Raw genomic sequence first — 49408 nt, forward strand, 5'->3', positions numbered from 1 at the left:
GCATGCAGGCAAACTGCAGGCTAGGCATGGATGAAACGGCCGGTGAGTACGCAACAGTAACAAGGGACGTTAATTTCGCGATCGCCTGTTAGGCGCCTGCCTCGCCTTCGGCCGATGTTCTCGACCTACGCGCCTGGATGTGGGAAGTGGACGCTGCCATCGCGTTGTTTGACCGGTCGTCTCCGTCCACCTGGACGCTTGGGGTCGCGAACGCGATGTCATTTTCTATGAACGCCTCTCGCAGCAGAAGATTGGCCCGCCTTCGAATGAACGATTGCATAGGCGAGGGACGAAGCGTCATGCCGAAGCTTAAGATCATGCCGTAATCGCCGAACTCCTCAATGCCCTTCATCTTCAATGGGTCGATAAACAGGGCCCCAAGCTCCGGGTCTTTCAGGAGATCGGCACCAATCTTCTTGGTCAGCTTGCGGGCCTTTTCGACATCGGTTTCGTAGCGGACCGAAATCCGAAATTTTACCACGCCCCAATCCCGGCTCATGTTCTCGACCGCGCCGAGCTCGCCGAACGGCACGGTGAAGACCGGACCTCGATGATGACGTAACCGGACGGAGCGAAGGCTGAAACCCTCGACTGTGCCCTTGTAGTTCTTCGCCTGGATGTATTCGCCAACGCGGAACGCATCGTCCAGCATGTAGAAGACACCGCCAATCACGTCCTTTACCAGTGTCTGCGATCCAAACCCGAGAGCGACTCCGAATATGCCGGCGCCCGCGATAAGCGGACCTATTTCTACCCCGAGCTCCGCAAGCACGGTGAGGGCGGTCACAACGATCACGACGACCGCCAAGAGGTTTTTGAATATTGGCAGCAGCGTGTGCAGCCTGGTCGACATCATTTTTGGGTCGGATCCATGGCCCTCGGCAGTCTCGGAAGGTGTAAGCCGCGCGGCGATCGCCGTCCTCGCCAGATTCCAGAGCAGATCGGCGAGGAGAAGGATGATGACGCTCTTGAGCATTCCGTAGAGCAGGGCAGCGACGATGGGATTTTGATGAATTAGCGCGTCTGCATCCGCATGCCAGGAAAATGCCAGCCATCCGACTGCTACTGCGATAATCAACGCCCGGATGCCGCGGGTGAGGAGCACCCGTCGCAGATCATCTTCTTGCCATCCGGGTCGCGCGGCTGCGAACCGATGGCTGATCAGCCGCAAAGTGGGTGGAAGCACGACAGCGTAAACGCCCAGCCAGAAGATGCCGGTGAGGCCGAGGCACCAGGCCAGCCAGATGAACACCAGGCAAAGCGACAGCGCCAGTCGGATTGCGAGCCGCGCCGGCCATGTTGCCCACGGGGCCTCGGCGGCAAGACAAAGCAGTGCCATCGACCAGAGATAGGAAATGGCATCCTGAACTGGCGCATCGACGCCCAATGCGCGCCCGGCGAAATCGGATGCGATCGCAAAAAGCACGACGGCGAGGAAGAGCTCAGCTCGTCGCCGGATCGATCTGTCTTTGACAAGAATTCCGATCGCTGTCGCGGAAAGGCGATAGGCAACGAAGGCTGAGAGATAAGACCACATGACGATCCGGCCGAGTGATGGCCAAGGGATCGCCAGAAGGATGACAGCCATAGCCGCCGCAAAAACACCGATCGGAAGTATCTGGTCCAGCGCTCCGTCGCCCTTTGACCGCCATTGAACCAGATATTCCGCGATCATCCCGAACAGGGCGATGCCCGCCATCATGGGTAGGACCGGGGCATAACCATGGGACAGCGCGTCGGCCCTGACGCGGGTTGCCGTCGACGCCAGCTCGGCAGGAATCCGCGGCATAGCGGAAATGGCGTTCTCGATTTCGGCCCGCCGGGCCGCTTCCCAATTCGTCAGACTGCGGCTCGGTTGTATAGTTTCAGCTGCATGGCTTTCGGAATCCGAAAGCCATCTCTGGACACCGGGATCGCGTAGGAGTTTGAGGAATTGTGCCACATTCAGCGGTTCATCCGTCCGAACTGGTTCTTGCGCGAAGGCTGGCGTGACGGCCAGTGTCAAGAGAAGCAGACAACACTTCATTTGCCTTGCTGCCCGACGGGAAACTGGAAGTTCAATCCGGCGAAGATTTGCCACCGAGGGGCACTACCTTCGTTCCAGACGGTATATTGCGGTTCGATGAAGGCGTTCATCGTGACACCCTTGTCGAGCTTGAACACCTTGCCGACACCAAGACCCACCGGGATATAGGCATCACCGCTTTGAAGATCGAAATTCCAGGTCGCCGATGAGCGTAGATACCATCCATCGGCCAGGTTGACATTGGCGATCGGCTGAAAGGTGAAGAGGTTCACGTCCTCGCGGCTGTTGGCCCCCGCGAAGGATGCCTGGTAAGTCACGAGACCTGCCAAAAGGCCCCAGTCCTGCGGTGCGACCACGATACCCGCCGCACCCGCCTGCCATTTTCCACTGCCGAGCGATGAGTCCGTTGCCGTGGGTAGCACCACAAGTGGCCCCACCCCGAACGTGACATCCCCCTGCTTTGGCAGGATAAAAATGTCCATCAGCGTCAGGTCACCAAGCCCCGTGATATAACCTGTCGGGACATCCGGAGATGTGGCGATTGGTAATGTGAAACGCAGGAGTTGCGGCACACCGCCGAAGTCCGATGGGACCAAGCCGCGAAGCAGAAACTGGTTTGCGTGCGGATCGCCCGGTGTGTCCTTGAAACTGGGGATGAAATAGTCCTGGAAATTGATCGTGATCTTCGGCGTGAGCGGGTTATTGGCCTCGTTGATATCCTGATGTTCCTGTGCCGATGCAAGGTTTGCCAGAAGGACCGTGGCGCCTGCCGCAAGGGTAGCTGTCGTGGCTCTCATTGTGATCTCCTGTCCTGTCGAGCAAGACACCACGACGGAAGGGATACCCGTGAGTACGCAACAGTAAATTCCGACGTTACAGTCAGGAGCGACGAGGCTCGCCTGTTACTGTTGCGTACTTCCGCTTTGGCCGAGACTTGCTAGCGTCTGGTCGTCTTAGCGCGCCAGGAGGTCGCATACTTCAATGAGTGGTGGGCATCACGGGAACTCGTCATCGAACGGCGCCTCTCAGCGAGGGTTGCTGAAACTTCTTGTCAAGTTGCCGAGCGTGCGTGGACGACTTCAGACAATCGCGGCAAAGCCGTCATCCCTCAATCATCTGTTCGAAGCCTACGATGCGGCAACCGATATGTTGGAGCGCCTCGAACGAGACAGTGCCGAAACCGGCGAGTTGATGGAGTACCGCACGATCTGCCAGGAAATCGAGACGGACGTCATTCGGTATTGTCTCGATCACATGTGATGAAACGGAACGCATGTAGGCAACAGAGTACCGCAATGTGACATTATTTCAGCTTTATTAGCGATTTCGATTGCAACCGCTTGTCATCGGCGCGATAAAAGGAGCTGTTCTACTTTGCCTTGTATCAATTCGGGCGGAGGAGAGGGGCGATGACGGCAAGTGAGTATGATGCCGCACGAACTGAAGTCGGCCTCGACGAGGCCCGGGGCGAGCTCGAACGTCTGCTTGGAGACGCCCGGTTTCATGCGACGGACCGTGCAAAACGCATTCTCAGATATATCGCCGAAAAATGCTTTGAAGGCGAACAGACTGGCGTCAAGGCATATGCCATAGCACTCGATGTGCTCAACCGCTCCGAGCGCTTTGACACAGGCTCCGACCCGATCGTGCGCATCGAGATAAGCCGCTTGCGTAGCGCGCTTGCCAACTACTATGACGCTTATGGCGCAACCCTTGAGGTCATAGTCCAGCTTCCGGTCGGGCGATATCTGGCAGTTTTCACCCGCTCGGCGGCCATTTCAGCCTCATGCGATGACCTGCGAAAACAGGAAACAGGTGAGATTGCTGAACCGGCCGCTCGGAGTGCTTTCGAAACCAGTGAAAGAGCACCGGCTTCCAGAGGTCGTCATTCCCTGAAGATCGGTGCTGCGCTCGTCATTCTGGTGGCAGCAGGATCGGCAGGCGCCCTGATTTTCAAAAACGCTCCTGCCACCACCTCTCGACCGTCGGTTTCTGTGTCAATGAGTTCGGCTGATGATGGAAAGGCGGCGGAAGCCGATAGCACCCTCAAATATTTGGTTGCGGCGCTTTCACAGTTCCGGACCCTCGACATCTCGGCCAAGCAGGTGGGACCGCGTGCAGGGAGGATCGAGACGTCCTACGAAATTCAAATGAAATATTACGCCGATGACGACAACCGCACGATCTGGTGGCAGGTCGTCGATGGCCGCGATCGCACCATCCTCAAGTCCGGGATCGACAAAGTTCAGATCGATGGCCGCAGCGAGGTCGCTGTCAGAGATGAACTCGTTTCAGCACTCGCCAAGCGCTTTGCCAGCACCCGCGGCATTATCAGTAATCTGGAAGCCCACGCGGATACCTCATCCCGGTCGTTGGGCAACGCTTGTATCCTGAGGGGCGAAATCGCTCTCGACGAAGGCGGTCGACAGGGCATCGCCGCAAGTGAACCGTGCCTCCAACGCACGCTGGTCGCACAACCGAACAATGCCGATGCGATGGCTGTTCTTTCGCGCGTGCTCGTTGCACGCACCGGTGCTGATCCTGAGAGTACAGATTTCGACTATGCAACGACGCTGGCGAACAGGGCCGTGTCGGTCGATCCCCGTTCAGACAGAGCGTACGTGGCACTGATGATGGCGCATTTCTATGCCGGGAAAACCGAAACTGCGATTGCAGCCGGCAACAAGGCACTTGCTATCAACCCGAACAATCCAGACGTGCTCGCCAAACTCGCAGGCGTTCTCTACAGCTCGGGCTTTCAGAAGGCGGCCGTCACGCTTGCCGAGGAGGCATCCAACGACGTTGAGGCAGTCCCGCGCGATGCGCGCATCGTTCTGGCGCTCGATGCATACGGTAGGGAAGACTGGTCGAACGCATCGCTTGTCTCCGAACAGATCAATTGCAGCGACTTCGTGGTCCGGGCGATCAGAGCGGCATCGCTTGGTGAGATGGCGTCGCCAGATGCAGCGAGAAGCCTGGCATTCCTCAGGCAAGCGATGCCGGACTACAAGACTGCGATGCGGACATCGATGGAGCGTCGCAGATATCCGGACGATGTGATCGCTGGTCTCGAGAAGGGGCTCGGAAAGGCCGAGGTGACCGAAAGCAAACTGGCGCTGGCCACCGATTAGACGGTGTTACATCCGTTGTAACCGTTGCGTACTTGCGACGATTGGCTCGTCTGCCATGGTCGAGCGATTGGCACGACAGGCAAAGCGGCAAAGATATGCCGACCGCCAGCAGAAGCGACGGGAAAGCTGGGATGATCTCAAGAACCACACGCTACGCAGCTCTCATTTCAGGAGCGGCTCTCTTCTCGCCAGGTCTGGCATGTGCTGCCGAGAATGGCGCAGGCTTCTATCTGCTCGGTGGCAAAGGCCCTGCCGCGGCCATCACGCCCCCGCCAGGGGTCTATTTCCAAAATGACCTCTATATCTATAGCGGTAACCTGGGTGGCGGTCGTTCGCTGCCCCGTGGTGGTCAGGTCGCGGTGGGCGTGGACGGCGATGCGGTGCTGGATGCGCCGACCTTTCTTTGGGTGTTGCCCGAAGAGGTGATGGGTGCCCATGTTGGCCTGTCCGCCACCATTCCCTTCGGCTGGATGGGGACATCGGCCGACCTGACACTGACTGGTCCGGGCGGCGGAGTTCTGGGTGGCAACGTCAAGGATACCGTCTTCACGATCGGCGACCCGCTGGTCGGTGGCATCCTTGGGTGGGAGGCCGGAAATTTCCACTGGCAGGTCGGGACGCTCATTAACATTCCGATCGGCGACTATCAGGAAGGAGAGATTTCCAACATCGCATTTCACCACTGGGGTGCGGACGTTTATGCAGGCGCGACCTGGCTCGATCCGACGGTCGGCTTCGACCTGTCCGGCGTCATCGGCATGACGTTCAATGCCGAAAACCCGTCTACCGACTATCGGACCGGTAACGAACTTCACTTCGAATGGGCGGCCGTCCAGCATTTTAATGAACAGTTCGACGCCGGCCTTGTTGGTTACGCCTACCAACAGGTGACGGGAGACAGTGGCGACGGCGCAACGCTCGGCGATTTCAAGGGCAGGGCGTTTGCCATCGGAGCGACGATCGGCTGGAATTTCAAGATGGGCGAGACGCCGGTCGCGACCCGTATCAAATATTTCCACGAGTTCGGAACGGAGAACCGGGCGCGGGGGGATTCGGTGTTCCTGACGGTGTCGATCCCTCTTTCAATTACAAAGCCGACCAATATCGCGGCGCAATAAAGGCTGATCCGGGAACGGCCTCGCTGAGAAGAGCGAGGCCGTCCTGCATTTTGATTTTCTGCAGCGAGCTAATGCTCGGACGCGTAGATCGTCTTCCAATCAGCCTTCATGTCGACCACCAGCCAGTTCCGACGTTCGGCCTCGTTGAGCGCCCTGTCGAGCTTGCCGAATGCCGACTCGCGATCGTAGGCATATTCCCGTTCGGCATCCGTATGATGAACGATCATTGCAAAACCGGGTCCCTTCGCCGCCGTCACCCAGCGAAGCATCTCCGCGTCGCCGTCGGAATTGCCGGCGACGAAGATCGGCTTGCGGCCGATGAACTTGTTGATACCCGAAGGCTTGCCGGGGCCGTCGTCGACGAAATCAATCTTCGGCAAGCGTCGCAAAACCGGGACATCGCCGACGATGGCATATTCTGTCAGGATCGTGCTGCCGACCACTTGTTCTGGAGGAATGCCGTAGGCCTTCTCGGTGATTGGTCGCATGAACTCTACGCCGCCGCCAGAGACGATGTATGTCTTGAAGCCATTGTCACGCAGATAGTCGAGAAGCTCGCGCATGGGAAGATAGCCCATCTCGTCGAAGGGTTTGCCGGTCTTGGGATGTTTTGCCGTCGCAAACCAGTCCGTGACGATCTTTGCAAACTGGTCGCTTGTCATGCCTGCGTGGGTCGACATGACGAGGTCGACAATGCCTTTCTCCCCGCCTCTCGCAATCCCCTTCAAATCGCCTGCGAGAATGCTCTTGAAGGGTTCCTTTGTCTTCCATTCCGGATGTTGTGGGGCGAGTGTCTTGACGCGGTCGAGAATGAAACCAAGCTGAACGTAATACGGTTGCTCCGGCCATAGCGTGCCGTCATTGTCGAAAACGGCGATCCTGTCTTGCGGCGCGACGAAGCCTTCACCGCCCTCTGTCGTCGTTGCCTTGACGAAATCGAGGATCCGCGTTTTTGCGGCTCCGTCGGACCACGACGGCAGGGTCTCCTGGGCAATGGCGGGAAGTACGGTTGCCACAAAAAGTGTGGCCCCGAACAGTGATGCGAAGATCGGGCGGAACATCATCATTGATTTTCTCCGTTCATTGAATGCGCTTGACGCAGCGAAATCCGACATGGCTGGTAGACGTGTCTTCCGGCTCCGCATGACGCGCGGCAGGGCGGTAACGACGGCAATAATTGGGGGCGCAAAGGTGGGAACCGCCTTTCAGCACCCTGCGGGCGATCCTGATCGTCGGTTGCCGAGGATCGAGGCTCGCTTCAGGTTCGCCTCCGCGAGGATTGCTCGGAATACAGCAGGAATGTCTGGCGGGGGCAGGGTGCTGCGTTGACCAATAGTCCTGCGTCCACTCCCAGACATTGCCGATCATGTCATGCAGGCCGAAGCCGTTGGCAGGGAACATGCCGACAGGTGTTGTCCGCTCACCATTCTTCGGCTTTGTGCTGGTGGTGGGGAAGACGCCTTGCCAGGTGTTGGCCATGGCTTTTCCGTCGGGCATGAAATCGTCGCCCCATGCGTATTCGGCGTCCATGCCAGCGCGAGCGGCAAATTCCCACTCCGCCTCTGTTGGCAAGTCTAGCCCGGCCCACTCGGCATAAGCCCGAGCATCGGAAAAGGCGACATGCACCACGGGATGGTCGAGTTTACCGCGCAGGTCGCTCAGTCCGCCGAGAGGCCGCCGCCAGGTCGCGCCGAACTTGAATGTCCACCATTGGGAGATATCGGGCCCGTTTATTGTTTTCGGCATGGTGAAGACGAGCGACCCAGCGCGCAGCATGTCTGGCCTGGCGCCCGGATAGTCAGCCCGATCCGGTACCTTTTCCGCTAACGTCACATGCCCGGTCGCCTTGACGAACGCCATAAACTGTCTGTTGGTCACCGGCGTGCGCTCGATCCAGAAGCCGTCGACCGCGACCGGATGTGCTGGAGTCTCCTCCGGATAGTGCTCGTTGGAACCCATGATGAAAGTACCACCGTCGATCCAGACAAGATCAACTGCTGCGGTCGCAGTGTCGAATGCCAGTGCCATCGCCGTCTCCCGGTTATAGGCCGGAGGATGACGGGCATGCCGCCACGGCGTGAGTACGCAACGGTTACATCAACGTAACATCGGCGGCCTGACCAGGATTGAGAGGCGGTAACGCTGATTTCGTCGCCGGTGCAGCGTGCAAACGATCGTCGAGCATCGATGCAAGTTTTTTCCTGTCGAAATCAGGTTTGCCGTCGCTGAACAGTCCCCGCTCGATGGTCCCGACCTGAAGGACGACCTCTGGGCGGAGACCGGCAAGCCAATCATGAAGGGTTCGATATCCTTCTGCGCGCGCCCAGACATGCAGTGCCGCATACACGTCCGTAGGGGCAGCCTTCATGATTGTTTTGCGGAGGCGACGAAGTCGGTATCGACGGGAGTGCCGCCGTCTCTCCGTGAACGCATGCCAGCAGCTAACCGCACGCGATGGTGCGCGCCGACCGAACCACACAATTATTGCTGCCACCAGCGCAAGCAAGATACCCGTCATCGTTTCGCGGCGTGCGCGCGTATCGTCCGTGCCGGTTGGCAAGTCGTCAATCGCAATGCCTGCTTCTGGCGCGGCTGCGGCGACTAAAACACGGATCGAAGGGAGCGGAGATGATTGATCCTGGTGAGAGTCGGTGTCGAACCATGAGTACGAGACTGCCGGGATCGTGAAGCTGCCTTCCTTGTCTGTGGTATAGACGATGGCCTCTGTTCGACGCGAAACGGTATCACCACGACCAAACGGAACGGCATCCTCGACCTTCGACGGTTTGACGTATTGGCGAAGTCCCGGTGTAGTGCCGATATCGGCGGCCGGGATCGTGATCCCTTGCGTCTCTTGGGCGCTCACGACGATGGTGCGAACAAGCGCGTCGCCAGCCTTGAGTTTCGACGGATCGCGATCAAAGGACTGTGTGATCTCCACTCGTTTGGCGGCAAAGGCCGAGCCCGTCCCCTCGACGACGTCGAAACTGACTGGCTCCGTTACGACCTCACCTGTCGTGGGCTTGCCTTCGACAGACCAGCCCAACGATATCGCAATGCTTGGTATGCTGAATGACCCTGGCTGTTCCGGGACGACGGCATAGGTGCGCCTTATGCCGGCATACTGCTGTCCGTCGATCGTCTGCACCATGTTCTGTGTACGCTCAGCCGGGAGGGTCACCATCGCGCCGGGCACGTCGAATAGGGGAAACTGTGGGGGTAACGTAAAAAAGTCCGGCGCCAACACCTCGACAATGACATGGACCTCCTGGCCGGGGACGATCTGGTCGGCGCCATCGATGGTCAGGCGCGCATACGGTTTCGCAGCTATTGCTGGCGAAGCGACCATCACTGCGAGGATGATCAGCCGCTTCATCGCTGATTTCTTTCCGCCTCGATGGCGAATTTTCGAGCCATGAGATCCGCTGGACTGACCACTATATTCCTCATCCAGAGCTCGGAGGGTTGCTCGGCGACGTCGACCTTGCCTGCCTTGCCCTTTTTGCCCTTGTCATCGACTTTGAGGTCGTCCGGCTTTTCGTTTGGATCCTGTGGCTGATCGTCGTCCTGTTGCAGTTTCAACAACCGTTCGGCGATTGCGAGGTTTGCCTCGGCTTCCGGCCAATCCTTCCTTCGCTGCAAGGCTTGTCTGTATGCGGCAACCGCCTCCTCGTAGCTTCCCAGCCGAAGCAAAGCGTTTCCCCGATTGAACCTCGCGTCCGGCGTTGTCAGGGGTGCGAAGGACTGAGCCGCCTCCTTGAAACGACCTGCCCGATAAAGGGCAGTGCCCTTCCACATCGGATCGGTGAACAAGATCGCGGCGGCAGTGAAGTCGCCACGCTCGAAAGCGAGTCGGCCCTGCTGGTCCTGCGTCAGCCACAAGTCCATGAAGCCGGCGGCATCTGCCGGGACAGGAGCGATAAGCTTTGCCACGATCATCAAGCCCGACACCCTGACAATCCATCCCCGTCGAAAGGTCAGGGCGAAGGCGATGACCAGCGGGAACAGCAGATACCAGCCGGCGTCGCGCCAGCGGTCGCCGGTCGCCGCCGAGGCGGCGGCGAAGTTGGTGCGCACCTGACGCCCCACCCAGCGGACATCCGCGTCGTCATCGGTGATACTTGCCACCGGAGAACCCGCGGACGCGGCGATGTGTTTAAGACCGCCCAGGTCGACGCCGCCCTCCGCTGTGCCAATGCCAAGGATGACCACGTTTCGGTTCAGGGCCTGCGCCGCCGTCGCCTCGACGCCGTCGGTGATCAGCAGGATCGTGCCTGGCATTCCATCCGCCGACATCAGCGTATGCGCCAGCAGTACCGCCGCCGCCGTGTCCTTTCCGGGCTTGGGCATGATCCGCGTCGCAAGCGCATCGGTATAAGATTGGATCAGTTCGTTGTCCTCGGTCAGCGGCACGACCAGATGCGCCGTGCCGGAATAGGCGACGATCGCGGTGCGTGCTCCTCTGCGCGCGGCAAGAACATCCCGGATCTTCAGCTTTGCGCGCTCGATCCGGCTCGGGCTTACGTCCCTGTCGTCCATGCTCGGCGACAGATCGACGGCGATCACCAGCGAGGCCGTGTCCGACACGAAAGGCGGAGGCTCTCGCCGCCACGTTGGTCCGGCTGCGCCAAGCACGGCGAGCGCAATGACGACCGCCAGCAGCCACGAAGGTCGGGCATGGTTTTTCGCATCCGGCTCGATGATCAGGTTCTGCAGCAGATGCGGGGCGATCAGACCTTTCCAACGGCCTTGCAGGTCGCCAGCGCGCAGGGCCAGCCAGACGACGAGCGGCGGTACGAGTTGTGCGAGAAGCCACCAGGGTCGAAGGAAATGGAACTCGGCGATCATGAGGCCGCCTTCCTTGCATGAACGAGACCGGTCAATCCGGATGCGAGATACCACCCGGCCAGAAGCGTTGCGGCAGCCCCAAGCGGCCACTGAAACAGTTCCACCCGCGGACGCCACGAGATCGTCTTCTGATCCTTTGGTGTAATCTGGTCGAGAACGTCGTATATCCCTGCGAGCTGCGTGGCATCGCCGCCGAAAAAATAGCGGCCGCCCGTCTTGGTAGCGATTGCCTGCAGCGTTTCCGTGTCGAGCTTTTCCTCGCCTGTCGCCTTGGGATCGCCAATCCCAACCGCATGGACGATGACGCCCTTCGACCTGGCGATGTCGGCTGCCTTGAGCGGTGGCATCCGGCTTGCCGTGTCGTTGCCGTCCGTCAGCAGGATGACCACTTTCTGCGGAACCGTCGTCCTTTCGAACATGCGGATGGCAAGTCCGAGCGTGTCGCCAACTGCCGTGCGGGGGCCGGCCATCCCCGGTAGAAGCCCGTCGATCATCGTTCGGACGAGTGCGTGATCCATGGTGAAGGGAGCGAGCGGGTAGGGCGCGTCGCCGAAGGCCACCAGCCCGATACGATCGCCCGACCGCTTTACGACAAAGTCGGAAACGACGGTGCGGACAGTATCGACGCGGGCCGAAACCGATCCGTCAGGCGCGCGAAAGTCCTTCGTGTCCATCGACTGCGAGAGGTCAAGCGCCAGAAGAATGTCGCGCTGCGGCTCGGTCTTCTCGACTGGCGGCTCGACAAATTGGGGTCGCGCCAATGCAGCGACGACCAGAACCCACGCCAGTCCCTCAACGACCGCCTGCAACAACGATCGGCGTGCCACCACCGAGCCCTCGGTCGGCGTCACGCCGGCGGCTTCCGCCACCTTGTCGAAGAAGGGCAGGCGGATCGAGGCCGACGTTTCGCGGTGGGGCGGTAGAAGCCACCACACCAAAACCGGTATCGGAAGCGCAAACAGGAGCCAGGGAATTGCGAGCTCATACATGATGGTTCTCGATCCATCGTCGCGCGTCGGCGGCAAGTTCAACGCCGAGATTGCCGGGCAGCCGATTCAGGACCGCTGGATTGCGGTATTCGAAGTCGTCGACCACCTTGCCGAGGAGGTGCCTCTCGTTGGACTCACCATGCTCTGCCAGAAACCGGGCCCAGTCCTTGCCGGCAAGCTGCCCCACTGCATCGCGGCCCCAGGCGGCGATCGCGACCTGCTTGAGCAACAGCCCGACCTCGTGGATGGCGGCCTGCCGGGTCGCATGTGGCCGGAGCCTCTCCTCGATTCCATCGAGCAGCCGAATTGCCTCGCGCCGATAGGCGTTGCGGCGATATCGCTGAAACGCGACGATGAACCATGCAAGCAGCGCCGCCGCAATCAATCCCGCCATCGCCGCCCATCCCCACGTCTGGGGCCACCAAGAAATGGCCGACGGCAGGACGATGTCCTTCATCGAGCGCAGCGCGGTTTCGGCCATGGGATCGAGGGCAGGTGCGGTCTCATCCATCAGCGCTTCCTCTGCCGCCACGCGGACTGATCGAGAAGCCGGCGCAGCTGTGGCGCCGTCTCTTCCGCAGCCGAGACCGGCAGCATCGCAAGTCCTAACTCGCTCTGCCATGCGCGCAGCTCGCGGCCACGATCGCGGGCGAATGTATCGATCGAGGTGCGGACGCCTGTCTGCCGGAGCGCAAGCTCGGCCTGCAATGCGCCGCCGCTGACGATCAGATCGCCAGATGTCGGCAGCTCGAGCAGGAAAGGATCGTAGACGAGAATGCAGATCACATCGTTGCCGGACGAAAGCCGGAGAAGCAGATCGCGGGTGCGCCCGGTATGACCTTCGAAATCCGAGACCACGACGATGAGATGGTCGTGACGGGCGAGGGTGGCGACGTTTTCGAGTACGGCGTCGAGCTGCCCCGAACTCGGGACGGATGTCGTGTCCGCCTTCAAGGCGGCGTTCATGACGGCGATACGGTTCGCAAATGCGATCACAGCGTTGCGGCTGCGGTGTGGTTTCACCTCGTCGATCCCGACGTCGCCGAAGACGAAACCCCCGACCCGGTCGCCGGAACCGAGGATGCGCCAGGCGCACAGCATCGCCGCTTCCGCCGCCGTCACGGATTTCATGGACCGCCTGCTTCCGAAAAACATGTTGATGCGCTGTTCGACGACGATTAGCGCCGGTCGTTCCTTCTCTTCGGAATAGACACGGACGACCGGTCTGGTCGTGCGAGCGGTAACCCGCCAGTCGATCGATCGGATGTCATCGCCGGGAAGGTAGTCGCGTAGCTCTTCGAATGTCAGCCCGCGACCGCGCATCGACGAGTTCATCCGTCCGGCAAGCTGCTGATGGCTGCGCGCCTTTTGGACGAATGCCAGATCGCGCGCCCGCTCCTCAAGCGCGACAAGCTGCTGGGTCGAGATATAGACGCCTTCGGTGCTTCCGGTCGCGACCATCCTTCCTCCCTCACGACACGGCGACGAGCTCGGTGATCCGGTCGATCACCTTGTCGGGCGTTGTGTTCGATGCATGAGCTTCGTAGGAGAGGATCAGTCTGTGACGGAAGACGTCGTTGACGATCGCCTTGACGTCGTCCGGTGTCACGTAGTCGCGGCCCTTCAGCCATGCATAGGAACGCGATACCTTGTCGAGACCGATCACGCCGCGCGGGCTGACACCCACCTGCAGCAGCTTCGCAAGGTCTTTGTCGTAGCGGTCCGGGTACCGGGTGGCGAAGACGAGGGCCACCATGTATTTCTCGACCGGATCGGACACGGTGACGCTGCCGATTTCCTTGCGGGCGTCGAACACGGATTGCGGGTTCAGCTTATGTTGGGTCGCCGGTTTCGAGTCGCCATGGGCTTCATTCTCCTCATCGCGGTTGAGACGCATGATCGCCACTTCCGACGCCTCGTCCGGATAACCGACCTCGACATGCATCAGAAAACGGTCGAGCTGCGCTTCTGGAAGAGGATAGGTGCCTTCCTGTTCGATCGGGTTCTGGGTCGCCATGACCATGAACAACGGTGGCAGCGGGTAGCTTTTGCCGCCGACGGTGACCTGACGCTCCTCCATGGCTTCGAGTAGCGCAGACTGCACCTTGGCGGGCGCGCGGTTGATCTCGTCGGCGAGTATCAGATTGGCGAAGATCGGCCCATGCTGGAACTTGAACTCGCCCTTGCCGCCTTCTGAGAAGTAGATCTCCGAGCCGGTGATGTCTGCGGGCAACAGGTCCGGTGTGAACTGGACGCGAGAGAGTTCGGAGTCCAAGTTTTTTGCGAGGCTCTTGATTGCCCGGGTTTTCGCGAGACCTGGAAGCCCTTCAACGAGCAGGTGGCCGTTGGATAGCAGTCCCAGCAGAAGGCGTTCGACCATCGTGTCCTGGCCGATGATCGATTGGCCGATGCGTTGACCGAGATCAAGGATGTCGTCGCGCGCTGTCATGGATGCCTCACAAGATGGGTGTCGGACGCGCGCCACGGTGGCAGCGCGCGTCCCGCCTGAGAGGCTATTTCTCGATGCCTCGGTCTTTGAAGGACTGGTCGATCGCCTTGTCCACCTCGGCGCGTACGCCCTCGATGTTGAAGCTGGCGACCCTTTGGCTTGGCGGATATTTGACGAACGTTTCGAGGAACCCTGCTGCCCGAAGTTGTCCTTTGACGAGAAGGTAGTCGTTTCTCGCCAGAAAGTCGTTGTACTGGTCCGAGACGATGTCAGCGCGCTCATAGGGATCCATGCGCAGGTTAAAAAGTTTCGGGATGCGCCAAGTCGTCAGTGGCGTCTGCCAGACCGCGAAACCGCCGGGGGCTGGCTGTTCCTTGAATACGACCTTCCAATCGTCATACCGAATAGCGACGAGATCTCCGTCGTCATCAAAGTAGTAAAAATCGGGACGGGCGCTTTTGTCTGTCTTGCCGGTGATATAGCCGAGCTGATTGTAGCCATCGAGATGGTTCTTGAACGTGGTGCTACTACCTGACGGCTGCCATCCATTCAGCAGCCTTGTCTTAACGTCGGGATCGCCTGCGGCAGCGAGCAGGGTTGGGAACCAGTCGAGGCCGGAGAACATTTGGTTTGAGACTTGCCCGGCTGCAATATGGCCGGGCCATTTGACCATAGCCGGCACACGGAAAGCACCCTCCCAGTTGGTGTCCTTCTCGCTGCGGAACGGTGTCGTCGCGGAATCCGGCCACGACCACTGGTTCGGACCGTTGTCAGTCGTGTAAACCACGATGGTATTGTCCGCGATGCCTAGTTCGTCGAGAGCTTTGAGAAGCTTACCCACATCGCCGTCGTGCTCGATCATCCCGTCAGCATATTCGTTACCGACCATGCCGCTCTGGCCGCGCATGGTTTCCCGCACATGGGTAAACGCATGCATGCGTGTGGTGTTCATCCAAGTGAAGAATGGCCTTCCCGCCTTGGCCTGCCGGCCGATGAAGTCGATGGCCGCGGCGGTCGTTTCGTCGTCTATTGTCTCCATACGTTTCTTCGTCAGGGGGCCGGTATCTTCCACCTTGCCATCGGCGGACGCTTTGACGACGCCACGCGGATTGTAGGCCTTAAGGAACTGCTGGTCGTCCTTTGGCCAGTAGGGGGCTTCAGGCTCCTCTTCGGCATTGAGATGGTAAAGGTTGCCGAAGAACTCATCGAAGCCATGGTTCGTCGGCAGATATTCGTCGCGGTCGCCCAGATGGTTCTTGCCGAACTGGCCGGTTGTGTAACCGAGCGGCTTCAGCGCCTGGGCAATGGTCATGTCCCCTGGCTGCAGGCCAACCGGAGCGCCGGGCGCCCCGACCTTGCAGAGCCCGGTACGCAAGCAGGTCTGTCCTGTGATGAAGGTCGAGCGGCCCGCCGTGCAGGAGTTTTCGGCATAGTAGTCGGTGAACATCATGCCGGCCTTGGCGATGCTGTCGATGTTCGGCGTCTTGTAGCCGACAACGCCGAAAGAATAGGCGCTGATGTTCGTCTGCCCGACATCGTCGCCGAAGATCACCAGAATGTTCGGTTTCGCGCTCGTAGTTGCGGAGGGCGCGGTGGCTGGTGCGGTTGCCGTCTGAGCCAGTGCGCCAATAGGCAGGAGGCAAGTCGAGGTCAGGGCAAGCGCGAATGCCGCGCCCGCTCCAAGGTAATGTTTCGGGAAGCTCGTCATCGTGTCCTCCTGCCGGTGCAGAGTTCGTTTGCCATTCGCGTTCTCCCTGGTTGTGCCGAAGGCGGCTATAGAGGCGAACCTTCGGAAACATCGGGGGTAAATTGAAGTACGCAACGGTTACGGCGGGGTAACATCAGCGGCCGACGCGTTGCGGCGTACTGATGGCTATGGCGCAAGTGGCTGGGGGATCTGGCCGCTCGTCAGGGTTTCGCTGACGTCCGCTGGGTGCGGACGCGGCCTGTTTTCAATCACGGTCGCGGGAGCGGCTACAGCGGCGGCCGTAACGGTGCCCAGTGTGCGGACCGTCCCCCCAACCACCGCGGTAACGCCTTCTCCCAATGTGACGTTGGAATCCGTCAAAGGCTGGCCCGTCATCAACCGTTGGCCGATGAGCTGTACGATCTCCGGGCTTTGCGCGAACTTGCCGTGGTGAAGGTTGTCATCGGTCTTCACCTTCGTAAGATCGATGGCCGTGATCCCGGCTCTCTCCAACCGTGAGCGATAGGGCTCGATCGTCGGATCAATACCGCCGAGGCGCGCGACCCTGCCTGTAATGAAGCTCGAAGCCGCCAGAGCCCTATCGTCCTGCGACATGAATATCGTGAACTTCGGCTTTGGCGCCCCCATCTCCGCATACTGCTTGGCAAAGACCTGAATATCTATGTCTGGCGAGGCGAGGATGACGTTGTTGATCTTGGCGTCGACATGACCGTCACGGATACCCATTTGCCTTAGCGCCTCCATGGCAAGCCAGGTGCCCATCGAATGTGCGAGCACCGTGATGTCCTTTACATTGGGATCCTTTGCCAACAGCCGAAGCGACTGTTCGAGCGCCGTTCGCGAGTAATTTGTGCTTTCCTTATCGTATTCGTAGCCAAACAGGCTCGCCCGCGATGGCCACGTAAACAGGATCGGCGTCGCCCGCATTTTTGAATCATGAACGATCTGAGCCAACCGGAAGACGGAATCCTCGTAGGTGTTGTTGAAACCGTGGATGAAAACCAATGCATGGCCGCCTTCGATGTGCTGACGAAACCAGGCCCGACCTTCCGGTATGCTGTCGATCTGCCGAACACGCGTGACAGCAAAGTCGGTGGCGGGATCGGGAGGCATTCGTTTCGGCCATTGCACCGTGCCCTCGGGTCGCTTTGCCGGGATGGAAACCGAAACTTCCGTCATGAACGGCTTTGGACTGCGTTCACCATTGAACAGCGTTCTGGGATCTCCGGACGGTTGACGCGTCGTGGCCACAAGCATGTCGACATGCGCTGTTTGCGGCTTTGCTATCGCAAGCGTCACTGGCTGCATGACGCCAGTGGGATGGCCGCAGGCCGAAAGGGCGGTGCAGAAGAAGACAGGCAGCAGTTTGCTCGCAAGTGACATTTGAGCATCCAATGTCGAAGACGTTGACGACACCCTACGGAGGTGGCTCCGCCTGGGAAGTACGCAACGGTTACAATCGGCGTTGAAAACTCATCGGCCTTGTTACTAGAGCAGCAAGATCGCCCCAAGCGCTCCGACCATTCGGTTTACCCCGGTGTAACCGTTGCGTACTTCCATTTTACGGTCGTGGCCCACACGCTGGTCCCGGGATGTGTCGACCAGAAGGAAGGAGCCGCACGATGAACGGAATGTCCAAAGGTCTGATCGCCGTACTGTGCTTTGTGACTCTGCCGAGTGTCCGCGCGGAGGCCGCGATCTTGACCGACGACCAGGTAGCACAGTCGTATATCTATCTCCTCGGTCGATTGCTCATCACGCGTCAGCAGCAGCTCGACTTCCAGGAGGGCTTCAAATGGAACGAGCTGGTTCATCGCAAGCCGGGCGCGGTCGACTGGCCGAACCCCAATCTCGACGTCGCCTATTCCGAAGCCTGGGTTGCCGTTGATGAAACGAGCTGCACGATCGTCACGGTCCCCAGTATCGAAGACAGATATTACACGGTGCAATTCCTCAACGGATGGGGCGAGACGCTTGCCAATATCAACGAGCGCTTGTTTCCGAACAGACGGTCGGGTGAGTTCGCGGCCTGTCTGCGCGGCGCGACGGTCGATCTGCCTGCTGGCGTGATGCGTATCGATCTCCCCGTCAAGCACGCGCGCATCCTCGCGCGCGTGGCCCTGGGCAATGACCCGGACCGCGCCGTCGAGCTGCAGCACCAATTCACGCTGCACACGACGGGAAGCCCGATACTGCCCGACATTCCGAAGACTCCGATCTTCGAACTGGAGCATTTGCCCGGTGTCGACGCGTTCGACGCAACAGCGGCGGCACTCGATAGCGAGCCGGATCTCAATCCCGGGCTGGAGCAATTGCAGCAGGACGCCCGCGCAGTCGCAGCCGCCATCAGGGACGACACGAAGGAGCGCGGGCGGATCGACGCCATCATCAAACAGCACGCATTTCCTGAGATCGCCAAGGCGGGCCTGACGATCGGGCATGGCGTGATCCGGAACGGCTGGGCAAGACCCGGTGTCGTCGGCGAATACGGCCTGGACTACACCGCGCGAACGCTGGTCAACAACGGCGGCATCTGGGCGAACGTCAAGCCGGAGGTGCTGTATTATCGCGGGGGCAAGGACGATCGCGGGGACGACCTGACCGGGGATCATGCCTACAAGATGACCTTTCCGAAGGACGCACTCCCATCACGCTTCGCGAAATATTTCTGGTCGGTGATCGCCGTCGATAATGTCCGCTTCCGTGTTCTGGCAAACCCGATCAACAGGTTTCTGCTCAACGAACAGACGAACCCCCAATATGGCCCCGACGGTTCACTGACCCTCTATTTCGCAAATGAGAAACCCGCGGAAGCCCCCGATGGAAACTGGCTGCCGATCCCGAAAGGCCAGAAGTTCCGGCTGACCTTTCGCTTCTACGGGCCACTCGACGGTGTCGCCAACGGTACGTACTGGCCGCCGGCGCTCGTCAAGCTGAATTGAAATTCGCACGCCGCGACAAAGCCGGACGCATCGCAATGCCGAGGCGAAGGCATTGCATTATCTGATCACGGGAGGAACCGATGAAGCTCGATCTATCAATCCTTTGCCTCTCCGTTGCGGCCCTCGTAACGCTGCCGCCGGCTTGCCTAGCCGATCCGCTTCCATTGTCACCCGTCTGGCAGTCGCAGATGCCGCCATCTCCGGATGCTGCCACGAAGATCACCGAACAATACGGCCGCTCGGTGGCGCGAGATGCGTATTTCTGGGCATGGCCGATGGTCAACATCTACAATCGCCGGCTGGCCTTCCAGCAATCCCCGAAGATTGGGCTGATGAACGGCGTGCTACCCTTCGCGCCGATAAACGCGATGGCGATGTTGGCCGATTATGTGAAGGCCGACCAGCGCTGGGTCGCCTGCCCCAACCAGGATGTCGTTTATGGCGCGGGCGTTGCAGCTCTCGAACAGACGCCGGTCGTGGTGCAGGTGCCCGACTTCGGTGATCGTTTCTGGGTCTATCAGGTCGTAGATATGCGCACGGACAGTTTTGCGCAAATCGGCGCCATGTACGGATCGAGGCCAGGGTTCTATCTGCTCGTCGGGCCTGAATGGAAGGGTGACGTGCCGAAGGGGATTACCAAGGTATTTCGCGCAAGGACGAACACTGCCTTCATCGTTCCGCGGGTCTTCATGGACGACACCGCGTCAGACCGCGAGGCGATCCAGGAGGTGATCTCGAAGATCGACATGTATCCGCTCGGGCAGTTTGACGGGAAGTTCAAGGAGCATGATTGGCGTGTGTTGCCGACCCTGGGATCACCTGCCGCAGAAGGCGGTGCTGCAGAAACGAAATGGGTGTTCCCTGAGACGTTTGTCAAACAATTGCCGGCCGTGATGGCGGACGCGCCGCCAATGCCCGGCGAGGAGGCCAGATACGCCCAGATACGCGCGGTGATCGCGGCGGCAGGCCGAAATCCGGCACTGATGGAAGCTATGACGGATGAAGCCCGGAAGGCCGAAGCCGAATTGGTCGAGCCCTTGCTGCAATTTCGGAATTGGGGTGTGCAGCTTGACGGTCACTGGTCGACCACGAACAACAACGGCGACTTCGGGACCGATTATTTCACCCGCACGGCGGTCGCGAAATCCAACATTCTCGTCAACGCATCGAACGAAACGAAATACTTCTATCAGGATCTCGACGCGGATGGTGGACGGCTGAACGGAGCGAGCAGCTATAGGGTCACATTCCCAAAGGGCAATACACCGCCGGTCGATGGCTTCTGGTCGCTCACGGTTTACGACGCGCAGCACTTCTTTTCACCGAATGCGCTCGGGCGATATTCGTTGGGCACGAAGAACAAGACGCTCAAGTTCGATGCAGATGGGTCGCTGACGATTTACGCCCAGCCGATGTCCCCCGGAAATGATCTCGAGACAAATTGGCTTCCAGTGCCTTTGGGGGATTTCTCTCTCTACCTTCGGGCCTATTGGCCGAAGACCGAAATCGTCGATGGTAGCTGGGTGCCCCCTAAGGTCAGAAAACAGTAGGAGCCACAACCTGAGGCATTACGCGCCGTGGCGAAAGTTGTGAGAGAGTGCCGACCGTCCTTAAGCGCAAGGGGAATATCGTGTTTGGCAGATTTCGGAGTGAAACCAATCACATCGCGTTCACGGACCTACTGGTCAGCGGTTCTAGTCCCTTCAAGATCCGTAAGAACGAGATCCATAGTCAGTCGGGTGTCGAGTTCACGCCTGAGAAAAGACCCGCTTTGCTGAGAATTGCCGCGAACTTTACGTTGGGACAGTGGATCGGGGCACTCGAGCTGCCGACGGCAACAGCCGTTGCGATCCCGATGATCAGTCACGAAGTCGATCGCCGCTTCCTGTGAGCGGTTTCGAATGGCCCCGCAGATGCCAGACTAAGACAGCATTCGCGCAAACGTTCAAGCAACGGCGGGGAACAGAGCAGCGGCAGAGCGGGCCGTCGAGCAATAAGGATTTTCAGATACGGATAATCCGGTGAACGTACGCTCGTTTTGCCGTTCCTCCGCGAGTTCGATCGTAGTGCCAAAATATGGACACTCCGAGGGAATTGTTTTAATGAAGTAGCATCGTTCGCATGCGTACAGGGCGCGAGCGGCTGGGAGATGTTCCGCTCTTGCCCCTAGCAGGAGTCTACCATGTCCATGTCATCCGATGCGATACCCCAATCCGACGCGGCTTTCTACTCCACCCCACTTGCAAGCCTAACGAAGGCGATCGCCAAGCTCGGACGCGCTGAGAGCGAGGACGAGATTGTGGAAACCCTTCGTGTTACGGCAAGAACACTGATCGGTTGTGAAGGGATCTCGATCATTCGGCGAGAGGGCGACCTGTGCCACTATGTCGAGGAAGACGCGATCGGCCCGCTTTGGAAGGGCGAGAAATTTCCAGCGTCTGCCTGTGTCAGTGGTTGGGCCATGCTTAATCGGCGGACCGTGGTCATTCCCGATGTGTCGGAAGACGATCGTATTCCGCATGAGCTCTACGCCAAGACGTTCGTCAAGGCGGCGGCCGTGGCCCCAGTTCGAGTCGATGACCCTATCGGAGCGATCGGTGCCTATTGGTCGCGAAGCTACACCCCTGCTCAATTTGAATTGGATATTCTGGAAGCCCTCGCGGGCGCGGCAGCCACCGCCATGGAGAAGACCAAAGCAGTTCGGGAACTTGCCGAAACCATTGCAACCTCGGCCTCGACAAAGGTCCTCATCGATGAGAGCCTTGCCCGTGACGTGGAGCGGGTCCAGGGAATTGCGGCAGTGCCGACTATACTCGATGTTGTGCTGCAGATGACCGGCATGGGCTTTGCTGCGGTTGCGCGTGTGACAGAGGATCGCTGGATTACGTGCAAGTCTCTCGATCATGTTGGCTTCGGGCTGAAGCCAGGCGACGAGCTTCCCGTAGAGAGCACGCTCTGCGATGAGATCCGCGGCCATAGGCAGCCAATCGTGTTCGACGATGCCACTGCAGATCCCCAGTATCGTGACCACCATACACCTCGCATCTACGGCCTGCGCAGTTACATTTCAATCCCGATCATTTTGGCCAACGGACAGTTCTTTGGAACACTTTGTGCAATCGATCCGAACCCTGCGAAAATAAACAATCCGCAGGTGATCAACTCGTTCAAGCTGTTCGCCGAGTTGATCGGGCAGCATCTTGATGCCGATGATCGGCTTAAGGCGGCAAATGGCGCGCTTGAGCGCGAGAAGGAAGTTTCCGAACTGCGGGAACAGTTTATCGCCGTTCTGGGACACGACCTGCGCAATCCGATCGCCGCCATCGACGCCGGTACCTCACGGCTCTTGAAGGAGGGCTGGACGGAACGCAGCCCGCTGGTTCTCAAGCTGATGAAATCCAGCATCTCGCGCATGATCGGGCTGGTCGACAACGTGATGGATTTTGCCAGGGCGAGAATGGGAGGCGGCATTTCGCTCGAGGTGGCTGAGCACGATCTATCGGTTACACTTGGCCATGTGGTGGACGAGATCCGGCTGGCCCATCCTGATCGCTCCATCGTCGCTGATTTCGACCTGTTACGGCCGCTCAAGGTCGACGGGCTTCGGTTGGCTCAGATGTTTTCGAATCTCGTCGCCAATGCTGTGACGCATGGGAGCGAAGCAGAGCCCATCCGGATTTTGGGGACCGTACGAAATGGTCTGCTTGAAATTTCAGTCAGCAACGGTGGTACGCCTATTCCCTCTGAAGTGCGGGAACGCTTGTTTCAGCCATTCCGTCGCGGCGATCTGCGCCCTAGCATGCAGGGCCTTGGTCTCGGCCTCTACATAGCCTTCGAGATTGCCAAGGCCCATAAGGGAATGATCAGCGTTCGCTCCGACGATGCCGAGACCTGCTTTACGTTCTCCATGCCCTTTTGAGGATGGCGTTTCACCTCGCCAGGGAAGAGGACTGCATGTCATCAAAGCTTGCGACCGCCTTGAGATCTGCAAGGCCCTTATGCTCAACAACTGCAGCTCTCAGAGCCTCGCCTGTATTATGACCTTCCCGGAAGAGATTGATCACGATCGCTGCTGCCAACTCGGCCTCCGGCGCGTCTCTCGTTGTACCGCCTTCGGACAGCCACTGCTTGAACACCGCCTCTACGATTGACAGCTCGGTTGGGCCGAACGTGGTTTCGAAAAATGCGCGCATGATCTCCTCACCTGCTATGCGGCGAGGGATTTGGGCATTCTTTCAAGAGGTTCAAGAGCTATAATGAAGGATCTGGCAACCTAGGCTGCCATTCGCCGCATTGTCGCGACAACCTCATTTTCCGGATAGGGCTTGGAATAAAACATACTGTCGCTCGGGAGTGAGCCAGAGGGCGGTATCCTGTGCCCGGACGTAATAATGAGCTTGACCGGCGGCCAGCGATCTCTGATCAGCGCCGCGAGCCTTATGCCATCAATCCCTGGTGGCATGTCGATATCGGTGAAAACGACGCGGATATCGAGCCGATTTTCCAGGATCTCAATCGCCTCGGCAGAGTTGGCAGCTTCGATTGCCGCGAAACCTGCACCTTCCACCATATCGACGGCTGCCATTCTCAACAGTGGGTCGTCTTCAACAACAAGAATTATTGGTTTTGGCAAAGGAATGCTCCGTCGCTCCGGGATGATTGCACCTGAGCGAACGGTGCCTCGGGTTTATACCGAAAGGTAGAATGAGGTAACTTGCTCAACGAAGGCTTGTTCCCCTGTTGGGATATCGCACACCGATCTTTTGCACGACGCTCGTTCGCTGAGATGTAAAACGCGCCTAGAGAGTGCGTGACAGTCTGCCAATCTCCAGCTGCAACTGCTCCTGAGTGTAAGGTTTCCCAAGTCTTGCGACGTTCAGATCAAGCCCAGCTGGAAGTTCCGCATAGCCAGAAGCAATGAGTATTGGCATGCCGGGGGAAATCTCGCGTACGCGCCGCGCCAGCTCGCCGCCGTTCATGCCCGGCATGGAATAGTCGGTGATGACCAGATCGAAGTCCGATCCGTCACCAAAACATTCCAGAGCCTCGGAACCCGAATGTGCTTCAACGACCTCGTGACCGAGATCGATCAGCATGTCGGCTGAGCTCATTGCGATCAGCATGTCGTCGTCGACAAGAAGGATCCGTTTAGGGCCGAGCAATTTCGTTGGTGGCGCCGCAGCTATTTCATTCGGTGGAAGGTCCGCTGCGACAACCGTCGTCGAGACAGGGATCCACAGCTCGGCCGTCGTTCCCTTGCCGACCTCACTTGTCAGCTTGAGTTCGCCGTTTAGCTGGGATGCCAGTCCATGGATCATGGACAGGCCCAAGCCAGTTCCCTTGCCGAGTTCCTTGGTGGAAAAGAAAGGTTCAATCGCTTTCTGCAGCGTTTCCTTGTCCATGCCGAGGCCCTGGTCGGCAACAGAGAGAATGACGTAGCGACCGGCTGCCAGTTCGCCCAGTTGCGCGGTCTGCTCCGCCTCTTGGAGTTCAATATGGATCGCGCCGCCATCTGGCATTGCGTCGCGTGCATTGACCGCGAGATTGAGTAGGGCCAGTTCCACCTGATTGGCATCGGCGGACACGAGCGGTAAGCTGTCGGGAATATTTGTCTCGATCACGATCGTTGAGCCGACTGAGCGCCTCAACAAATCTTCCATCCCGCTCAAAAGCGCCCGCATATCCACAGGGTCGATGCGAAGATCCTGTCTGCGCGAAAAGGCGAGAAGTCGCTGTGTGAGGGAGGCTCCACGTTTTGCGCCTTGCTGCGCGCCATCAATCAACCGAATCGCCTTGGCATCATCCCCCACATGTTTGCGCAAGAGTTCGAGATTGCCGAGCACCGCCATTAGCAGGTTATTGAAGTCATGCGCCACGCCACCGGTGAGCTGCCCGATGGCCTCCATCTTCTGGCTCTGGCGCAATTGCTGTTCGGCACGCTCTCGCTGGCTTACCTCTTCCAAGACCACGGCATGAGCCTGCTCGAGTTCGCGCGTTCGCTCCGCAACGCGCTGTTCCAGGATCTCATTCAGCCGTCGCTGCTGTTCTTCAGCGTCCAGGCGGGCCGTAATGTCGGCAGACACACCGACCAGCTTGATCGCCTTGCAGGATCTGTCCCTGTAAAGCTGCGCGCGGATCTCGGCCCAGTGAACAGATCCGTCTTTCCAGAGCGTTCTATACTCTATTGCATAATCGACGCCGGTTTCGACGGTCGCCTGCACAGCAGTTTGCATGCGCTGCTTGTCCTCCGGGTGCACCGTCGACAACAGATCCTCATAGGAGAAGGGCTCATCCGGAGCGCGTCCGAATATCGCCTTGCAGGTATTTGACGTGGTGAGCTCAAGCGATGCGAGATCAAGTTCCCAAGCACCAAGCCGGCCTGCGCTGAGAGCCGTCTGGAGACGACGCTCGCCTTCATCGAGATCTTCTATCCTGGCCCGTGCGTCAAACTGGCGACGTCTACCCCGCATTGCCGAGCGAGCCACGCTGATAAATGTCGTCGCGTGAAACGGCCGCTCCACAAAACTCACATTGCCCAGCACTTCAGACAAGCGTGCAGCGGCCGGATTGCGTTCAGGACCACCGCCGCGGTTCGTCAGGATAATGAAAGGCAGATCCGACCAACTGGGCTGTGCCTCGATCCAAGTTGATATCGCCCGCAAGTCGGCCGATCGGAACGCTTCCTCCGTCACGACAGCAAAGGCAATCCCATCGCCCAAACTGCCAACAAACGATGAGATATCCGTTGCGGCCTTGGAATTGATACCGGCCTCTTTCAAAAGTGACGCTGCAATTTGCGCATCGCGACCGATTGGAGCGTAGATCAGGCCGCTTGCGTCGCTGTTAGGAATGATCGCCGTCCTTGTCGGTCATCGGGAGGAGGGGCTGCTGGTCGCCGATGAAACTGGGTACGCCGCGCAATACGCCCTGAAAGCCGGAAAGCGGCTCGCCCAAGGTTAGCCCCTTATTCGAGATCCTGAACTCCCGGATAGTATCTTCGTGGGGACCGGTCCGCTTTTTGATCACGGACACGGCCCGCCGCACCTTTCCCAGCGCTTCGAAGTAACGCAGCAGGATGACGCTGTCGGCAAGATAGGTGACATCAACTGGCGACTTCATGTCGCCGACCAGACCGTGCTGGGCAACGGTCAGGAAGGTGTTTGCTCCTTGCCGATTTAGATATTGCAGCAGCTCGTGCATGTGCAGGATAAGCGCGTTTTCTTCCGGCATGGCTGCCTGATAGCCGTTTACGCTGTCGATGATGACGGTTTTCGCATCGAAGCTCGCGACGCGGTCTCGAACGCGCTGGGCAAACTCGCCCGGTGACAGTTCTGCTGCGTCCAATTGTTCGATGTGGATGTGTCCGTCATCCCGCAACTTCTCCAGATCGATGCCCATCGATTTGGTGCGTGAGAAAAGTAGCCCAAGCTCCTCATCGAAGATAAAAGCCGCAGCCTTTTCTCCACGTGCAACGGCCGCATTGACGAACTGCAGAGCGAAAAGGCTTTTGCCCGTACCTGCAGGGCCGATGAGCAATGTGCTCGAACCGCGTTCGATCCCGCCACCCAACAACCCATCGAATTCCGGCAGGCCGCTGGAGAGAGAGGTGCGCTCGAAACCCGTCTTGTGCTCGATTGCGCGTAGGCGCGGGAATACCGCTACGCCACCGGTCCTAATGATGAAGTCATGATAACCGCCGCGGAACGATTGGCCGCGATACTTGATCACCCGCAGCCTGCGACGCTCGGAGCCGTAGTCTGGCGCAAGCTGTTCAAGATGTATGACACCATGGACGACGCTATGCACCGTCTTGTCGAAATTCTCCGACGTCATGTCGTCGAGCAGAAGGACAGTCGCGTCCGATCGCGAAAAGAAATGTTTCAGGGCGAGGATCTGACGGCGATAACGCAATGAACTCTGGGCCAGAAGCCGGATTTCCGACAGACTGTCGATGACAACGCGCTGAGGCCTGACCCGTTCGAACGCCTCGAAAATCAGTTTTGTCGTTTCCCCGAGTTCAAGGTCGGACGAATAAAGCAGGCTTTGCTGCTGATCCGCATCGAGGAGGCTTTCGGGAGGAACGAGTTCAAAGATTTCGATTCCGTCACCGATCACCATCCCATGCGATCGCGCGCAGTCACGCAGCTCTTCGTCAGACTCCGAGAGACTGATGTAAAGACAACGTTCGCCGAGCTTTGCGCCTTCGAGAAGGAATTGCAGGGCAACCGTTGTCTTGCCTGTGCCGGGGGAGCCTTCGAGGAGGAAAACATGCCTGCGGGTAAGACCGCCTGATAGAATATCGTCCAGACCCAAGACACCGGTTTCGGCCTTACTGCTGAGTATCTGATCCATATTTCCTCCGGACATTGTGAAATACTTAGAGCGCGGCATGTGCGGAAACAAGGCGGTACTGTTTGTGCAGACGCGACTGTGTGCTCACAAAGGGGTCCGAGCGTGCCTCAAGACAATAGCCGCGCCAAGGACAAGCAACACGCATGGTTGCCGGGCTTTCGACAAAAAGAGACAGGCCGTGTTGCAAGGACTGAAAATCTCGTGAGTGGGCACCAAAACACTGGCGCGCGGAAATAAGTTGCCCTAATTTCCTACGCAGCGCGTGCTGCGGTGCTACGGGTTCCCCCGAGATCCACGGAGACTTCGATCAACCTTCCAACCAGGGAGCGCGAAGCCATGTCTTCGACAGTGACCAAGGGCCGCATTCAATCCACTTTCCGCCACTTTCTCGATGCCGAGGCGTCCGGTGGCATCATTCTGATGGTGGTTGCCGTTCTGGCGATCATCACGGCGAACTCCGCCCTGGCGGACAGCTATTTTCTGCCCTGCATGTCTATATCGGTCCTTTGAGCCTGCAGCACTGGATCAACGACGCGCTGATGGCCGTCTTCTTCCTGCTCGTCGGCCTCGAGATCAAGCGCGAGATGCTGGACGGCCAGCTGTCCATCTGGAGCCGGAGCATCCTTCCCGGCGCAGCGGCGGCCGGTGGCATGCTGTTTCCGGCACTGTCCTTCGTCTCCTTCAATTGGAACGATCCCTCGGCACTGCGCGGCTGGGCCATCCCGACGGCAACCGACATCGCTTTCGCGCTCGGTGTGCTTTCGCTGTTCGGCGCTCGCGATCATCGACGATCTCGGGGCGGTCATCGTCATCGCGCTGTTCTATACGGCCGATCCTCTCTTCTCAATTAAACCAAATCTGTCTCAAGGGTGCTGATCCGGCACATTCAAATGGGCGTGTTGGTCACTTCCAATCTTTAGAAGTTACTTTCTTCGAGCCAAGCGTCCAGGAATGGCTGGCGTGCGAATTCAACGTCTACTTGCTTCAAAAGCGCGTGGTGACAAAGAGTACGTGCGCGCCAGTGAGCTGGCCCGTGCTTGTATTTGAAGTGATTGTTCATCCATCGGAGCGCGTCGGCTGGGCCAGTGATTGTGGTGTCAAGCAAATCCGCTTCGCCTACATAGACTGGCCTTGTCCATGTCAACGAGAAGGATATCGCAACAACCTCGCCCATTGCCGAAGCTAAAGAATTTTATCGGGAGCCGGTATTGAATTCTCAGTTTTCGGGTTCCGCTTTAGCCCGCGCAGCTGGACCATAAGGTATATCAAGGCGGATTGGGTGTTCGTTATGTTGGATGACATAGGACCGCCAGTTTTTCGCAGGCGGGAGCGTTGCTCTCAGCCGCCAGCGCCCTGTTGAAACGACTTGCTGACGATCCAGTTCTTATACGTCATAGAATTAGAAACGTCTATTATATTTGTCCGGTACCGGACATTTGCGAATTTGGAGCCATAGGTCTTGTTCATACTCATGCCTGCGGCAAATCTTTCTAATTGCCGAATGAACCTATCAGCTTACGATATTCGTCCTCAGCAGGACCATACGTGCCGCTGGCGAAGCCTTCCAAGCCCTTTCGATCGCGGACCCTTATACGATTTCGTCCCGATGATATGAGATGTTTCCCTTCCAAGACATGGAGCGATGTAGTGATACTTTGTCTGCGCACCGCAAGCATAACTGAGAGAAACGCGTGGGTCAGATCGATCGTCTCTCCGTTTGATCTGTCGTCACACATCAGGAGCCAGCGGGCGAGACGCTGCTCGATGTTGTCAGTGGCGTTAGAGAGGGCCGTATAGGATGTCTGGACAGACATAACTTGGGCAAATCGCAGCAGTAAAGAGCGAAGATTGAAACTCTCCTCGATTGCGTGCGACAGCTGGATGCTTTGTATCCTGTAGCCGCGTCCCGAAACCTGTATGAATGCTGCGAAGGGTGTCGTGGGCACTTGCATCACGATAGAGGTCGGTGACATTCCTTCGTGCCCGAAAATACCTATCTCGGCTTTGTGCCCACCACTCGTTTCAGCAACGATCGAACCTATGCCGGTATCGAGAAAATAGCAGTAATTAGTGATCTTCCCAGGAGATGACAGTTCATAGAGCCTTGGCAACTCCACTGCTTCCAAGTGCGGTGCCAGCCGAGCAAAATCATGCGGCTCGAGTGAGGAAAGAAGTCTGTTCCGGACTATTAATTGTGGGACGATGGTCATTCTCTCAACCTCAGTGAGGGCAAGAGCAATGATAATCTCCTAGCCGTTCGCGCCACGCAGTTACGAACGATCTCGCATCGTTTGCTCCCAGCGTGGCGGATGTATGTCCACTGAAGAGAAAGGCACGCAAGGTCTAACCCTTCAATGTCCGATAACGGACATTGAAGGGTGACGGCCAAAAGAATAAATTTGGTTCAGGCGGCACGTTGGTGATCTAGGTTGCCCGGCGTGGATTAATCGACGTTAAGCACATCGCACAACACCTAATCCACCGTTTGTTTGTTTCTTGTTCTCTGTCCATTCGCAACAACTCACGCGAGTATTTGTGAATGCTAATATTGCGCCGCAGGTGCTAGGCTAAAAAAAGCTGAGACTTGTATGACGTGCCGGAAACGGGCTTCCGTCCGAAATCGGACCAATAGCTTTGCCGTCTTTCCGCCGCGGTTATGAGAACGTTCCCAGCCCGATTCGACAGTAAAGACGGCGGTACCCGCTTCGATGCGGAATATTGAAAGCCAAATTCTAGATCAAAAGTCATCTCGCAATAAAGCTCACTGGCTTGGCATGTAATTGAAGATGTCGGAGACCACCCCCACGGAGCTCGTTCCCGCGATGGACGCATGGCTGCTTCAGAACCGCCTGCTGGGTAATACTTGCAACAGCCGGGTCGTCGGTTCACAGCGGTTCTAGAGCAAAACGACGAGGTTGGCTCGGACGTAGTCTGAGCCGGCACCCGCACCACGTTTCCGTGTCTGATCGCGGATAGCCGGGGTGACAAGCTTCGGCTCTGCCGACGCAGTCGCTGGTTTTTTGGCCATGGGTCAAGCTCCCGGATAGGGGGTAAACGGCGACTTCGAAAGCAAAAAAGGCCGCCTCGCAAAGCGGCCTGATCATTTGCGGAGGGAGTTTAGCTGGCCTTCTTCAGCGCAGGTTTGGCGCTGGACGAGCTTCGCGCTTGGCATTGGCTTTCCCTTCACCGAGGACCGTCAGCTTCTGGTCAGTGGCGATCTCTTCCTGCAGTGTTGCGTCCAGCAAGGTGACAGCCTCCTTCATGCCGAGCTGCTTGGCCCAGGATTTCAGAGTGCCGTAGCGAGCGATCTCGTAGTGCTCGACGGCCTGAGCCGAAGAGATGAGGCCGGCATCGAGCGCCGCTGTGCCCTTGTATTCTTCCATGATCTCTTCGCCTTCAGCGAGGATGCCCTGGATGGCTTCGCAGGTCTTGCCGCGGGCCGGCTTGCCAATGAGTTCAAAGATCTGCTCGAGACGTTCGATCTGCCCCTGGGTTTCGTCGCGGTGCGTAAGGAAACCGGCCTTGCCTTCTTCCGACTGAGCGGCTCGCGCCATCTTAGGCAGAGCCTTCAGGATCTGCTTCTCGGCGAAATAGATGTCCTTGAGCGTATCAAGGAAGAGGTCGTTCAATGTCTTTTCGGTAGCCATTTGAGTATCCTTAGGTTGAAAATCTATACGAATGCTAGATGTCGCGCCCGTAAGGGGCGCGATCTGGATCAGAGTGCAGCGTTGCGGTAACGACCGCGTTCCTCTTCGACTTCGTCGGCTTTGTAAGGATCGAGCGTATCGTCAAACCGGGTCCAGCCGTGCTCTTTATAGGACGCGCGGCGCTCAGCCGGATCAACCCAGTTCGACCGCTCTAGGATTACCTCGGCGTCGGGAGCGAGTGCATCGTCCACCTTTGCGGTTACCAGCGAACCGCCGCGGCGAACACCTTCGGCGTAGACATGCGCATCCTCTTCAGACACGCCCGAGTTCGTCATGGCGCCGATGATACCGCCCGTCGCACCTCCGGCAACCGCACCCGCGACAGCGCTCGCGGCGGTTGCCGCCAACCAACCTGCCGCCACAACGGGGCCTACACCGGGAATGGCCATCAGGCCGAGACCTGTCAGCAGACCGCCCGCACCGCCGACGGCTGCGCCGATACCAGCGCCCGTGCCGGCACTTTCTGCCGCGTTCGAAGTGTCCGCATGGCGGTTGTCGACATTGTTGGAAACAATGCTGATATCCTTGGATGGCACGCCGGCGGATTCCAGCGCGCTGACAGCGGCACTAGCGTCGGAATAGTCATCGAAGAGTCCTGTTACAGTTTTCATGATCAAAATCTCCTATTGAATGTGTTGAATTATTTGGCAACGACGTTGCCCTGGTAGTCGAGCGCGACGTTGACGGACTTTCCGTCCTTCATGCCGGTGGCCATCCAGATGCCCTTGTCGTCCTTCATCAGGTTCTTGACGTCGGAGAAGCCTGCCTTCTCAATGCGAGATTTCGCCTGATCTTGGGTGAAGCTATTGGCGCCCTCGACGGGTGCGGTCGCATTCTTGGTATCGGGCGTTGCTACGGCCGGGGTGTCACCGCTGGAGTTAGCGGACGGTGTCGTCTGGGAATGCGCAGATAAAGCGGACGCGCTGATGAGCGCCGCGGCAAGAATTATGTTTTTCACTGAAGTTTCCTCTCGTATCGGATCCGTATTCACAGACCCGTGAGCATCTAACCTATGCCGAGCAGTTTCGTTCCGAAATAAACCGGGAATTGTGCTTGCCGTCGCGACCAGAGCCTGCAGCATTGTCTGCGCAAAGGGCTGCCCGCCCCCTCACGGAGGGGGCAGCTTTTATCGCTCTACCACGATCAGGATTGTAGGCTTGTCGCTACATTTGATGGCAGCACCACACTGACCGGAAATACGATCCAGAGTATGCCACCACCAACGCGCTACTTAACGATGTGGATCTGGGCATCTCCCCTTCGATCCAGAACATTCGTTGCCACGTCGTTTCCGTACCGGTGCATTCGAAAATCGGCTGAAGAGGAGCCGATCTGAACGTTCCGCAGGACAATCTCATCCAAGAATCGTGGCATGGTCGGTTTACGGAAGCGGATTTCATTCTCACTGTGAGCCTGCTCGAGACCAAGACACGCCCCCAGAATTCCGAAGGTGGCTGAAGCGGCCCATGCCTGCGGAGAGCAGGCAACCGGATACGGCGTCGGACCTCGACCTGGTTTCCGGATAAAGCCACAAAATAACTCAGGCAGACGCCGCATCTCCTGCCCTTTGGCGGCGTCAAAAAGACCTTCGAACACGCGCGCCGCCTCCTCTTTAAGGTCGTATTGCGCAAAGCCGATTGCGATCGCGGCATTGTCATGCGGCCATATGGACCCGTTATGGTATGACATAGGATTATATCGAGCTTCACCCTGAGCAATCGTCCGGATCCCCCAACCGCTAAATCCATCCCTGCTCAAAAGTGTTGCCGCCACCCGTTTGGCATGATCGAGCGAAGCGATCCCGGAAAACAGTGCATGTCCGGCGTTAGAGCTTCGCACGCGACAGGGCCGTTTCATCCCGTCAAGCGCCATAACGTAAGTCCCAAGGTCCTCGTCCCAGAAGTCAGCTTCGAAACGGATACGCAGTTTTTCAGCTGCTTCTTTTAGTTCGGTAGCCATATCGTGGTGCCCGAGCCGTGCAGCCATCTGAGCTGCAAACCGCTTGGCTGCGAATACATAGCCCTGAACCTCGCATAAAGCGATTGATCCAACTGCGTCGGTACCATCTTCGTGGAAGATTGAGTCGTGGGAGTCCTTCCAGCCTTGATTCTTGAGGCTACCGTTGCTCTCGGCTTGATATTCAACATAACCGTCGCCGTCACGGTCGCCATAGTCGTCCATCCAACGCAACGCAGCGCAGATGTTGGGCCACAACTCGATTACGGTCTCCAAATCGCCCGTGGCATCCAGATACATCCCCGCAAGCATTACAAAAAGAGGCGTTGAATCGACACTTCCGTAGTAGCGACCGAATGGAACCTCGCCAAGATTAGCCATCTCGCCACGGCGCATCTCGTGAAGGATCTTGCCCGGCTGCGCATCCGATGAGGGGTCGACTTCACTGGCCTGCATCGAAGTTAGGGTGCGCAGGACGCCCCGCGCAATTGAGGGGTCCATCCACAGCATGAACATTGCAGTGAGAATTCCGTCGCGTCCAAAAATCGTGCTGAACCAGGGAACCCCCGCATATGGATAGGAGCCGAATGGGGTTGAGGTGATCAGCATATAGACGTCAGAGGTTGCACGACATGCGACCTCGTTGAAGAGCTCGCTTGAACTCTCCACGGTCGCAATATCTCGTGTTTGGGTGCGCCTGGCGCGACGGCTCGCACGGTAGGCGCGGAAGAAATCCAGCACACGCGCCTGTTCCCCTTCTTTGCAGGCAACCGTCAAAAATATTGAAGTCTTCCCGCCCGGTCTTAGTGCGAGCTCAAAAGTTGCCCGGTTTGCCTCAAGGAATTTCGGAACCGGCGCGAAGGCAATCGAGGTTTGCCGTTCCACGCCATCAAGGCCCATGTACAGAAACTCAACTCTGTCAGGCGCACTTATGCGGGACGTCTCGCGTCCCCGCTTCTCCCGGTTTAGGCCGCGGACTTCGAACAAGTCGCGGAAGTCAGCACCGAATCTATAATCAATCGTTAACTTGCGATCGGAGGTCGTGAAGTTCCGTAGGCTGAGCCGCTCGTAAAAGACGCCTTTGAACAGGAATTTTGTGCGTTGCAGGAATATCGTTTCTCGGGGAAGCGTCCCCAAATCATCTTGGATCTCGGGGTTTGTAAGATCAACGGAGAGCGCCGCCTTGTCATCATAACTGGACGAATTGAGCAGCAAAAGCTTACGCCCCTGAAAGCGAAGCTCTAATTTCGAGAGAAATCTCGTATCCCGATAGAATAGGCCTTCTGCGGTGTTTGTGCTGCCAATATCTCCGTGGCTATTCAAGACGACAAAGCTGTCCCCATCCTTCAGGTTTTGGAGCGACTCACCGACAAGAGAGGTTTCCACGACAAGATCGTACCGAGCGGTGTCGAGCTCCTCCGCTAAATTCTTCGATGCTTCACTATCCATCGTCATGAGACGGACCGGTAAATAGAAGCCAGGCTAGCGCCAGCGGAAGGATTTGTCGCGGCAGTCAGTGGCCCTACGGGTGTCGAAAGACCATATTCAGGTGGACGGTGATTTGGAAACATTGTTGGCGACGGTTTCGACAGGCGTTCGTATTCGGCGACGTAGTTCGATGCCATCCGGGTAGATGTGAACCGCTGTTCAAACCGCTTCCGCACCGCCATCCGGTCAAGAGTTATGGACATATGAACTGCTGTGACAGCTTCTTCGATCGTTTCGACGATAAACCCAGTCAAACCCTCATCCATAACCTCTGGAACTGACCCTCGCCGCCAAGCGATGGTCGGCGTGCCTTCTCTCATTGCCTCGATCATGACCAAGCCGAATGGCTCAGGCCAATCAATTGGGAAGAGAAGGGCAATGGCGTTTCCTAGGAAATCACGTTTCTCATGATCGCCGATCTCGCCGATGAACTCGATCAGCGGGTGGTCGAGCTGCGGACGAATGACGTGATCGAAGTAGTCTTGGTCCGTTGGATCGACCTTTGCAGCAATCTTCAGCGGAATTCCGGTTCGCTTTGCAATCTCGATTGCGCGGTCCGGCCGTTTCTCAGGCGCTACTCGGCCCAGAAAGGCGAGATAATCACGCTTTGGCATATTTTTCGGCGCAGGTCCTTGTGGAAGTCCATGCTGAATGGTGGCAAGCCAGTTTGCGTTTGGCAGCGGCAAACGCTGATCATTGGAGATGGAGACCAGCGGCATCTCCGGAAAAGCGCGGTAGACCGGATGAAAATCCGGCAGATCAAGCCTCCCGTGTAACGTCGTCAAACACCGTGTCGAAGAATCTCGAAAGCTGGGAAACTGAAGCAGATCGACATGGAAGTGGATGACGTCGAATGACGAAGCCCGGCGGCGAACCTCTTCCAGCATCACGAGGAGACTTGCGGTGTGATCCCGTATGCCCGCCAGGCGCAAGCCCTGAGGCACGGCCCGCACGAGTTCAGCAGAGGTTTCTGAGTCTGCGCTGGCAAACAATGTAACATCGTGACCCTGCTCGACAAGTTCTTCCGTGAGCCAGGAGACGACGCGCTCGGTGCCGCCATAGAGTTTGGGCGGAACTGCTTCCGCTAGTGGTGCGACTTGCGCTATACGCATTGGATTGTTCTCTGTTGTGCTAAGCACCAGTCCAGCAAGATATTTCGTAGGACCGCCAGCATCCGCTCACGAGGGCGTTGCTAATGCACAAGAACAGCGTAAACAGTACATGGAGCGACAGGCGGTTTTGACTAGGCTTGTGCGCTGAAATACCTGCCTTTGCAGCCTAATATTTGCGTTTCTGGCCACCATAAACATCCTTGACTCTCAACGGAGTCATAAGGCGTGAGAGTGGCGATACCGAGCACTTAGCCTGTTCAATCATTGACGCGCCGGCGGTCGAACAAGGCGCAGTGGTCGCAGTTGGATCATGAGTAGCCGAAGCAGAAGCCCCGCCGCCGGAATGATCAAAGTCATGCCCCACCAGAAGACGAAATCAACCGTCAGCTAAGCCAGCGTCCAGGGGCTGACGAAAGGGTAGCTGTGCCAGTTACCTCGTGTATGCCGTTGCCAGCATACGGATTGCGATATCTCGTGAGGATCTGTAGCCAAGCTTTTTCTTGAAAGTCCTGCGGCCGGTTTCAACTGACTTCATGTTAATTGTTGCTTGCGCGCTTTCTGGAGGGCTGCCGTCCGATAGAAGTGTTCTGCATGCTGATAGAGGTTCTCCGCCTCGATTCTGTCTCCCGCCTGGGCAGTTTCCCGCGCCAGAGCGAGGTATTGCTCATATCGCTTGGTCAGGCTCTGCCAGTTAGGAGTTTCGGTTGCGGTCAGGCGAGCCTTTGCAGGCCCGATTGTCGATGGGCGGGAATTTCGGTGTGATGAATTCAAAAGAACACTTCAAGCCTCACAAGGCTTGCCTCTTAAACGGAATTATTTCTGAGAATGATTGAGTGCCACGAATGTCGGCGAACGCGCCAATGACACAGCCGCATCGGCGCGGCGTCATGAGCTGAAGAGACATTGCGGCTTAATGTTGTGGCCGCCCAACGACACTAAACTCGCACGGCAGATCATTATCTGTTGCGCTTAACTCATTCGCGACGAGTTTAAGAAAATGACTGCCAGCGTGAAGTGCCCCCACTTTCGACCGGACAGTCGGCATAAGCAGAAAGGCTCAAGCACAGGCTTGAGAACAGGCTTATGTCTAACGAGTATCGACACGTCGAATTACTGACGGGTGATGTCCGCCGCAGGCGGTGGACAACCGAGCAAAAGCTGACGATCATTGAGCAGAGTTTCGAACCAGGCGAGACGGTATCTTCCGCTGCTCGCCGCCATGGCGTCGCGCCCAATCTGCTTTATCGGTGGCGCAGGCTCTTGTGTGAGACGGCCAAAAGAGATGGTCAGAATCAATACGACGCCATCGCCTTGTCGAGTTCTTCTTCAGACACCGGCCATGCCTCGGTCAGGCCATCCGAGGTCAGGAACAGCGTCATCGTTCGGTGATAGGCTTCCCACACCACATCGAGAGGTTCCTCGTCGATTTGGAGCTCGAACGTCCCTGGCGGATGTGGTTCGGCCATCCGAGGCAGTTGGAACGGTCGCTCGATGGTGACCGTTTTTATAGTGGTCTTCATGGCTGAGATCCGTTTTTTTGAGAGGGAACTGTCTAGTGAAGCCGTGATCCGCATCGCGCCTTCATGATTTGCAAGGCGCCCGGTTTTGGGAGCTATTTCCAGCCCGATGCGCTGTCAGAATCACGAAGTCCTGCAAGGTCATCGCACTCGCGGCTGTCAAAGTGAAAATGCGATCCGTCGTGTAACGGCGAACCAATCCTTCAAAATCCGCGCCTATCGGCCTGCGTTTCTGAGAAGATCTGTCTCTCTGGCGATTGGTCCGAGAAGCTTCCGTAATCTGTTCTCCTCGACCCGATCAAGCCGAAACCGTCTTGCGAAGTCGCTGACCAGAACCAATTTCGCTGTGCCGGGTGAGCTTGTTCCTGGAATGGTTGGCTGGTGCATGATCATATCCTTTAAGAAGATAGTCTGCTCAACTGAAATCCTGCAAACTCAGGGAGATAGAACTTGATTGCGCTTTCAAGTAAGCATTTGTGGCCACTTTTATAATTCTCGGTCGTAACGCATCGAACGAGGTCAGGTAGTCGCTCTCGCTGGCGTATCTGTGCGCTTTCCTACAGGCGAGTACGTCGGTCGCGAGATAGAATTTGACCTCGAACATCCCGTCGTACCCGCTAAATCGAACACAGCGGTTCTTGTCATCGAAACTTCGAGCGTCATTCGGAAAACTGATACCCATCAACGCCCACCTTCGTCCCGCCACCGGTCGATGGCATCTTCTTTCGAAAAACGGCCGAACCGGGCGCCGACCGTTGAAGACAGGCTGCGCCGAGTGAGCGCGTCCAATAGGCTGGCTTTGGTCCTGACCCCATCGCGAAACTCGGAGGTGAGAAAGATCAGTGCTTCGCGCTTCATATTCGAACTCGCATCGGTTTCGACGCCACGAAGACCGGCGGTCCTCAAGACGTGCCGGATCAGCTTGAAGCCGTCGTTGTCGATCTGCGCTGCTGTGGGTGGATTGGAAGACATGCTGTCCTCCTTTACTTGGGGCAAGGATTTGCGCCCTTGGCGACAGCGCCCTGAAGACAAGCCGTCGCTGCACTATAGGTCGTGCTAATATATTCGATTACAAGGCTTGGTCGTAGTAATTGCTCACTCTCGAAACCGCGAATGAAAAGGAGGCTGGTTGCTCGGCGCAATTCAAATCACAGTCGGTAGTTACTCGTACGCAATTAGATGCTTAGTTGGTCCTGGGTGCGCGCAACGGTTCGATTCCCATCAAGACCGCAGTGATCGATCTACGAAGGATATCAGGCACCTTACAGCGTGGCGAGAGCACGATTATTGATCTGACCCGCGTAATTTTTCCGGATTTCGACCTTCTGTTCCAGCGCAAGGATGACGTCGACCGAAAGGTCCACGCCGTGAAGCTCGGCAATATCCGGAAGGCCGCCCGGCGTGAAGACGTTGATCTCGAGGATCTTGTCACCAACGATGTCTAGCCCGACCAGAAACATGCCATCTTCGATCAGTTTAGGGCGAACCATCTCCGCCACTGCAAGAATTTCGGGTGTGATCTCGGCTGTTGCCGCAGTGCCAGCAGCATGCATGTTGGAGCGCACCTCGCCCTTCGCCGGAACACGACGCATCGCCGCGTAGGCGCCGTCCCGCTGCAGCGGGCGACCGTTCATAAGGAAAAGACGAATGTCGCCGGCGGTCGCGTCGGGAAGATAGCCTTGCGCGATCAGGTATCCCTCACCGCTGACGGCCTCGAATATCTGGTTGAGATTGGCTTCCTTGCTGGAAGCGATCTTGAAGACGTTTTTTCCGCCGGAACCTTGCAGCGGCTTGAGGATGGCACCCTGTTTCTGCTCGTCGATAAAGGCGCGGATCTCCTCGATGCTTTTCGAGATAAGGGTCGTTGGGCGAATGGCCTCAGGGAAGCCTTGGAAATAGAGCTTATTTTGCGCGCGGGCGAGGCCGTCAGGGTCATTGAGCGTCAGCACGCCGCGTTCGGCCGCCAGACGACCGAAGATGATGCCGGCATGGGCCGCCCAAGGCCGCTCATCGGCATCCTGCGAGGGGTCATTCCGCAGGAACAGGACGTCAATCTCCTCGATTGGCATCGTCTGGGTCTCAGCCTGCTCGCCCTGCAACGCTTCTATGAATGCATCAGGCTTCCTGGTCTTGCCTTTTTTGACAGTGGTCGCGCGCACCATCAGACTATCATCGGGGCGCAACACGAAATCGCCGGGTGTCAGGTAGCAAACCTCGTGGCCGCGGGCGATTGCGGCAAGCGCAAGCGCGGTCGTCGTATAGAATGCGGCCTCATCGGCAATCGCGTTCACAAAAAATGCAATCCGCATCACGTCTCCTGTCGTTGAATCATGTCGAGAGGACGCATGCCGTCTCTGGCGCGTGCCAGTCGGGTGCGACCGTCTTCGGTTTCGAGAAAGAGGGGACGAACCGCCGGTAGGCGCAGCAGGCCGCGCTCTGCCAACTCCTGCATCACACCGAAATGCGAGGCGGCTATCTTGCCCATCCAGAAGGGTTCGAGTGCTCCACCGGTGCGCAGGTGATCGAGCAGTGCAAGCAGTCCGCGCAGATAGATCGCATCCTTCGCCAGCCCGCCGCCGCGATAAAGCCGCAGAACGAGATTGAACGCGGCCGGCGGCGTAAAATTATGCTTCTCGACAAGAAGAGAATAGGTCTCGGAAAAGGTTGCTCCGTCCAGCATGGACGCACATCCGACCACCCGTCCGGCAATCAGCCTCAAGCGTGCCGGCGTCATGCCGCCCGACAGGTATTCGGCGAAAACGGCCAGACCTTCTTGCATGCCCTCATATCCCGCAAGGCCGGAGCGAAACAGCCGCAGGCCCTGAGCCGATCCGTTGAAATAGGTCAGCAGGTGGACACCGATCTCATGCGACAGCAGCGGCTCGACCCGGGCCAGGTCCATCACGGTGCTGCGCGCGATCAACAGCCGATGGCCAGATACGATGAGGCCGGACGGCAGATCGTCGCGAAGCTCGACGGAGACGTCGAACTCCTTCAGCCGGCGATGATAGGCGGAAATCATCGTGCGAGCACGTCGTTCCACCTGAAAGCAGTCGGCCATCCGGTCCTGTGCCCCCCCATCGTCATCGCCGCTCGGTTCCGTATTGGTAAGCTGCGACAGAATGATCTGCGCCTCGCGCAGCAGAAGGGGCTCCACCGGGCCGTACAGCGCCCGTCCGAATTCGACAAACTGCGGTTTCTGGCGGGAGGAAAGGAGCGAGAGCTGAAGATCAAGTTCCTGTTGTTTTTCGCGATAAAGCTGGTGCAGGACCGGGTCTTCGAGATGGTCGAAGGAAATCGAAAAGAGCTTCCGTTTTGCCGCCTCGACCTGCAGGGCGAGAGGACGGTACAGAAAGACGGGTTGATGGCCCTCTTGCTTGAAGGCTTCGAAAGCCGACTCGGCATTGATGGGCGTCACAGCCAGCAGGAAATCGAATGTCGAGGCCACCTCGTCAATGCTTCGGTCGACACGCGAGACCGCATCCACGAAGGCTCTGCGTCCGAGTGCCCGATGCGTCTTCGGCTGGAGGATTTTTCCAGCTTCGACGAAACGCGCGATGGCTCGCAGACCCGCGTCGAACAGGACCGATACCAATTGGTCGTGAAGTTCCGGATAAATCTGGTCGCTGCCGGGTTGCCGGTAGACGGGGGCAAACCTGACGGCAAGTGTCGAACAGCCGATGTCACGCCCCAACGCCTTATCTTCGCGCGCCGGAGGCGCTTCCGCGCGTTCGACTCGCGGCGTTCGAAACCTTGCCTCGCTGTCGCTTATCGCGGCGGAGAAGATTTCAGCCGCCTCCGCCATGTCGGCGCTCGCCCATATGGCAATCTCGAATGGAGGCAGGAAAGGCGCATCGTCGGTCAGAAACCGATCCTGCTTCAACTCGCCGATGTCGAACAGGATGAATGCGCCGAACTGTTTGCGCAGCGGAGCCTCGATCGCCTCGATCACCATGATCGCGGACGCCGCATGCGGAGCAATGAGATAGGACGCATTTGCCTGCGCGATGTCACGCGCTGCCGGTTCTGCCCCGTCCGCGGCGATATGGACGCAAAGGAAGGGAAGCGGCCGGTCGATATGCAGCCGCCCTCCGCCGGGCAGGTCGCGCCGGATCGACTTGCCATCGGCAAGGCACGATACGATCTCGTCGAGCCAGCTGTCGTCACTGCTGCGAGTTTCCGACGAGGCGTGGGTCATGGCTGGCTCGCGAGTGTCTTCTCGAGTATCGGGACGGCTGTTGCAACGATCTGGCGAAGCTGGTCGAGGACATCGGTATCCGGTTCACCCGTCCATTCATCCATGAAAAACTTCTTGAATTCGACCGCGATTGCGCAGCCCGTTTTGGGAAAATGTTCGTGGATGAACCGCGTCTGTTCGCCCTTGCCCTGGAAGGCGACGTTTTCGCGTACGTCCAGCGGGCTGCCATTGATCGTATGCGATCGGAAATGGGCGATGAGTGCATCGACGACCGTCGCCCAGCGCCCGCGGTCCATTGAGGATGTGCCTATATTGATGTCCGGTGCCTGCTCCGGCGGTGTAGGTCGAGCGGTTGGCCCGTCACGGCGATGATTGTAGCTGTGGATGTCGAGAGCGACAAACCGGCCGAACTGGCGCTCGATACCCTTCAGGAAAGCCAGCAGCATATTGTAATAGGCGTCATGGGTACGTAGGGAGGCTTCTATCTCGTCGTCCGCAAGTGCTCCTGCCCACACATTCAAACCCCATGCCTGTTCTGGCGTCAGATATATGGCGCCCTCGCGATTGCGATTGATGTCCACTTCGAAACGCGAGCGATGAAAGACGATGCGATTGGGAACATCGCGAATGGTGAACTCGGTGTAGGGATCCTCCTCCCGTAACCGGTCGTGATCATCCAAGCCGAATAAAGGCTGTAGGTTCAGTCGTGTAGAGTGTCCCTCATGGATCGCAGTTGCGATAACAGGCGACATGCCCCGTTCGATGGTCCAAAGCGCTGTAGGTGCAACTGGTGGTGTGATCAGAGTTTTCGGCCAGAATGCCCGTTCGGGCGCGAGTTCCGTTGTCGACGTAGTCTTGACGTTATCGGCAGACCTTACGGATTGCATAGTTTGTTCTCCAGTGCGACTGAAGAACGCGCGCGCCCATCGTTTGTTACGAACGACAGTCAGAATTTGATCGCAGAATTTAGTGGCACTTAGCCAGATATCGCTGATGTCGGTGGTTCGTTCTGTTCAAGAGCTTTTGGGGGCCCCATTCCAGCTAGTATAGCTCTCGCCCCGCTCGCCGAGCGGTGTGACCCTAACTGCTATCGCTTCACGGCGACACATTTCACCTCGGCCAGTAAGCCAGGATGTGCGAGTTCGGATACGCCGATGCGAGTCCATGCGTATATTCCTTTCGGAAAAACTTCGTTTTTCGCCGACCGGAAGGTATCCATGTGCTTCGACATCTCCACATGATAGCTGGTCATCTCCACCACGTCGTCGAAGGTGCAGTTTGCGGCCTCGAGTACGATGCGGAGGTTTTCCCACATGGCGCGGAACTGCTCTTGTGGGTCGTCGATCACCTGCAGGTCCCTGGTGCGGCCGACTTGCCCGACGACATAAATCGTATCGCCGACCTTGACCGCCGGGGCATATCCTGCGCGGGCGACGATCTCGCGCATTTCGTCCGGGATAATGACTTCTCGATCCATCGTTCTGCACTTTTCTTGCTGGAGACAGGCGGCCCGGTTGTGGGGCGACGCCATAAAATCAAGACCATCTAGCTAGCGTCAGGAAATACCGCTTGCAATAGGAACTGAATGGTTCCATATTTCTTTCATGGTTAAGCACACTCAGACATCTCCGTCCGCCGGACGCCCACGCGAATTCGAACTCGATGACGCAGTTCGCAAGGCAATGGGTGTCTTCTGGGATCGTGGCTATCACGACGCGTCTTTGCCCGACCTGCTCGAAGGCATGGAGCTATCGAGGGGCAGCTTCTACAAGGCGTTTGTGGACAAGCGGGGTGTCTATCTCCGTGCGCTCGATGTCTACATTGAAGATGCCATTCGCAAAACCGGGGAAATCCTGCATTCCAACCAGTCCCCTAAAGCCGCAATCAAAGAAGCGTTTTCGCGGCAAGTTGAAGAGTCCTCCGGCACGGTCGGGCTGCGTGGATGCTTTGTCGTGTTGTCTGCGGTCGAAATGCTTCCTGCGGACGAAGAGGTTTCCGCTCGAATTGGGCGCCTGTTTCGGCGACTGCAGGATTTGTACGCGGCCGCGATCATCCGAGCTCAAGCGTTCGGTGAGATTGACGCTGAACTAGACGAGCGAACGCTGGCGAGGTTCCTCGTCTGCCAGATCCAAGGAATGAGAGTTCTGGGGAAGGCGGGAGCGGATCGCGACGCCACCAGGGCGATGGTCGACTTCGCATTGAAACCGCTTGGCTGACTTCAATTAGGAACCAAATGGTTCCGAAATAACGCATTTGTACGAGCCGATTGATTGGCTTTGCCAATCGACATGGAGAGAGTTTTGGAACATGTCCGTAATCTTGAGCAAGCCACTGATCCGCGCAGATGGACCGCACTGGTGATCCTGTTGACTGGGGCGTTTCTGCCGCCTCTGGATTTCTTCATCGTCAACGTGGCGCTGCCCTCGATCCGTGAGGATTTCCACGCCTCCGTATCGACCATGCAACTGATCATCTCAGCCTACGCCACCACCTATGCCGTCATGCTGATCACTGGTGGAAGGCTCGGTGATTTGTATGGTCGCCGGAATGTCTTCCTGGCAGGGATGGGCGCGTTCGCAGCCGCCTCCGCTTTATGCGGCTTTGCCTGGTCACCCGCGGCACTGGTTTTCGGCCGGATCCTTCAGGGGTTTGCTGCAGCGATCATGGCGCCGCAGGCTTTGGCCTCCATCAACGCAATCTTTCCCGAGCACGAGAAATCAAAGGCTCTCAGCTTCTACGCGCTGACATTCGGCATCGCATCGATGGCGGGGCTGTTCCTCGGTGGCGCTCTGATTGCTCTCGATATTGTTGGGCTGGGATGGCGGGCCATCTTCCTCATCAACCTTCCGGTGATCGCAGTAGCTGCGCCGTCCGCGGTGATGGTCCTGCGCGAGACGCGATCTGAGAATGCAAGCAAACTGGATCTTGGCGGAGCAGTGCTGATTGCACTCGCGCTTTGTGCACTGATCTGGCCGCTCATCGAGGGCCGTGAGCATGGCTGGCCAATCTGGTCACTCCTGATGCTTGCCGCTTCGCTTCCGCTTCTATTCCTGTTTTGGCATTACGAGCAGAAGGTGGAGGCGACTGGAAGAGATCCGATCCTCGCACCACGCCTTCTTCGGGTTCCGGGATTGAAGCGTGGGCTGCTCGCAGCATTGTTCTTCTATGCCTTTGCTGCCTTCTGGCTGACATTTTCGGTCTATCAACAGGGCGGCCTTGGTCGCACACCATTCGAGGCCGGACTTGCAATCCTTCCGGCGGCGGTCGGCTTCATCTTGGGACCATTCGCGAGTGGGCACATTTTCCGCCTTTTCGGTCGATATTCCACTGCCGCGGGCATGTCCCTGGAAGCGGCCGGATTGTTCGGCACGGCAGCTCTTATCTCGTTCGGGGCGCCGGAATTCCTCTTCGTTGCATTGTTCATCGTTGGTGCAGGACAAGGAATAGCGCTTCCAAATCTCGTGAGGACAGTCGTCCAGCGGGTTGATCCAACGCAGTCCGGTTTGGCGTCCGGCCTGGTCAATTCCATGCTTCAGATTGGCGGCGCTTTAGCGACAGCTCTGATCGGCGGATTGTTCTTTTCGATCCTGGGCTCATCGACCGATGTGCGATCCATCGGCCACGCCTACAGCGTTGCAGCAGTCGCGATCGGTCTTTGTCTTCTCATTGCAGGTTGGCTTTCTGCCGACCTCGGACCGAAGAAAGAGGTCGTCCGATGAGCGCACAACTCGGCGGCTTCGCTCCTCGGCAGTGCCGTTGAGGGCAAGACCGCTCCCTATGGCTCGCCTGCCATCAGCACACAATCATCTCCCCACAGTTTCAAACCCAACATTTCGAGGTAACCGTCCATGGACATCACCCCCAACCTTCCTCTTGCTGGGAAGCGAGCACTCGTGACCGGTGCAGCACGCGGTATCGGTGCGGCCATCGCGTTGAAGCTGGCCGAGGATGGCGCCGATGTCGCGATCACCTATGAGAAGTCGGCAGAAAAGGCCGAAGCACTCGCCGCAGAGATCCGCGCGATGGGCCGCAAAGCTGTCGCCATCCAGGCCGACGCCGCGAGCGCCGAGACCGCGGGGGCCACTGTCGACCGGACTGTCGCTGACCTCGGCGGCCTCGACATTTTGGTCAACAATGCCGGCATACTGTTCGCCGGCGACTTTGCCACCCAGCCGCTGGAGGAGATTCAACTACAGCTGGACGTCAATGTTCGCGGCGTCTTCTTGATGACGCAGGCGGCACTCAAACACCTCCCGGATGGAGGCCGCATCATCAGTACCGGCAGCAATGCAGGCCTGGCTGTCCCATTCGCCGGGATTGCGGTCTATGCAGCGACGAAGTCCGCCCTGGAAAGCTTCACACGTGGTCTCGCGCGCGAGCTGGGTTCGCGGGAGATAACCGTCAATCTGGTCCGGCCTGGCCCGATCGACACCGACATGAACCCGGCCAACGGCGCCTTGGCTCCTGCTATCCTGCCGAGCCTGTCGATTGCCCGCTACGGTCGCACTCGAGAGGTCGCCGAGGCCGTCGCCTTCCTCGCCGGACCGGGCGCCAGTTATATCACAGGCTCGGGCATTCTCGTCGATGGCGGCATAAGCGCTTGAGCTGGATGTGGGGCAGCCCGCCGCCTGCAAGGACCCCGATACATACGTTTTCGCCGCAGAATGGAGATCGTCATGGAATACACGCGCCTTGGAAATACCGGCCTTGAGGTTTCCCGGCTCTGCCTTGGGTGCATGAGCTATGGCGAGCCCGATCGGGGAAGTCATCCATGGACACTGACGGAAGATGAAAGTCGCCCATTCCTCCGCAAAGCGATCGAATTGGGGATCAACTTCTTCGATACCGCCAATGTCTATTCCGATGGGACGAGCGAGGAAATTCTCGGTCGCGCGATCAGAGACTATTCTGCAAGAGACGACATTGTCATCGCCACGAAGGTCAACGGCCGGATGAAGCCCGGACCAAATGGTGCCGGCTTATCCCGCAAAGCCATTCTTTCAGAGATCGACGCCAGCCTGAAGCGGTTGGGGACCGACTATGTCGACCTCTACCAGATCCACCGGTTTGACCATCACACGCCGATCGAGGAAACGCTGGAAGCATTGCATGACGTCGTCAAAGCCGGCAAAGCCCGTTACCTCGGTGCGTCGTCCATGTACGCGTGGCAATTCTCAAAAATGCTGGTGGTATCGAAGGCGAACGGATGGACAAGGTTCGTCTCCATGCAGAACCATGTGAACCTACTCTACCGCGAGGAGGAGAGGGAAATGCTGCCGCTCTGCAACGCAGAAGGTATTGGTGTCATACCGTGGAGCCCCCTTGCACGTGGTCGTCTGACCCGCGACTGGAGCGAGCAGAGCAATCGATCCGAAACCGATGAGATTGGCAAAGGCCTTTATACTCAGACCACCGAGGAGGCCGACAGACGGGTGGTGGCGACAGTTGCGTCGATTGCCCAGGAGAGAGGAATTTCCAGAGCGCAGATCGCACTCGCATGGGTTCTGGCGAAATCAGAAATCACGGCGCCCATCATCGGCGCAACCAAGTTGCAGCATCTGGATGATGCTGTCGCTGCGCTTGCCGTCAGTCTCAGCACCGCCGAAATCGACGCCCTTGAAAGTAACTATATCCCCCACGCGGTCGTCGGGTTTACGTGACGATATGTCGGTGGCGCGGTAGGGGAATAAGTAGCGCGTCGACTGGATTAGCAAACAATCGGCAATCCAGAGCAGTTCGCGGGGGCGTCTTGATCTTCCTGCGACCCGGTTGAAGCATTTTCCGCGAATGGCGGTTTATGACCATGATAAAGTCTCTTTCAGATTTCCCTCTGATCTCGACAGCTCGTCTAAAGATCACCCCGCTACTCGACGGTGATGTCAGTGCGTTTCAACGGCTGACTGACGATCCTTCGATCACAGATGTCGTCGAGTTTCTTCCGACACCATTCACCGAGCTTGACGCGCTGCATCTCCTTCGCACCCAAGACGAGAACAACTGTTTTCTCGGTGCATGGCTCGGTGAGGATTTGGTCGGAACCGTCGGAATCCATCTGCGCAAGCAAGATCGTCTCGAGATTGGCTACTGGGTTGGCACCCGCTTTCAGGGACTAGGGTACGCGCATGAGGCGACTTCTGCAGTGATAGCTGAGCTGACGCGATTGTACGACGGGCTGGAAATCATTGCTGAATGTAGATTGGAAAACGCAGCGTCCTGGAATCTGCTACAAAAACTGGGCTTCCGGTCTACTGGCGAACGCGGACATCGCCCTGGAAGGGCATTACTCACAATGACGGGCATTTCGCCTAGATGGCGCGTCGCTGCGCCGTCCCCGCAGCGCTGATGTTGGCGACAACGGCGGTGACATCATAGCAGGGCAACGCATGGTAGACGGTTCCAATCTGTTCAAGAGCTTGACGAGAAGGTTGTTGGATTCCGGCCCAATGTGAACATGGTATGTGCCGTAAAGCCGCCCAGCGTTGGCAAGTCTAGTCACTCAACCGGTCAACTTGCGAAGTCGCGCGTTGGCGTTGTGCCCAATGGTTCAAGGATTGCTCGGTCATTGCAACATGTGCTTCTCAGTCTCCCAGTGTCCGGCGGTCGCCCGCCTCCGCCATCGGAGCGGCGATCGTGGCAGTTTTGGATGACTGGGACGCGGGTAAATCCAGTCTTTGTATCGGCATTTGCGCTATCAAGGTGGCACGAAACATCGTGGGTTATTACCGGGTGATTTCCCGCTCGATCGCTACTTCGACAAACTGTCTACCCGGAACTTTGCGGAACTCCATCTGTTGTCCATCGAATTCTGGAGGACCATACAATGACCGACAATACACCCATCGGCGTTTCGCCAAGACGCGATCCACCTGCCGAAAAACGTAAGCGAGCGCAGATGGGTAAGGGCTTCATCATCGCCCTCGCAATTTTCGCGATCATCATGTTCGGCATCTATTTGGCGATTGCTGGTTTCGGGATCGCAAATGCCTGATCAAAAAAAGGACCGTTCCATTGAGGTGGCGCGGTCCCTTTTTTGCTCTGCAAGCCATCGAGCGGCGATAGAATACCAATACCATACGTTTGTTGGATCGCTATCTTGGATCTGGAGAGTGGAAGCCGCATAGACCCGCGCGACGGGGGCTTGGCGAAGAGGGGAGAACCGGCTTTGATTTCAGCTCTCCCCTGCGACGGCCATACCACTTTGGGAGTGACGGCAAGGATTTAGGTAGCAACCGAAAGTCATTGGTGCAACCGTCTCATAATTTCTATCCATGAATGCGTGGGTCTCGTGCGACTCGTCTGCGCCAGCTATATCGCAGGACATGAATCAGTCTCCCGAACACCGCCGCGCCCTGTTTAACCGCATTCGTGAGAAGTATCTGGCCTATGGCTTCGGCTTTGAGGAAGACCCACTCTTTCTAGAGTGGGTAGAGAGATGGATCGATGGCGCTATGCCGAGTGCAGAGTTACGTTCGCGCTATATTCGACTGCTTGGTGAGCAGGAACGTGAGCGGGGACGATTACGTCAAGGCAGATACGAACGCGAATAAGTAGGCGGCAACGACTGCTCCAGCCACGACCATAATGATGCTGCTGCCCGCTGATTGTATCCTTTGCGGGTGGCATTGAATATAATCTCTTCGCAAGATGGTTAGCGTCGCCAACAAAAAAAGCTCGCGCTTTAAGGGCGCGAGCTGAATTGGGAATGCCTAGGGGGTTCCGGAGAGGGGACACCCAATCCCGAAATAAGACAGACCTTGTTTGTTTCAAGCCACTGCACTGAGACCGAACCTTGGACCGCCGGAAGCTGGAGTTTTCCGGCTTTGATCACGATGGCTGGCTGGTTGTGCCACCGGGATTATGCAGGTCA

Annotated in this window: 44 protein-coding genes and 2 pseudogenes; 15 read left to right on the forward strand and 31 right to left on the reverse strand. The window is 57.8% G+C overall.

The window, feature by feature from the left end; all coding sequences use genetic code 11:
• Positions 1-88: 88 nt before the first annotated feature.
• Positions 89-2005 (reverse strand): mechanosensitive ion channel family protein, encoded by a 1917-nt coding sequence (locus FHW37_RS27240; RefSeq protein ID WP_246690938.1) that lies wholly within the window; start codon positions 2003-2005, stop codon positions 89-91.
• 17 nt (positions 2006-2022) lie between these two features.
• Positions 2023-2823: a hypothetical protein gene (locus FHW37_RS27245; RefSeq protein ID WP_145642094.1), complete on the reverse strand. Its 801-nt coding sequence runs from the start codon at positions 2821-2823 to the stop codon at positions 2023-2025.
• A gap of 268 nt (positions 2824-3091) precedes the next feature.
• Here FHW37_RS27245 and FHW37_RS27250 point away from each other — a divergent pair, with 268 nt between their 5' ends.
• The 3 genes from FHW37_RS27250 (at position 3092) to FHW37_RS27260 (ending at position 6275) form a co-directional block, all read left to right on the forward strand.
• The gene (locus FHW37_RS27250; RefSeq protein ID WP_246690939.1) at positions 3092-3286 is read left to right on the forward strand and encodes a hypothetical protein; all 195 of its coding nucleotides are present in this window, start codon (positions 3092-3094) and stop codon (positions 3284-3286) included.
• Between the two features lie 149 nt (positions 3287-3435).
• A complete protein-coding gene (locus FHW37_RS27255; protein WP_145642098.1) occupies positions 3436-5157 on the forward strand; it encodes a hypothetical protein in 1722 nt (573 codons plus the stop codon).
• A gap of 131 nt (positions 5158-5288) precedes the next feature.
• On the forward strand, positions 5289-6275 hold the full coding sequence (locus FHW37_RS27260) for a SphA family protein (RefSeq protein ID WP_145642227.1): 987 nt from the start codon (positions 5289-5291) through the stop codon (positions 6273-6275).
• A gap of 68 nt (positions 6276-6343) precedes the next feature.
• Here FHW37_RS27260 and FHW37_RS27265 read toward each other — a convergent pair whose 3' ends face one another.
• The 10 genes from FHW37_RS27265 to FHW37_RS27310 form a co-directional block, all read right to left on the reverse strand.
• Positions 6344-7336, reverse strand: coding sequence for an HAD family hydrolase (locus FHW37_RS27265; protein WP_246690947.1), 993 nt, complete (start codon positions 7334-7336; stop codon positions 6344-6346).
• Between the two features lie 19 nt (positions 7337-7355).
• The gene (locus tag FHW37_RS27270) at positions 7356-8303 is read right to left on the reverse strand and encodes a formylglycine-generating enzyme family protein (RefSeq protein ID WP_145642102.1); all 948 of its coding nucleotides are present in this window, start codon (positions 8301-8303) and stop codon (positions 7356-7358) included.
• Positions 8304-8367: 64 nt separating this feature from the next.
• A complete protein-coding gene (locus FHW37_RS27275) occupies positions 8368-9651 on the reverse strand; it encodes a BatD family protein (RefSeq protein ID WP_145642104.1) in 1284 nt (427 codons plus the stop codon).
• On the reverse strand, positions 9648-11123 hold the full coding sequence (locus FHW37_RS27280) for a VWA domain-containing protein (protein ID WP_145642106.1): 1476 nt from the start codon (positions 11121-11123) through the stop codon (positions 9648-9650). The genes FHW37_RS27275 and FHW37_RS27280 overlap by 4 nt, the downstream gene beginning before the upstream one ends.
• Positions 11120-12112: a vWA domain-containing protein gene (locus FHW37_RS27285; protein ID WP_145642108.1), complete on the reverse strand. Its 993-nt coding sequence runs from the start codon at positions 12110-12112 to the stop codon at positions 11120-11122. Before FHW37_RS27285 ends, FHW37_RS27280 begins: the two co-directional genes overlap by 4 nt.
• The gene (locus tag FHW37_RS27290; RefSeq protein WP_145642110.1) at positions 12105-12623 is read right to left on the reverse strand and encodes a DUF4381 domain-containing protein; all 519 of its coding nucleotides are present in this window, start codon (positions 12621-12623) and stop codon (positions 12105-12107) included. The genes FHW37_RS27285 and FHW37_RS27290 overlap by 8 nt, the downstream gene beginning before the upstream one ends.
• Positions 12623-13573: a DUF58 domain-containing protein gene (locus tag FHW37_RS27295; RefSeq protein WP_145642112.1), complete on the reverse strand. Its 951-nt coding sequence runs from the start codon at positions 13571-13573 to the stop codon at positions 12623-12625. Before FHW37_RS27295 ends, FHW37_RS27290 begins: the two co-directional genes overlap by 1 nt.
• A gap of 10 nt (positions 13574-13583) precedes the next feature.
• Positions 13584-14561, reverse strand: a complete 978-nt coding sequence (locus tag FHW37_RS27300; RefSeq protein ID WP_145642114.1) for an AAA family ATPase — start codon at positions 14559-14561, stop codon at positions 13584-13586.
• A 64-nt stretch (positions 14562-14625) separates the two neighbouring features.
• A complete protein-coding gene (locus tag FHW37_RS27305; protein WP_145642116.1) occupies positions 14626-16269 on the reverse strand; it encodes an arylsulfatase in 1644 nt (547 codons plus the stop codon).
• 165 nt (positions 16270-16434) lie between these two features.
• Positions 16435-17652: an alpha/beta hydrolase gene (locus FHW37_RS27310; RefSeq protein ID WP_145642118.1), complete on the reverse strand. Its 1218-nt coding sequence runs from the start codon at positions 17650-17652 to the stop codon at positions 16435-16437.
• 239 nt (positions 17653-17891) lie between these two features.
• On the opposite strand from FHW37_RS27310, the gene FHW37_RS27315 reads away from it, so the two are divergent.
• The 4 genes from FHW37_RS27315 to FHW37_RS34615 all read left to right on the forward strand — a co-directional run bounded on the left by FHW37_RS27315 (position 17892) and on the right by FHW37_RS34615 (position 23130).
• Positions 17892-19211, forward strand: coding sequence for a DUF1214 domain-containing protein (locus FHW37_RS27315; protein WP_246690940.1), 1320 nt, complete (start codon positions 17892-17894; stop codon positions 19209-19211).
• Positions 19212-19399: 188 nt separating this feature from the next.
• Positions 19400-20761: a DUF1254 domain-containing protein gene (locus FHW37_RS27320; RefSeq protein ID WP_210249329.1), complete on the forward strand. Its 1362-nt coding sequence runs from the start codon at positions 19400-19402 to the stop codon at positions 20759-20761.
• A gap of 80 nt (positions 20762-20841) precedes the next feature.
• On the forward strand, positions 20842-21102 hold the full coding sequence (locus FHW37_RS27325; RefSeq protein ID WP_145642122.1) for a hypothetical protein: 261 nt from the start codon (positions 20842-20844) through the stop codon (positions 21100-21102).
• 291 nt (positions 21103-21393) lie between these two features.
• Positions 21394-23130, forward strand: coding sequence for a GAF domain-containing protein (locus FHW37_RS34615; RefSeq protein WP_348642851.1), 1737 nt, complete (start codon positions 21394-21396; stop codon positions 23128-23130).
• A 10-nt stretch (positions 23131-23140) separates the two neighbouring features.
• Here FHW37_RS34615 and FHW37_RS27335 read toward each other — a convergent pair whose 3' ends face one another.
• From FHW37_RS27335 to FHW37_RS27350, 4 genes are all read right to left on the reverse strand, one after another.
• The gene (locus FHW37_RS27335; RefSeq protein ID WP_145642125.1) at positions 23141-23404 is read right to left on the reverse strand and encodes a hypothetical protein; all 264 of its coding nucleotides are present in this window, start codon (positions 23402-23404) and stop codon (positions 23141-23143) included.
• 80 nt (positions 23405-23484) lie between these two features.
• Positions 23485-23850: a response regulator gene (locus FHW37_RS27340; RefSeq protein WP_432442904.1), complete on the reverse strand. Its 366-nt coding sequence runs from the start codon at positions 23848-23850 to the stop codon at positions 23485-23487.
• A gap of 160 nt (positions 23851-24010) precedes the next feature.
• Positions 24011-26065 carry a hybrid sensor histidine kinase/response regulator gene (locus tag FHW37_RS27345; RefSeq protein ID WP_145642130.1) on the reverse strand — a complete coding sequence of 685 codons (2055 nt, stop codon included), beginning with the start codon at positions 26063-26065 and terminating at the stop codon, positions 24011-24013.
• Entirely contained in the window at positions 26055-27563 is a 1509-nt protein-coding gene (locus FHW37_RS27350; protein WP_145642132.1) for an ATPase domain-containing protein, read from the reverse strand. Before FHW37_RS27350 ends, FHW37_RS27345 begins: the two co-directional genes overlap by 11 nt.
• A 336-nt stretch (positions 27564-27899) precedes the next feature.
• On the opposite strand from FHW37_RS27350, the pseudogene FHW37_RS27355 reads away from it, so the two are divergent.
• Positions 27900-28397 (forward strand): annotated as a pseudogene (locus FHW37_RS27355) (Na+/H+ antiporter NhaA); the annotation flags it as partial.
• 82 nt (positions 28398-28479) lie between these two features.
• Here FHW37_RS27355 and FHW37_RS34705 read toward each other — a convergent pair.
• From FHW37_RS34705 to FHW37_RS34710, 8 genes are all read right to left on the reverse strand, one after another.
• Positions 28480-28737: a DUF982 domain-containing protein gene (locus tag FHW37_RS34705; RefSeq protein WP_145642135.1), complete on the reverse strand. Its 258-nt coding sequence runs from the start codon at positions 28735-28737 to the stop codon at positions 28480-28482.
• A gap of 316 nt (positions 28738-29053) precedes the next feature.
• Positions 29054-29773 carry a Crp/Fnr family transcriptional regulator gene (locus tag FHW37_RS27365; RefSeq protein ID WP_145642138.1) on the reverse strand — a complete coding sequence of 240 codons (720 nt, stop codon included), beginning with the start codon at positions 29771-29773 and terminating at the stop codon, positions 29054-29056.
• Between the two features lie 921 nt (positions 29774-30694).
• Positions 30695-31210 (reverse strand): ferritin-like domain-containing protein, encoded by a 516-nt coding sequence (locus FHW37_RS27370; protein WP_145642139.1) that lies wholly within the window; start codon positions 31208-31210, stop codon positions 30695-30697.
• A 68-nt stretch (positions 31211-31278) separates the two neighbouring features.
• A complete protein-coding gene (locus tag FHW37_RS27375) occupies positions 31279-31881 on the reverse strand; it encodes a general stress protein (protein ID WP_145642142.1) in 603 nt (200 codons plus the stop codon).
• 29 nt (positions 31882-31910) lie between these two features.
• Positions 31911-32228, reverse strand: a complete 318-nt coding sequence (locus tag FHW37_RS27380) for a PepSY domain-containing protein (RefSeq protein WP_145642144.1) — start codon at positions 32226-32228, stop codon at positions 31911-31913.
• A 269-nt stretch (positions 32229-32497) separates the two neighbouring features.
• A complete protein-coding gene (locus FHW37_RS27385) occupies positions 32498-34681 on the reverse strand; it encodes an amylo-alpha-1,6-glucosidase (protein WP_145642147.1) in 2184 nt (727 codons plus the stop codon).
• Positions 34678-35826, reverse strand: a complete 1149-nt coding sequence (locus tag FHW37_RS27390) for a glycosyltransferase family 4 protein (protein ID WP_145642149.1) — start codon at positions 35824-35826, stop codon at positions 34678-34680. Before FHW37_RS27390 ends, FHW37_RS27385 begins: the two co-directional genes overlap by 4 nt.
• A gap of 531 nt (positions 35827-36357) precedes the next feature.
• Complete coding sequence (locus FHW37_RS34710; protein ID WP_145642152.1) at positions 36358-36597, reverse strand: DUF4167 domain-containing protein; 240 nt, start codon at positions 36595-36597, stop codon at positions 36358-36360.
• Positions 36598-36909: 312 nt separating this feature from the next.
• Here FHW37_RS34710 and FHW37_RS27400 point away from each other — a divergent pair.
• Positions 36910-37086, forward strand: a pseudogene (locus FHW37_RS27400) (transposase); the annotation flags it as partial.
• 32 nt (positions 37087-37118) lie between these two features.
• Here FHW37_RS27400 and FHW37_RS33740 read toward each other — a convergent pair.
• The 7 genes from FHW37_RS33740 to FHW37_RS27430 all read right to left on the reverse strand — a co-directional run bounded on the left by FHW37_RS33740 (position 37119) and on the right by FHW37_RS27430 (position 43018).
• Complete coding sequence (locus FHW37_RS33740) at positions 37119-37346, reverse strand: hypothetical protein (RefSeq protein ID WP_186458431.1); 228 nt, start codon at positions 37344-37346, stop codon at positions 37119-37121.
• A 412-nt stretch (positions 37347-37758) separates the two neighbouring features.
• Positions 37759-38025, reverse strand: coding sequence for a DUF1488 domain-containing protein (locus FHW37_RS27405; RefSeq protein WP_145642155.1), 267 nt, complete (start codon positions 38023-38025; stop codon positions 37759-37761).
• Entirely contained in the window at positions 38025-38315 is a 291-nt protein-coding gene (locus tag FHW37_RS27410) for a hypothetical protein (protein WP_145642158.1), read from the reverse strand. The genes FHW37_RS27405 and FHW37_RS27410 overlap by 1 nt, the downstream gene beginning before the upstream one ends.
• 290 nt (positions 38316-38605) lie before the next feature.
• Entirely contained in the window at positions 38606-39652 is a 1047-nt protein-coding gene (locus FHW37_RS27415; protein WP_145642161.1) for a glutathione synthase, read from the reverse strand.
• Positions 39652-41541: a flavohemoglobin expression-modulating QEGLA motif protein gene (locus FHW37_RS27420; RefSeq protein ID WP_145642164.1), complete on the reverse strand. Its 1890-nt coding sequence runs from the start codon at positions 41539-41541 to the stop codon at positions 39652-39654. The genes FHW37_RS27415 and FHW37_RS27420 overlap by 1 nt, the downstream gene beginning before the upstream one ends.
• The gene (locus FHW37_RS27425) at positions 41538-42344 is read right to left on the reverse strand and encodes an N-formylglutamate amidohydrolase (RefSeq protein ID WP_246690949.1); all 807 of its coding nucleotides are present in this window, start codon (positions 42342-42344) and stop codon (positions 41538-41540) included. Before FHW37_RS27425 ends, FHW37_RS27420 begins: the two co-directional genes overlap by 4 nt.
• Positions 42345-42628: 284 nt before the next feature.
• Positions 42629-43018, reverse strand: coding sequence for a RidA family protein (locus FHW37_RS27430; RefSeq protein WP_145642170.1), 390 nt, complete (start codon positions 43016-43018; stop codon positions 42629-42631).
• Positions 43019-43223: 205 nt separating this feature from the next.
• Here FHW37_RS27430 and FHW37_RS27435 point away from each other — a divergent pair, with 205 nt between their 5' ends.
• From FHW37_RS27435 to FHW37_RS33745, 6 genes are all read left to right on the forward strand, one after another.
• The gene (locus FHW37_RS27435) at positions 43224-43757 is read left to right on the forward strand and encodes a TetR/AcrR family transcriptional regulator (RefSeq protein WP_145642172.1); all 534 of its coding nucleotides are present in this window, start codon (positions 43224-43226) and stop codon (positions 43755-43757) included.
• A gap of 72 nt (positions 43758-43829) precedes the next feature.
• A complete protein-coding gene (locus FHW37_RS27440; RefSeq protein ID WP_145642236.1) occupies positions 43830-45260 on the forward strand; it encodes an MFS transporter in 1431 nt (476 codons plus the stop codon).
• Between the two features lie 129 nt (positions 45261-45389).
• The gene (locus FHW37_RS27445) at positions 45390-46145 is read left to right on the forward strand and encodes an SDR family oxidoreductase (protein ID WP_145642175.1); all 756 of its coding nucleotides are present in this window, start codon (positions 45390-45392) and stop codon (positions 46143-46145) included.
• A gap of 72 nt (positions 46146-46217) precedes the next feature.
• Positions 46218-47201 (forward strand): aldo/keto reductase, encoded by a 984-nt coding sequence (locus FHW37_RS27450; protein WP_145642177.1) that lies wholly within the window; start codon positions 46218-46220, stop codon positions 47199-47201.
• A gap of 137 nt (positions 47202-47338) precedes the next feature.
• Positions 47339-47884: a GNAT family N-acetyltransferase gene (locus FHW37_RS27455; protein WP_145642180.1), complete on the forward strand. Its 546-nt coding sequence runs from the start codon at positions 47339-47341 to the stop codon at positions 47882-47884.
• Between the two features lie 477 nt (positions 47885-48361).
• Positions 48362-48529, forward strand: coding sequence for a hypothetical protein (locus tag FHW37_RS33745; protein WP_186458428.1), 168 nt, complete (start codon positions 48362-48364; stop codon positions 48527-48529).
• Positions 48530-49408 lie beyond the last annotated feature (879 nt).

The organism is Neorhizobium alkalisoli (assembly GCF_007829835.1).
Taxonomy (GTDB): Bacteria; Pseudomonadota; Alphaproteobacteria; order Rhizobiales; family Rhizobiaceae; genus Neorhizobium.

What these genes read in the sequence shown, in the direction of transcription:
- FHW37_RS27245 (WP_145642094.1), bottom strand. Translation starts at nt 2,823, where the DNA reads ATGAGAGCCACGACAGCTACCCTTGCGGCAGGCGCCACGGTCCTTCTG.
- FHW37_RS27255 (WP_145642098.1), top strand. Translation starts at nt 3,436, where the DNA reads ATGACGGCAAGTGAGTATGATGCCGCACGAACTGAAGTCGGCCTCGAC.
- FHW37_RS27260 (WP_145642227.1), top strand. Translation starts at nt 5,289, where the DNA reads ATGATCTCAAGAACCACACGCTACGCAGCTCTCATTTCAGGAGCGGCT.
- FHW37_RS27265 (WP_246690947.1), bottom strand. Translation starts at nt 7,336, where the DNA reads ATGTTCCGCCCGATCTTCGCATCACTGTTCGGGGCCACACTTTTTGTG.
- FHW37_RS27270 (WP_145642102.1), bottom strand. Translation starts at nt 8,303, where the DNA reads ATGGCACTGGCATTCGACACTGCGACCGCAGCAGTTGATCTTGTCTGG.
- FHW37_RS27275 (WP_145642104.1), bottom strand. Translation starts at nt 9,651, where the DNA reads ATGAAGCGGCTGATCATCCTCGCAGTGATGGTCGCTTCGCCAGCAATA.
- FHW37_RS27280 (WP_145642106.1), bottom strand. Translation starts at nt 11,123, where the DNA reads ATGATCGCCGAGTTCCATTTCCTTCGACCCTGGTGGCTTCTCGCACAA.
- FHW37_RS27285 (WP_145642108.1), bottom strand. Translation starts at nt 12,112, where the DNA reads ATGTATGAGCTCGCAATTCCCTGGCTCCTGTTTGCGCTTCCGATACCG.
- FHW37_RS27290 (WP_145642110.1), bottom strand. Translation starts at nt 12,623, where the DNA reads ATGGATGAGACCGCACCTGCCCTCGATCCCATGGCCGAAACCGCGCTG.
- FHW37_RS27295 (WP_145642112.1), bottom strand. Translation starts at nt 13,573, where the DNA reads ATGGTCGCGACCGGAAGCACCGAAGGCGTCTATATCTCGACCCAGCAG.
- FHW37_RS27300 (WP_145642114.1), bottom strand. Translation starts at nt 14,561, where the DNA reads ATGACAGCGCGCGACGACATCCTTGATCTCGGTCAACGCATCGGCCAA.
- FHW37_RS27305 (WP_145642116.1), bottom strand. Translation starts at nt 16,269, where the DNA reads ATGACGAGCTTCCCGAAACATTACCTTGGAGCGGGCGCGGCATTCGCG.
- FHW37_RS27310 (WP_145642118.1), bottom strand. Translation starts at nt 17,652, where the DNA reads ATGTCACTTGCGAGCAAACTGCTGCCTGTCTTCTTCTGCACCGCCCTT.
- FHW37_RS27315 (WP_246690940.1), top strand. Translation starts at nt 17,892, where the DNA reads ATGAACGGAATGTCCAAAGGTCTGATCGCCGTACTGTGCTTTGTGACT.
- FHW37_RS27320 (WP_210249329.1), top strand. Translation starts at nt 19,400, where the DNA reads ATGCCGCCATCTCCGGATGCTGCCACGAAGATCACCGAACAATACGGC.
- FHW37_RS34615 (WP_348642851.1), top strand. Translation starts at nt 21,394, where the DNA reads ATGTCCATGTCATCCGATGCGATACCCCAATCCGACGCGGCTTTCTAC.
- FHW37_RS27335 (WP_145642125.1), bottom strand. Translation starts at nt 23,404, where the DNA reads ATGCGCGCATTTTTCGAAACCACGTTCGGCCCAACCGAGCTGTCAATC.
- FHW37_RS27350 (WP_145642132.1), bottom strand. Translation starts at nt 27,563, where the DNA reads ATGGATCAGATACTCAGCAGTAAGGCCGAAACCGGTGTCTTGGGTCTG.
- FHW37_RS34705 (WP_145642135.1), bottom strand. Translation starts at nt 28,737, where the DNA reads ATGGGCGAGGTTGTTGCGATATCCTTCTCGTTGACATGGACAAGGCCA.
- FHW37_RS27365 (WP_145642138.1), bottom strand. Translation starts at nt 29,773, where the DNA reads ATGACCATCGTCCCACAATTAATAGTCCGGAACAGACTTCTTTCCTCA.
- FHW37_RS27370 (WP_145642139.1), bottom strand. Translation starts at nt 31,210, where the DNA reads ATGGCTACCGAAAAGACATTGAACGACCTCTTCCTTGATACGCTCAAG.
- FHW37_RS27375 (WP_145642142.1), bottom strand. Translation starts at nt 31,881, where the DNA reads ATGAAAACTGTAACAGGACTCTTCGATGACTATTCCGACGCTAGTGCC.
- FHW37_RS27385 (WP_145642147.1), bottom strand. Translation starts at nt 34,681, where the DNA reads ATGACGATGGATAGTGAAGCATCGAAGAATTTAGCGGAGGAGCTCGAC.
- FHW37_RS27390 (WP_145642149.1), bottom strand. Translation starts at nt 35,826, where the DNA reads ATGCGTATAGCGCAAGTCGCACCACTAGCGGAAGCAGTTCCGCCCAAA.
- FHW37_RS33740 (WP_186458431.1), bottom strand. Translation starts at nt 37,346, where the DNA reads ATGAAGACCACTATAAAAACGGTCACCATCGAGCGACCGTTCCAACTG.
- FHW37_RS27405 (WP_145642155.1), bottom strand. Translation starts at nt 38,025, where the DNA reads ATGGGTATCAGTTTTCCGAATGACGCTCGAAGTTTCGATGACAAGAAC.
- FHW37_RS27410 (WP_145642158.1), bottom strand. Translation starts at nt 38,315, where the DNA reads ATGTCTTCCAATCCACCCACAGCAGCGCAGATCGACAACGACGGCTTC.
- FHW37_RS27415 (WP_145642161.1), bottom strand. Translation starts at nt 39,652, where the DNA reads ATGCGGATTGCATTTTTTGTGAACGCGATTGCCGATGAGGCCGCATTC.
- FHW37_RS27420 (WP_145642164.1), bottom strand. Translation starts at nt 41,541, where the DNA reads ATGACCCACGCCTCGTCGGAAACTCGCAGCAGTGACGACAGCTGGCTC.
- FHW37_RS27430 (WP_145642170.1), bottom strand. Translation starts at nt 43,018, where the DNA reads ATGGATCGAGAAGTCATTATCCCGGACGAAATGCGCGAGATCGTCGCC.
- FHW37_RS27435 (WP_145642172.1), top strand. Translation starts at nt 43,224, where the DNA reads ATGGGTGTCTTCTGGGATCGTGGCTATCACGACGCGTCTTTGCCCGAC.
- FHW37_RS27440 (WP_145642236.1), top strand. Translation starts at nt 43,830, where the DNA reads ATGGAGAGAGTTTTGGAACATGTCCGTAATCTTGAGCAAGCCACTGAT.
- FHW37_RS27445 (WP_145642175.1), top strand. Translation starts at nt 45,390, where the DNA reads ATGGACATCACCCCCAACCTTCCTCTTGCTGGGAAGCGAGCACTCGTG.
- FHW37_RS27450 (WP_145642177.1), top strand. Translation starts at nt 46,218, where the DNA reads ATGGAATACACGCGCCTTGGAAATACCGGCCTTGAGGTTTCCCGGCTC.
- FHW37_RS27455 (WP_145642180.1), top strand. Translation starts at nt 47,339, where the DNA reads ATGACCATGATAAAGTCTCTTTCAGATTTCCCTCTGATCTCGACAGCT.
- FHW37_RS33745 (WP_186458428.1), top strand. Translation starts at nt 48,362, where the DNA reads ATGACCGACAATACACCCATCGGCGTTTCGCCAAGACGCGATCCACCT.